Annotated in this window: 50 protein-coding genes, 2 tRNA genes and 2 pseudogenes (1 of these 54 only partly in view); 22 read left to right on the forward strand and 32 right to left on the reverse strand. The window is 59.0% G+C overall.

Translation table 11 applies throughout. The annotated features are described in order from the left end of the window. The 5 genes from sucC to BMAGN_RS06100 form a co-directional block, all read left to right on the forward strand. Nucleotides 1-391: the end of an ADP-forming succinate--CoA ligase subunit beta gene (sucC, locus tag BMAGN_RS06080; protein ID WP_022859448.1), read on the forward strand. It extends 806 nt beyond the left edge of the window; only the last 391 of its 1,197 coding nucleotides appear in the window; the start codon falls outside the window, past its left edge; its stop codon occupies nucleotides 389-391. Next, nucleotides 388-1,308 carry a succinate--CoA ligase subunit alpha gene (gene sucD, locus BMAGN_RS06085; RefSeq protein ID WP_022859449.1) on the forward strand — a complete coding sequence of 307 codons (921 nt, stop codon included), beginning with the start codon at nucleotides 388-390 and terminating at the stop codon, nucleotides 1,306-1,308. The genes sucC and sucD overlap by 4 nt, the downstream gene beginning before the upstream one ends. Before the next feature lie 53 nt (nucleotides 1,309-1,361). Then, nucleotides 1,362-2,801 carry a cell division protein PerM gene (locus BMAGN_RS06090; protein WP_051126598.1) on the forward strand — a complete coding sequence of 480 codons (1,440 nt, stop codon included), beginning with the start codon at nucleotides 1,362-1,364 and terminating at the stop codon, nucleotides 2,799-2,801. Further along, on the forward strand, nucleotides 2,752-4,368 hold the full coding sequence (gene purH / locus BMAGN_RS06095; protein ID WP_026501934.1) for a bifunctional phosphoribosylaminoimidazolecarboxamide formyltransferase/IMP cyclohydrolase: 1,617 nt from the start codon (nucleotides 2,752-2,754) through the stop codon (nucleotides 4,366-4,368). The genes BMAGN_RS06090 and purH overlap by 50 nt, the downstream gene beginning before the upstream one ends. A gap of 124 nt (nucleotides 4,369-4,492) precedes the next feature. Continuing rightward, complete coding sequence (locus BMAGN_RS06100; protein WP_022859452.1) at nucleotides 4,493-4,780, forward strand: hypothetical protein; 288 nt, start codon at nucleotides 4,493-4,495, stop codon at nucleotides 4,778-4,780. Here the strand turns inward: BMAGN_RS06100 and BMAGN_RS06105 are convergent. Next, the gene (locus BMAGN_RS06105) at nucleotides 4,745-5,737 is read right to left on the reverse strand and encodes an MIP/aquaporin family protein (RefSeq protein WP_022859453.1); all 993 of its coding nucleotides are present in this window, start codon (nucleotides 5,735-5,737) and stop codon (nucleotides 4,745-4,747) included. The genes BMAGN_RS06100 and BMAGN_RS06105 overlap by 36 nt on opposite strands. 156 nt (nucleotides 5,738-5,893) lie before the next feature. Here BMAGN_RS06105 and BMAGN_RS06110 point away from each other — a divergent pair, with 156 nt between their 5' ends. The 10 genes from BMAGN_RS06110 to BMAGN_RS06150 all read left to right on the forward strand — a co-directional run bounded on the left by BMAGN_RS06110 (nucleotide 5,894) and on the right by BMAGN_RS06150 (nucleotide 17,099). After that, complete coding sequence (locus BMAGN_RS06110; RefSeq protein WP_022859454.1) at nucleotides 5,894-6,670, forward strand: pseudouridine synthase; 777 nt, start codon at nucleotides 5,894-5,896, stop codon at nucleotides 6,668-6,670. Continuing rightward, entirely contained in the window at nucleotides 6,667-8,805 is a 2,139-nt protein-coding gene (der, locus tag BMAGN_RS06115; protein ID WP_022859455.1) for a bifunctional cytidylate kinase/GTPase Der, read from the forward strand. The genes BMAGN_RS06110 and der overlap by 4 nt, the downstream gene beginning before the upstream one ends. Before the next feature lie 51 nt (nucleotides 8,806-8,856). After that, nucleotides 8,857-8,933 (forward strand) — tRNA-Pro (locus BMAGN_RS06120). A 119-nt stretch (nucleotides 8,934-9,052) separates the two neighbouring features. Then, nucleotides 9,053-9,229 (forward strand): hypothetical protein, encoded by a 177-nt coding sequence (locus BMAGN_RS08315; RefSeq protein ID WP_022859456.1) that lies wholly within the window; start codon nucleotides 9,053-9,055, stop codon nucleotides 9,227-9,229. 223 nt (nucleotides 9,230-9,452) lie between these two features. Next, nucleotides 9,453-10,910, forward strand: a complete 1,458-nt coding sequence (locus tag BMAGN_RS06125) for a UTP--glucose-1-phosphate uridylyltransferase (protein ID WP_022859457.1) — start codon at nucleotides 9,453-9,455, stop codon at nucleotides 10,908-10,910. Nucleotides 10,911-11,033: 123 nt separating this feature from the next. Then, nucleotides 11,034-12,950: a helix-turn-helix transcriptional regulator gene (locus BMAGN_RS06130; protein ID WP_022859458.1), complete on the forward strand. Its 1,917-nt coding sequence runs from the start codon at nucleotides 11,034-11,036 to the stop codon at nucleotides 12,948-12,950. Nucleotides 12,951-12,969: 19 nt separating this feature from the next. Further along, the gene (locus BMAGN_RS06135; RefSeq protein ID WP_022859459.1) at nucleotides 12,970-13,287 is read left to right on the forward strand and encodes a hypothetical protein; all 318 of its coding nucleotides are present in this window, start codon (nucleotides 12,970-12,972) and stop codon (nucleotides 13,285-13,287) included. A 17-nt stretch (nucleotides 13,288-13,304) separates the two neighbouring features. Then, nucleotides 13,305-15,893, forward strand: a complete 2,589-nt coding sequence (locus BMAGN_RS06140; RefSeq protein ID WP_022859460.1) for a DEAD/DEAH box helicase — start codon at nucleotides 13,305-13,307, stop codon at nucleotides 15,891-15,893. Nucleotides 15,894-15,996: 103 nt separating this feature from the next. Continuing rightward, nucleotides 15,997-16,344 carry an RNA polymerase-binding protein RbpA gene (locus BMAGN_RS06145; protein ID WP_022859461.1) on the forward strand — a complete coding sequence of 116 codons (348 nt, stop codon included), beginning with the start codon at nucleotides 15,997-15,999 and terminating at the stop codon, nucleotides 16,342-16,344. A 41-nt stretch (nucleotides 16,345-16,385) separates the two neighbouring features. Next, a complete protein-coding gene (locus BMAGN_RS06150) occupies nucleotides 16,386-17,099 on the forward strand; it encodes an HAD hydrolase-like protein (RefSeq protein WP_022859462.1) in 714 nt (237 codons plus the stop codon). A gap of 224 nt (nucleotides 17,100-17,323) precedes the next feature. Here BMAGN_RS06150 and BMAGN_RS06155 read toward each other — a convergent pair whose 3' ends face one another. The 22 genes and pseudogenes from BMAGN_RS06155 to BMAGN_RS06260 form a co-directional block, all read right to left on the reverse strand. Further along, on the reverse strand, nucleotides 17,324-17,686 hold the full coding sequence (locus BMAGN_RS06155; RefSeq protein WP_022859463.1) for a hypothetical protein: 363 nt from the start codon (nucleotides 17,684-17,686) through the stop codon (nucleotides 17,324-17,326). 117 nt (nucleotides 17,687-17,803) lie between these two features. Continuing rightward, nucleotides 17,804-18,241, reverse strand: coding sequence for an FHA domain-containing protein (locus tag BMAGN_RS06160; protein WP_022859464.1), 438 nt, complete (start codon nucleotides 18,239-18,241; stop codon nucleotides 17,804-17,806). A gap of 5 nt (nucleotides 18,242-18,246) precedes the next feature. Continuing rightward, on the reverse strand, nucleotides 18,247-19,086 hold the full coding sequence (locus BMAGN_RS06165; protein WP_022859465.1) for a DUF881 domain-containing protein: 840 nt from the start codon (nucleotides 19,084-19,086) through the stop codon (nucleotides 18,247-18,249). 6 nt (nucleotides 19,087-19,092) lie between these two features. Then, entirely contained in the window at nucleotides 19,093-19,425 is a 333-nt protein-coding gene (locus tag BMAGN_RS06170; RefSeq protein ID WP_022859466.1) for a small basic family protein, read from the reverse strand. Beyond that, the gene (locus BMAGN_RS06175) at nucleotides 19,426-20,355 is read right to left on the reverse strand and encodes a DUF881 domain-containing protein (protein WP_026501937.1); all 930 of its coding nucleotides are present in this window, start codon (nucleotides 20,353-20,355) and stop codon (nucleotides 19,426-19,428) included. It lies immediately after the preceding gene. A 21-nt stretch (nucleotides 20,356-20,376) separates the two neighbouring features. Then, on the reverse strand, nucleotides 20,377-20,973 hold the full coding sequence (locus BMAGN_RS06180) for a CDP-alcohol phosphatidyltransferase family protein (RefSeq protein ID WP_420796436.1): 597 nt from the start codon (nucleotides 20,971-20,973) through the stop codon (nucleotides 20,377-20,379). A 15-nt stretch (nucleotides 20,974-20,988) separates the two neighbouring features. Continuing rightward, nucleotides 20,989-21,840 carry an ATP phosphoribosyltransferase gene (gene hisG, locus BMAGN_RS06185; RefSeq protein ID WP_022859469.1) on the reverse strand — a complete coding sequence of 284 codons (852 nt, stop codon included), beginning with the start codon at nucleotides 21,838-21,840 and terminating at the stop codon, nucleotides 20,989-20,991. Between the two features lie 54 nt (nucleotides 21,841-21,894). After that, entirely contained in the window at nucleotides 21,895-22,158 is a 264-nt protein-coding gene (locus BMAGN_RS06190; RefSeq protein WP_022859470.1) for a phosphoribosyl-ATP diphosphatase, read from the reverse strand. Between the two features lie 93 nt (nucleotides 22,159-22,251). Next, entirely contained in the window at nucleotides 22,252-22,917 is a 666-nt protein-coding gene (gene rpe, locus BMAGN_RS06195; RefSeq protein ID WP_026501938.1) for a ribulose-phosphate 3-epimerase, read from the reverse strand. 98 nt (nucleotides 22,918-23,015) lie between these two features. Next, nucleotides 23,016-23,924, reverse strand: coding sequence for a prolipoprotein diacylglyceryl transferase (gene lgt / locus BMAGN_RS06200; protein ID WP_022859472.1), 909 nt, complete (start codon nucleotides 23,922-23,924; stop codon nucleotides 23,016-23,018). Nucleotides 23,925-23,973: 49 nt separating this feature from the next. Then, nucleotides 23,974-24,360 carry a phosphoribosyl-AMP cyclohydrolase gene (gene hisI, locus BMAGN_RS06205; protein WP_022859473.1) on the reverse strand — a complete coding sequence of 129 codons (387 nt, stop codon included), beginning with the start codon at nucleotides 24,358-24,360 and terminating at the stop codon, nucleotides 23,974-23,976. 31 nt (nucleotides 24,361-24,391) lie between these two features. Next, nucleotides 24,392-25,163, reverse strand: a pseudogene (gene hisF / locus BMAGN_RS06210) (imidazole glycerol phosphate synthase subunit HisF). 186 nt (nucleotides 25,164-25,349) lie between these two features. After that, nucleotides 25,350-26,540: a dual-specificity RNA methyltransferase RlmN gene (rlmN, locus tag BMAGN_RS06215; protein WP_026501939.1), complete on the reverse strand. Its 1,191-nt coding sequence runs from the start codon at nucleotides 26,538-26,540 to the stop codon at nucleotides 25,350-25,352. Nucleotides 26,541-26,690: 150 nt separating this feature from the next. Continuing rightward, on the reverse strand, nucleotides 26,691-27,656 hold the full coding sequence (locus BMAGN_RS06220; RefSeq protein WP_022859475.1) for a phosphatidate cytidylyltransferase: 966 nt from the start codon (nucleotides 27,654-27,656) through the stop codon (nucleotides 26,691-26,693). Nucleotides 27,657-27,698: 42 nt separating this feature from the next. Further along, nucleotides 27,699-28,253 (reverse strand): ribosome recycling factor, encoded by a 555-nt coding sequence (frr, locus tag BMAGN_RS06225; RefSeq protein ID WP_022859476.1) that lies wholly within the window; start codon nucleotides 28,251-28,253, stop codon nucleotides 27,699-27,701. A gap of 55 nt (nucleotides 28,254-28,308) precedes the next feature. Then, complete coding sequence (gene pyrH / locus BMAGN_RS06230) at nucleotides 28,309-29,055, reverse strand: UMP kinase (protein WP_022859477.1); 747 nt, start codon at nucleotides 29,053-29,055, stop codon at nucleotides 28,309-28,311. A 175-nt stretch (nucleotides 29,056-29,230) separates the two neighbouring features. After that, nucleotides 29,231-30,088 (reverse strand): translation elongation factor Ts, encoded by an 858-nt coding sequence (gene tsf, locus BMAGN_RS06235; RefSeq protein WP_022859478.1) that lies wholly within the window; start codon nucleotides 30,086-30,088, stop codon nucleotides 29,231-29,233. Nucleotides 30,089-30,141: 53 nt separating this feature from the next. Further along, the gene (gene rpsB, locus BMAGN_RS06240; protein ID WP_022859479.1) at nucleotides 30,142-31,065 is read right to left on the reverse strand and encodes a 30S ribosomal protein S2; all 924 of its coding nucleotides are present in this window, start codon (nucleotides 31,063-31,065) and stop codon (nucleotides 30,142-30,144) included. Nucleotides 31,066-31,314: 249 nt separating this feature from the next. Continuing rightward, nucleotides 31,315-31,800: a peptide deformylase gene (gene def, locus BMAGN_RS06245; RefSeq protein ID WP_026501940.1), complete on the reverse strand. Its 486-nt coding sequence runs from the start codon at nucleotides 31,798-31,800 to the stop codon at nucleotides 31,315-31,317. A gap of 4 nt (nucleotides 31,801-31,804) precedes the next feature. Continuing rightward, nucleotides 31,805-33,883 carry an AMP-dependent synthetase/ligase gene (locus tag BMAGN_RS06250; RefSeq protein WP_022859481.1) on the reverse strand — a complete coding sequence of 693 codons (2,079 nt, stop codon included), beginning with the start codon at nucleotides 33,881-33,883 and terminating at the stop codon, nucleotides 31,805-31,807. A gap of 52 nt (nucleotides 33,884-33,935) precedes the next feature. Beyond that, a complete protein-coding gene (locus BMAGN_RS06255; RefSeq protein ID WP_022859482.1) occupies nucleotides 33,936-34,436 on the reverse strand; it encodes a hypothetical protein in 501 nt (166 codons plus the stop codon). A 304-nt stretch (nucleotides 34,437-34,740) separates the two neighbouring features. Further along, nucleotides 34,741-35,859, reverse strand: a complete 1,119-nt coding sequence (locus BMAGN_RS06260; protein WP_026501941.1) for a GuaB3 family IMP dehydrogenase-related protein — start codon at nucleotides 35,857-35,859, stop codon at nucleotides 34,741-34,743. Nucleotides 35,860-36,003: 144 nt separating this feature from the next. Here BMAGN_RS06260 and BMAGN_RS06265 point away from each other — a divergent pair, with 144 nt between their 5' ends. Both BMAGN_RS06265 and BMAGN_RS06270 read left to right on the forward strand, forming a co-directional pair. Further along, the gene (locus tag BMAGN_RS06265) at nucleotides 36,004-37,227 is read left to right on the forward strand and encodes an NADP-dependent isocitrate dehydrogenase (protein ID WP_022859484.1); all 1,224 of its coding nucleotides are present in this window, start codon (nucleotides 36,004-36,006) and stop codon (nucleotides 37,225-37,227) included. A gap of 127 nt (nucleotides 37,228-37,354) precedes the next feature. After that, complete coding sequence (locus tag BMAGN_RS06270) at nucleotides 37,355-38,833, forward strand: substrate-binding domain-containing protein (RefSeq protein ID WP_033510538.1); 1,479 nt, start codon at nucleotides 37,355-37,357, stop codon at nucleotides 38,831-38,833. A 67-nt stretch (nucleotides 38,834-38,900) separates the two neighbouring features. On the opposite strand, the gene BMAGN_RS06275 is transcribed toward BMAGN_RS06270, so the two are convergent. Both BMAGN_RS06275 and BMAGN_RS06280 read right to left on the reverse strand, forming a co-directional pair. Then, on the reverse strand, nucleotides 38,901-39,524 hold the full coding sequence (locus BMAGN_RS06275) for a M23 family metallopeptidase (RefSeq protein ID WP_160257200.1): 624 nt from the start codon (nucleotides 39,522-39,524) through the stop codon (nucleotides 38,901-38,903). Between the two features lie 335 nt (nucleotides 39,525-39,859). Then, nucleotides 39,860-40,249 (reverse strand): hypothetical protein, encoded by a 390-nt coding sequence (locus BMAGN_RS06280; protein WP_022859487.1) that lies wholly within the window; start codon nucleotides 40,247-40,249, stop codon nucleotides 39,860-39,862. Between the two features lie 275 nt (nucleotides 40,250-40,524). Between BMAGN_RS06280 and BMAGN_RS06285 the strand changes: the two genes are divergently transcribed. Genes BMAGN_RS06285 through BMAGN_RS06295 form a run of 3 tightly spaced genes read left to right on the forward strand, consistent with a single transcriptional unit; the run spans nucleotide 40,525 to nucleotide 41,830 of the window. Continuing rightward, the gene (locus BMAGN_RS06285; protein ID WP_152593231.1) at nucleotides 40,525-40,776 is read left to right on the forward strand and encodes a hypothetical protein; all 252 of its coding nucleotides are present in this window, start codon (nucleotides 40,525-40,527) and stop codon (nucleotides 40,774-40,776) included. Then, nucleotides 40,739-40,969 (forward strand): hypothetical protein, encoded by a 231-nt coding sequence (locus BMAGN_RS06290; protein WP_152593232.1) that lies wholly within the window; start codon nucleotides 40,739-40,741, stop codon nucleotides 40,967-40,969. The genes BMAGN_RS06285 and BMAGN_RS06290 overlap by 38 nt, the downstream gene beginning before the upstream one ends. Before the next feature lie 36 nt (nucleotides 40,970-41,005). Continuing rightward, nucleotides 41,006-41,830, forward strand: a complete 825-nt coding sequence (locus BMAGN_RS06295) for a Fic family protein (RefSeq protein WP_022859490.1) — start codon at nucleotides 41,006-41,008, stop codon at nucleotides 41,828-41,830. A 110-nt stretch (nucleotides 41,831-41,940) separates the two neighbouring features. Here BMAGN_RS06295 and BMAGN_RS07910 read toward each other — a convergent pair whose 3' ends face one another. After that, nucleotides 41,941-42,255, reverse strand: a complete 315-nt coding sequence (locus tag BMAGN_RS07910; RefSeq protein ID WP_152593233.1) for a hypothetical protein — start codon at nucleotides 42,253-42,255, stop codon at nucleotides 41,941-41,943. Between the two features lie 258 nt (nucleotides 42,256-42,513). Between BMAGN_RS07910 and add the strand changes: the two are divergent. Both add and BMAGN_RS08550 read left to right on the forward strand, forming a co-directional pair. After that, nucleotides 42,514-43,302, forward strand: a pseudogene (gene add / locus BMAGN_RS06300) (adenosine deaminase); the annotation flags it as partial. A gap of 43 nt (nucleotides 43,303-43,345) precedes the next feature. Continuing rightward, on the forward strand, nucleotides 43,346-43,486 hold the full coding sequence (locus BMAGN_RS08550) for a hypothetical protein (protein WP_238548770.1): 141 nt from the start codon (nucleotides 43,346-43,348) through the stop codon (nucleotides 43,484-43,486). Nucleotides 43,487-43,539: 53 nt separating this feature from the next. On the opposite strand, the gene BMAGN_RS06305 is transcribed toward BMAGN_RS08550, so the two are convergent. From BMAGN_RS06305 to holA, 6 genes are all read right to left on the reverse strand, one after another. After that, nucleotides 43,540-43,615, reverse strand: a tRNA-Asn gene (locus tag BMAGN_RS06305). An 87-nt stretch (nucleotides 43,616-43,702) separates the two neighbouring features. Further along, nucleotides 43,703-44,746, reverse strand: a complete 1,044-nt coding sequence (gene tsaD, locus BMAGN_RS06310) for a tRNA (adenosine(37)-N6)-threonylcarbamoyltransferase complex transferase subunit TsaD (protein ID WP_022859492.1) — start codon at nucleotides 44,744-44,746, stop codon at nucleotides 43,703-43,705. A 65-nt stretch (nucleotides 44,747-44,811) separates the two neighbouring features. Next, entirely contained in the window at nucleotides 44,812-45,306 is a 495-nt protein-coding gene (rimI, locus tag BMAGN_RS06315; RefSeq protein ID WP_022859493.1) for a ribosomal protein S18-alanine N-acetyltransferase, read from the reverse strand. After that, a complete protein-coding gene (gene tsaB, locus BMAGN_RS06320) occupies nucleotides 45,303-46,130 on the reverse strand; it encodes a tRNA (adenosine(37)-N6)-threonylcarbamoyltransferase complex dimerization subunit type 1 TsaB (protein ID WP_022859494.1) in 828 nt (275 codons plus the stop codon). Before tsaB ends, rimI begins: the two co-directional genes overlap by 4 nt. 67 nt (nucleotides 46,131-46,197) lie before the next feature. After that, nucleotides 46,198-46,749, reverse strand: coding sequence for a tRNA (adenosine(37)-N6)-threonylcarbamoyltransferase complex ATPase subunit type 1 TsaE (gene tsaE, locus BMAGN_RS06325; RefSeq protein WP_022859495.1), 552 nt, complete (start codon nucleotides 46,747-46,749; stop codon nucleotides 46,198-46,200). Between the two features lie 47 nt (nucleotides 46,750-46,796). After that, the gene (gene holA, locus BMAGN_RS06330) at nucleotides 46,797-47,720 is read right to left on the reverse strand and encodes a DNA polymerase III subunit delta (RefSeq protein ID WP_051892937.1); all 924 of its coding nucleotides are present in this window, start codon (nucleotides 47,718-47,720) and stop codon (nucleotides 46,797-46,799) included. Nucleotides 47,721-47,909: the final 189 nt, after the last annotated feature.

Consider the following 47,909-nt stretch of genomic DNA (forward strand, 5'->3'; position numbering starts at 1 on the left):
TTCCCTCGACGCCGTCGCATATGCGGGGGAGGATCAGGGCAACGGCATTACCGCGGCCAATTTCCTCGATATCGGCGGCGGCGCCTCCGCGCAAACGATGTGCCAGAGCCTGCGCATCGTATTGTCCGACCCGAAAGTCGAATCCGTGCTCGTCAACGTGTATGGCGGCATCACATCCTGCGAGCAAGTGGCGCGCGGCATTATCGAGGCCATTGAAGAGCTGCGCATGACCAAGCCGCTGGTCGTCCGCTTTGACGGCAATCATGCGAGCGAGGGTCTCGCCATATTGCGCGAAGAACACAATTCCATGATCCATGTCGCCCCCACCATGGAGGAAGCTGCCCAAATGTCCGTGCAATTGGCGGCGCAAGCTAAGGAGAACAGGCAATGAGCGCATTCCTAGAACATGATGCCCCTGTTATTGTCCAAGGAATCACGGGCCATCAAGGCATGATGCACGCGCAGCGCATGCTGGCCGCGGGCACCCGTGTTGTCGGCGGTGTCAATCCACGCAAGGCGGGTACCTCGCTGACTTTTACTGGCATGGATGGCACCGACGTTGAAGTGCCTGTTTTCGCAACCTGTCAGGAGGCCAAGGCCGAGACCGGCGCCCAAGCGAGCGTCATTTTCGTTCCGCCACGATTCGCCAAGTCCGCGATGGTCGAGGCCATTGAGGCCGGTTTTTCCGTCGTGGTGGTTATCACCGAGGGCATTCCCGTCGCGGACAGCGCCTATTGTGTGGAACTCGCCTTGCGCAGGGGAGTGCGCCTAATCGGACCAAACTGCCCCGGTATGGTCACCATGAGCGGCCGGCCGGATCAACATGGCGTCAACCTCGGCATTATTCCTGACGGCATTACGTCATATGGTCCGTTGGGACTCGTGTCCAAATCCGGCACCTTGACCTACCAAATGATGGCGGAACTTGGCGATATCGGTTTCACCGCGTGCATTGGGGCGGGAGGCGACCCGATCGTGGGCACCACGCTGCAGGAAGCGCTTATGGTCTTTGAAGACGATCCGGAAACCCAAGCGGTGGTGATGATCGGCGAGATCGGCGGAAACGCGGAACAAGACGCCGCCTTGTGGGCGCAAGAACACATGACCAAACCCGTGGTCGCATACATCGCCGGATTCACAGCTCCTGAGGGTAAACAGATGGGCCATGCCGGCGCCATCGTCTCCGGAGGCAAGGGAACGGCACAAGACAAGAAAGAGGCACTAGAAGCGGCCGGTATCCCCGTTGGACGCACACCGCGTCAGACGGCGGATCTTATGCGTGAGTTGTTGGCCGCTCGAAGCAAGTGATGAGAAAGAGTATTACCCCATATCTTAGAGGAGTAGCCGTATCCGTCGTAGCAATGCTGTTGTTCACCGTTCCGGTGGGACTCATGTTGTCATTGGCATTGCTCGTGATCACCATGGAAGAGGGGGCCGCAAGCCTTACCGGCTTTAGTGTGCCCCTGACCAAGGCGATGACGTTGGCGGCCCAAGGTGTCGGATTCCACGCCAATGGCGTAGTAATGGGCGTCACACCGCTGCTATTGACCATATTGTTGATCGTTTTGATCCGGGCCGTAGCCCTGAAGTTCAAGGCGACCATGCGCTCATATGCGGGAGGTCTGGTGGCATGGCTGTTGCTGGATCTCGTAATGACGGCCGGCCTCTCCGTAACCGTCAACGATTCATGGTGGCTGGTCCTTGTCAAAGGCGCCGTGGTCTTTTCGATCGGATGCCTATGGGCGGTATGGCCTGGCTCATCTGCGTGCCGCCGCGTGCAAAGCTACATCCATGAACATGTTTCGCTGCCCGTGCACCACGCGGTGGTAAGTGGACTCGTCGTGGGCGTGGCATTGCTGGGCATCTATCTGGCCATCGGACTGGTCACCGTGATCGTGTGGACCATTATGAACCATGACGCCATGGGCACCATGTTCACACTGTTGCAAGTGCGGACATGGTCCCGTTTCTTCATTTGCATCATGTCGCTGGCATGGCTGCCGAATCTGGCCATTTGGGCCATGGCGTGGCTGTTCGGCGCCAGTTTCTCCATTGGATCCATCGCCACGTTCACCCTATGGAACGGATCGGCCACGGGCCTTCCCGCATTGCCCGTATTCGCGCTGTTCCCGCAAGCGGTGGAATCCTCGGGTCTCAGGACGTTTTATGTACTGATTCCGTGCATTGTCAGCGTATTGGTGGGAATCGTGGCGCTGACGTACCGGCGTGCTTTCCCCATGTGGCGCGTGGCCCGCAATACGGCGCAGTCCTTGCAGCAACGCTTGTTGGCGTTTGCGTATCCTGCCGGGGCGTTGTGTATCGCCGTGGTGCTGGTTTCCCTCGCCGCAAGCATTATTTTCGTTCTTGCCGACGGTTCGTTGGGAACCCACCGTCTGCGTACGGTAGGGGCTCCCGTGGCCCAGTCCACACAAGCTTTGGCCAAACCGACGGCAATAGGACTATTCGCCGTATGGATGGTGGCGTTGGTTGCCGTCGCCCTCGCATACGCAATTCGTGGTGCTGCTTCACGCCATCACTCTGAACAAGTTTCCGAATCGGTGCATGAAGACCATGCTTCCGAACGTGATGCCAGTAAGGATCACGACGAGCAGAAGTCCTCCGCCAAGGTTCGCACCGCGCAATCCAGCGGTGCGCTCCATGTGAATTCGGAGTCCCCGAACGACACCCCGCACGCGCCATCCGCCTCTCACCGAGTGGTGCGATCCGCGTCCCACGCGAAGGAGAATCAGAATGACCATGAACCGACCACTACGACGGGTTTTGGTATCGGTATTTCATAAGGAAGGATTGGACGTGCTGGCGCGGGCCTTCATCGCCGCCGGCACACAAGTGGTATCCACAGGATCCACCGCGCAACAATTGCGGGATCTGGGCGTACAGGTCACTCCGGTATCGGAAGTTACGGGATTTCCCGAATGTCTGGACGGCCGCGTAAAAACGCTGGACCCCCACATTCATGCGGGCATCCTTGCGGATGTCACGCGTGAAGACCACGCTTCGCAACTGCAACAATTCAATATCGAACCGTTCGACGTGGTGATCGTCAATCTCTACCCGTTCGCGCAGACGGTTCGTTCCGGTGCAAGCGAACCGGACATCATCGAAAAAATCGATATCGGCGGACCGACGATGGTCCGCGCCGCTGCCAAAAATCACGCCTGTGTCGCCATCATCACCGATCCGCACGATTACGCGCTTGTCGCACAGCGCATTGAGGACGGTACCGGATTTTCATTGGAAGAGCGCCAATGGCTGGCGGCCAAAGCCTTCGCACACACGGCCGCCTATGACGCCACCATTCACGAATGGACGGCCGAGCATTGGACAAAACCCGACTCCATTCACAACGAGCCCGACGACCAGGACCATGACGGCCAGTTCTCCGGAGCCTATACGCGCACATGGGATTTGGCCCACACTTTGCGGTATGGGGAGAATCCGCATCAGACCGCGGCACTCTATACCGATCCGCTCAACACGCGTTCCTTCGCCCATGCCCGTCAGCTGGGCGGCAAACCGATGAGCTACAACAATTATGTGGACGCCGACGCCGCATGGCGGGCCGTATGGGATTTCGCTCCCGCAATCGCCGTGGCCGTGGTCAAGCACAATAATCCTTGCGGCCTGGCGGTGGCGGATACCGTGGCGCAAGCGCATCTGAAAGCGCACGCCTGCGACCCTATGAGCGCCTATGGCGGAGTCATTGCCGCGAACAGTACGGTGACCTTGGAAATGGCGAACAATATCCGCCCCATTTTCACCGAAGTCATCGTGGCTCCCGACTACGAACCGGAAGCGCTGGAACTGTTGCGCACCAAGAAGAAGAACCTGCGCATCTTGCAGGTACAGGAGCCTCCAGTACACCACCAGCAAATCCGCCAAATCGACGGCGGCCTGCTGGTCCAGGATCTCGACCAAATCGACGCTCCGGGAGACGATCCGGCCAATTGGACGCTGGTGTCCGGCCAAGTCGCCGACGAAAAGACCCTGCAGGATCTCGTATTCGCATGGCGCGCGGTACGATGCGTGAAATCCAACGCCATCCTCATCGCACACGACGAGGCCACGGTAGGCATCGGCATGGGACAGGTCAATCGTGTGGATTCGGCCAACCTTGCGGTAACACGCGCCAACACGTTGGACGACGGCAAAAACCGCACGCGCGGAGCCGTGGCATCCTCGGACGCGTTCTTCCCGTTCGCCGATGGCGCGCAAATCCTGATCGACGCCGGTATCAAGGCGATCGTGCAGCCGGGCGGATCCATCCGGGACGAGGAAGTGTTCCAGGCCGCACGAGAGGCGGATATCACGATGTATGTGACAGGAACGAGGCACTTCTTCCACTAAAGAAGTCCAGATATGACCTACTATTTGTAGAGTGAATATACGGATGCGGCACGGCCGGGCGTTACAGCACAGGCTATGCCGCATTTGCATAATGAACGCGACCGCGTATTGGAAGGGATCGGCGATGAAAGATCATCCTCATGTTTCTGAGAACCATGAAGGCGCGCCATGGTTTGAATGGATTGTCGCCGGCATGGTCGCCCTTGCAGCGGTTCTCGCCGCGCTCGGTAAAGAAATGGCCGCCACGCTGTGTATCGCGTTGACGGCCATCGTAACCGGAATCATCCAGCTGGTGTTGCGGGACCGCAGTCCCTGGAAGGTCCGTTCCGTGCCATTCGACGCCACGGTGGGCATCGGGTCTGGAGCGGCGATCCTGTTACTTTATTTCAGTATCCGCTTGTTGAGCCTCTAAAGCGTTCGCCTGCGCGCCCGTCAGGGCCACATCCTCATCGGTGGTTACGCTCGACTCATCATCGTCATGTTCCGCCAGAACTTCCGAAGCCTTTTCTTCGAGGGCTTCTTCCTGTGCGTCCTCGGCGACTTCCTGGGCCATCATGTCCTCCGTGTTGCGGCCGGCGATAAGCTGGGCCACGATAATGACCAGCGCCACAATGGCGGCGCCCAGAATGGCGCATACCCAGAACACCCACAACTGGGCGAGAGGCTCCTGCGCTAGACCTTCACCCTGCGCAAAGATGGCGATACCCGTGGCGCGGATGGGGTTGACGGAGGCGCCCGTCACCGGATACGCCATCGCCACGGCGGCCGCATAGGCCAGACCCATGGACAGGGCGTGGGTGTGGGTGGGCTTGCCGTTGTTCTTGAGCGTGACCATGGCGGCCGCCACCACGATGATCGAAGCAATCAATTCCACCACAATGGCGATGGTCACATTGAACGTGAGTCCCAGCTGGTTGAGCGAAGCATACAGCGAAGATCCCTTGTCGAATCCGTTGACGGACATGGCGAACCACTGGCTGGCGCTGATGGACTGAGAAGTGGGCAGAATCGCCTTGACCAGACCGCCGGCGCAGATGGCGCCGATGATCTGCGCGACAATGTACAGGACGCCGTCGGCCACACGCGTTTTGGAAGTGAGCATGGCGGCCAGCGTGATGGCCGGATTGAATTGGCCGCCGGAAATCTTGCCGAAAATCATGGTCATGGCGGCGTATACCACACCGGTGCCCAACGCGATGAAGGCGAGGTTCACGCTATAGAGCGTGGAACCGAACGTGCACATGAGATAAATGCAGAAGCAAATCAGGAAACTGCCGGCGAACTCGCTCAATACGCGCGCCCATAGCGAATGCTTTTCCTTAGGCTCCACTTTCCGCTCGACGAGCGCCTCATTGTCAATAGCAGTCATAACTTTCCTTTATCCTTATATATGGAACGGACCTCGGCCCGTCGATCGGCTGCCATGGTATGCAGCCCCTGTACAATACTAAACGTCGTTTTTAGTATTTACTAAAAATCATAAAATAGCGAATTTATTCATTATTAAGGCCACGTTGGGAGAACGATGCCACACGCATATAGTCAAGCCAAAAAAGCCCACCAGCATGATGATGAGGGCGGGGTGCGCCTGCAAAAATTGCTTGCGCAGGCAGGATTTGGCTCACGCCGTAAATGCGAAGAAATGATTACGGACGGCCGCGTTGAAGTCGATGGCGAACTTGTCACCACTTTGGGAACGCGAGTCGATCCAAAACGCCAGCAAGTCCGTGTTGATGGATCCCGCATCCACATCAACCCGAACCACGTTACGCTGGCGCTGAACAAGCCCAAGAAGGTGCTGAGCGCTATGGAGGACCCCAAGGGCCGCTATACGCTGCGCGACATTGTGGGCGACAAATACGAACGTATTTTCCACATGGGACGTCTCGATTACGATTCCGAAGGTCTGATCCTCATGACCAACGATGGCGAATTGAGCCAGCATGTGATGCATCCGAAGTACGAAGTCGAAAAGACCTACGTGGTCACGCTGGAAGGCAAGCTCAACGGCAACGTCTGCCGTCGCCTCGTGCGCACGGGCGTGCAGCTGGACGACGGCTGGATCAAACTCGACAAGTGCGTCATCCTCGCGGCGCGCCGCGACCAGACGGTCGTGCGCGTAACGCTGCACTCGGGCAAGAACCGTATTGTGCGCCGCATTTTCGGCTCTATCGGATACCCGGTGACGCGACTGGTGCGTACGCAGATCGGACCGATCAAGCTGGGAGATCTCAAGCCCGGTTCCTACCGCGTGCTGTCCCAGGTCGAGGTCCGTTCCCTTTCTAAGGCGGTGGGACTGTGATTTGTGTCGGTATTGACGGACCTGCGGGTGTGGGCAAGTCGTCCACGTCCAAGGCCCTGGCCAAATATTTCGATTTCGCCTATCTTGACACGGGCGCCATGTACCGTGCGTGCGCCTGGTGGTGCATGCACCAAGGCATCGACCTGGATGGCGACGTCAACGAGCAGCTCGTAACGGAAACCGTCGCGTCGTTCTTCACCGACGGCCATTTCGACATCAGCATGGATCCCGACGATCCGAAGGTATTCTGCGACGGTGAAGACATCAGCGCACAGATCCGCACGTATGAGGTGTCCACGCACGTTTCGAGCGTGTCCGGCATCATTCCCGTGCGCCATGTGCTCATCGCGGCGCAGCGCGCCTATATCGCCGCCGAAGGCACCGAGGAATCCTTCTCGGACGGTCGCGGTATCGTGGTGGAAGGCCGCGATATCACCACGGTCGTGGCTCCGGACGCGCAGGTGCGCGTGCTGTTGACGGCCCGCGAGGAAGTGCGCCAGGCGCGACGTTCCGGCCAAGCCAGCGCCAAGGGCATGACGAATGTCGAGGACGTGTCGGCGCGCGACCACAAGGACGCGCAGGTGACCTCCTTCATGGAAGCTTCCAACGGCGTGACCACCGTCGACAATTCGGACCTGACGTTCGAGCAGACGTTGGATGTCCTGATCGGCCTGGTGGAAGACGCCATCGAGACGCAGGAATACGAGCGTTACGCCGCGAACATGGAAGGCTACGAGCTGGAGGAAGAGGACGCCGGACTTATTGACGGTTCCTCCTTCATGCAGCCCGTGGAGGAATCCAAGGCCCGCGAGGTGGGCGTGCTTGCAGTGGTAGGACGCCCGAACGTGGGCAAATCCACGCTCGTGAACCGTATTCTGGGACGCCGTGCCGCCGTGGTGGAAGACACGCCAGGCGTGACGCGCGACCGCGTCAGCTATGACGCCGAATGGACCGGAACCGACTTCAAGCTGGTGGATACGGGCGGTTGGGAAGCCGACGTGGAAGGCATCGACTCGGCCATCGCCTCACAGGCGCAAATCGCCGTGGAACTCGCGGACGCCGTGATTTTCGTGGTGGACGGCCAGGTCGGCCTGACCGCCACGGACGAGCGCATTGTGAAAATGCTGCGTTCCTCAGGCAAGCCCGTGATCGTGGCCGTCAACAAGATCGACGACCGCATTAGCGAATACGCCGCCGCCGAGTTCTGGAAGCTGGGACTGGGCGAGCCGCATGCGATTTCCGCCATGCACGGCAGGGGAGTGGGCGACTTGCTCGACGATGCTTTGGACGCCCTGAAGCGCGCCGAACGCACGTCCGGTTTCCTTACGCCGTCCCATCTGCGCCGCGTGGCGCTGGTAGGACGCCCGAACGTGGGCAAGTCCTCGTTGCTGAACCAGCTCGCCCACGCCGAGCGTTCCGTCGTCAACGATTTGGCCGGAACCACGCGCGACCCGGTTGATGAAATCGTGTCGATGGACGGGGAAGACTGGCTGTTCATCGATACGGCCGGCATCAAGCGCCGCATGCACAAGCTGTCGGGCGCGGAATACTATTCGTCGTTGCGCACGCAAGCGGCCATCGAGCGTTCCGAACTCGCCCTCGTGCTGTTCGACGCTTCCCAGCCGATTTCCGACCAGGACCTGAAAGTCATGTCTTCCGCCGTAGACGCCGGCCGCGCCATCGTGCTCGTGTTCAACAAGTGGGACCTGATGGACGACTTCGACCGCCAGCGCATGGAGCGCCTGTGGAAGACGGAGTTCGAACGTGTCACATGGGCCCAGCGTGTCAATCTTTCAGCGAAAACCGGATGGCATACGAACCGTTTGACGCGCGCCATGAATACGGCGCTGGAATCCTGGGACAAGCGTATTCCCACGGGCAAGCTCAACGCGTTCCTCGGCAAGATCCAGGCCGCCCACCCGCATCCGTTGCGCGGTGGCAAACAGCCCCGAATCCTGTTTGCGACACAGGCTTCCACACGCCCGCCGCGTTTTGTGATCTTTGCCACAGGATTCCTTGAGCACGGCTATCGCCGATACCTCGAACGCCAACTGCGCGAAGAGTTTGGCTTCGAAGGCACGCCGATCCAAATCTCGGTAAATGTGCGTGAAAAGAAGCGCAAGGGCAAAAAGTGATTTTGCATTTCTAAAAAACTGTGCTATGTTCTGTATTCGGTAACACCGAGACGGACCATAGCGCAGTTTGGTAGCGCACTTGACTGGGGGTCAAGGGGTCGCGGGTTCAAATCCCGCTGGTCCGACCATGAACCGCAAATGCTTACGGCATTTGCGGTTTTTCTGTATTCAAACCTTTTCGCGCACTTGACTAGGCGCGGGGTCGAACCCCTATACTGGGTACGAGAGTCGAAGAGTCGGGGAGAATATGAAGAAAATCTGGTATTTCGTAATTGCCGCGGTATTGATCGTTGTCGCGCTGGTTTTGAAATTCCAGGGTGTGAGCCCGTGGATTTGCGCCCCGTGCATTTTGGTGGCCGCCATTGTCGGCGTGTTGGGCATCTACAAGCGCGACAAGGATGAACAGGAGCCGCCAAACGCGTGATCCGCGTTGGCTATGGCATGTATTGTTCACAGCGTCCGCAAATAATATTGCAATTGCACCGCAATAAACAGCGCCTTTCTTTATGGCGTAACCGCACGGGTTCTCGCACGTCTTCGTCAAATATTTTTACTACGCGATATGCGTGAATATTTGGGAAGCGCACATAAATTTTGTAAATGCGACTACACTAGACACGGTATTCTTTTTGGAAAGGCTTGAGGACATGTCGGACATGTTTAACTTTTCTGCGCAAAAAATGCGCACCCAGGGCATGAGTGAAACGGCTATCAGCCAGTTTGAACGCCTCTACAATGTCTGGGCCAACGACGACGGCACGAGCTACATCCGCGAGGAGGATGTGGAGCCGCTTACGCGTGTCTCCAGTTTCCGTGACGTATATGAAACCATCAACCACGACAAAGCCATTGATGCCTTTGCCAAAACCGCGTTTTTGAAGCTGAACGGAGGCCTGGGCACTTCCATGGGATTGGAGTGCGCCAAGTCGCTACTTCCCGTGCGCCGCCACAAGGCCCGCCCAATGCGTTTCATCGACATCATCCTCGGCCAGGTGCAGACCGCCCGCATGCGTCTGGGCATCGAGCTGCCGCTGACGTTCATGAATTCCTTCCGCACGTCCGCGGACACGATGCAGGTGCTGCAGAAGCAGCATTTCACACAGGACGAGATTCCGTTGGAAATCATCCAGCATCGCGAACCCAAGATCGATCTGGCTACGGGCAAGCCCGTGGAGTATCCGTCCCAGCCGGATCTCGAATGGTGCCCTCCGGGACACGGCGACCTGTTCTCCACAGTGTGGGAGTCGGGATTGCTGGACGCGCTGGAAGAACGCGGTTTCGAATATCTGTTCATTTCGAATTCCGACAACCTGGGCGCACGTCCGTCGCGTACGCTGGCGCAACATTTTGAAAATACGGGCGCGCCGATCATGATTGAGGTGGCCACGCGTACCAGCGCCGACCGCAAGGGCGGCCATATCGTACGAGACAAGGCCACGGGCCGCCTGATGCTGCGCGAAATGACGCAGGTCCATCCCGACGACAAGGCCGACGCCATGGATATCGCTAAGCATCCGTATTTCAATACGAACAATATTTGGGTGCGTATCGACGCGTTGAAGGAACTGCTCGCCAAGTATAACGGCGTGTTGCCGCTCCCGGTGATCCGCAACAAGAAGACGGTGGATCCCACCGACGCCTCGTCCACTCCCGTTATTCAGCTGGAAACCGCGATGGGTGCGGCCGTGGGCCTGTTTGACGGCGCCATTTGCGTCCAGGTGGACCGCATGCGCTTCCTTCCCGTCAAGACGACCGACGACTTGTTCATCATGCGTTCCGACCGTTTCCACCTCACCGACGCTTACGAGATGGAAGACGGCAACTACATCTTCCCGGATGTGCATTTGGACGCGCGCTATTACAAGAACATCCATGATTTTAATGAGCGTTTCCCGTACTCGGTGCCATCGTTGGCCGCCGCGAATTCGGTGACGATCGAGGGTGATTGGACGTTCGGCCGCAACGTGTCGTTCTATGGCGACGCCGTGTTGCATGACGAAAACCGCCCCAGCTATGTGCCCAACGGAGAATATGTGGGCCCGCAGGGAATTGAGCCCGACGAATGGACATACCAAAATTTCGGCTCGAAGGATAACAAAAAGTAAATTGAGGGAAGAATTTTAGTGTTTTAAGCAAAACAAGCTCAAAAACCATCTATCATAGAGAAACAGGGCATGGACCAACGCCATGCGCACTTAGTATAAACCATAACGATACGGTAGGACTTAATGGTTGAAGGCAGTAACGGAAGGCGACGCTTTTCTGATAAGTGGGGCAAACACGAATTGGATGTATTGGCAGTATTGTCATCCGCTTGCCCACAATGGCTAACCTCGCGTCAAATTGCACAGCGTGTCAAGGCATACGCCGACTCATATGGTGAGCTCGCCGATCAAGCGGCCAAAGCGGCGTTCGCGAAACAGTTCCAGCGCGACCGCGCCAAACTCGCCGCCATGGGCATCGCAATCGAATCACGTCAGCCTGAGTACTCTTCCAAGTCCGAGGGCCAGGATTTCGCCTCATATCGTTTGCAGCTCGGCGACGAACCGCGCATTCGTCTGCGTTTTACCGCGGACGATTTGCCGGTGCTTGCCGCGGCGAACTATTTGGCGCGCTCCATGTCCATTTCCACCGAACCCGAACATCCGCAGCAGCATACTTCGCGTACCGCGCCGCGTGTCCCGCAAACTCCAATGCCGGGCCTCGGTCTTGATTCCATGGCGCCGGGAATCGGCACGCAGCACATTCCGGAAAATCTCGTGAGGGAAGTGGATTCCCGCCATTTCGCCGCCACCATCGATGTGGACGGCGAGCAGATCAATGTGGCATATAGCGACGCCGACGATCTGGCCATGTTTGTGTTGGAGCATCCGGGATCCGTGATTGTCAGCCCGCAGGAGGCCGTGGACGCCTACCATCGCAGGCTGCACGCCGCCGCGAACCTCCAACTCGCCGACGATTCAGCGGATGTGCCGAGCGCCACGGTCATGGCAAAGTCCATCAGCAGCTATGACAACGACGAGGACGAAGACGAAGAGCCCACGAAGCCGCACAAGAAGAATTCCTTCCAGACGGGCAGCGAAGTGGACCGCCGCTTGCGCCTTATGCTGTTCCTGTCCGCGCATTTGGGCGAGGAGTATTCCTTGGAGCAGCTGGCCGTACGCTTTATTGGCCAGCCCAAGTCTGACGACGAGCTCAAAAAATTCGTGAATACCATCCACAAGGACATCAACACGCTTACGACCGTGTCTGACGACGGCGAGATGGCCGGCAGCCAGTTCTTCGATATCGACTGGTCGTTGCTGGACGTCGAGGGCATCGTCTCGGCCACGAATTCTTTGGGACTGGAACGCCTGGCCGGCATTTCCCCTCAGTACATGAGCATGCTGACCGCGTCCATGAACTATCTGGCCCATTCGCGCCTGCTGCCGATTGACCAGCGCGAAAAAGCGCAAGCGCTCTACGAACGCCTGCGCGGCCATGTGGCTCCGGGAGCCACGCCGTGGGTAAGCCTTACGGGATACGAAGTGGAGCCGCACAGCTTCGATGTGGTCAAGTCGGCGATCGACCACAAGAAACTGCTCGACATGGAATTCATTGACGGCTCGGGTACCGTCCACCGCAAGATCGTGGCCCCGGTCAAGCTGTTTGCCGATGAAGGCTTGTATTATGTGGCCGTGTGGACCGATGTCGCCGACATCACGCCGCGTGAGCAGCGCGACCTTGTCAGCGTGGACCAGACCATCAACCGTTCCACGGGCAAGCCGCGTCTCTGGCAGATTCTGCGCCTGTCGCGCATCGAACGCGCCAACATTGTCGATCCTTTGTCCGAACCGCAAATCGAGGACGTTTCCGTCAGCGAATTGCGCAAGTGGAGCATCGATAACGGCACGCACGCCGTATTCATCACCGACCAGCCGCATTTGTCCTTCATCACCACCTTGTCCGACGCCACGGTCGAACCGTGCGGAGAAGGGGAGAAGGTGCATCTGACGATCCAGTCGGATTCATGGTTTGTGGCATTCTGCATCGCCCATGCGCGCCATATTGTCGCCGTGGCACCGGAAACATTGCAAACCATGATCGTGGCCCGTGCCGAGCGCGAATTGAGCGTAGACGGCGAGCACGTCGCGTTGGACGAGTGAATCTGGAGGATTGGGGACTATGCCAGGTTGGATTTGGTGGATTCTCGCGTTCTTCATGATTCTCATGGTGGTGATCGGCGCGGTCTATGTGCTGCGCCACGCCATGTCCGCCATGCGTGTCATTTCGCGTGTGGGTGCCGAAGCGGGCAAACGGACCGAGGCCATGTCGTTGCATACCAACGCCAAGGCCGAGGTGGAGCCTCCATTGTTCACGCAGCCGCTTCGCAAAGCTTCGCGCGAATACGCGGATGCGCATGCCGAAGTGATCGAACGCAAGGAAGCGCGGCAGAACCGTTACGCACGTACGTGGGCGCAATGGAGCCAATTCAACAAGTAGTTAAGAAGTAAAGGACTATGGCCAAGCATCGTCACCATTCATCTGAGCCCAATTATGATTCCGAATCGTCTCCAATGAGCGCCGCAGACCGTTACGCCCATTTCCAGGAAGTCAAACGACGCCGCGAGTCCGTGGCGCAAAAGTTCGCCGACCGTATGCCGTTCGACCTTGACGACTTCCAAATGGACGCCAATCTCGCCCTGGAGCACGGATCCAATGTGCTGGTGGCCGCGCCTACGGGCGCCGGCAAAACAGTGGTTGCCGACTTCGCCGTATACCTCGCGCAGCAGCATAACGCCAAAGCCTTCTACACCACGCCCATCAAGGCGCTGAGCAACCAGAAATACCATGATCTGGTAGCCATCTACGGTCCCGACAAGGTCGGTCTGCTCACGGGCGACACGTCCATCAACTCCGAAGCGGACATTGTGGTGATGACCACCGAAGTGTTGCGCAACATGTTGTATGAGAACTCGACAACACTGCAGGCGCTGCGCTACGTGGTGCTGGATGAAGTCCATTACCTTGCCGACCGTTTCCGCGGACCGGTGTGGGAAGAAGTGATCATCCATTTGCCCAAATCCGTACGCATTGTGGGACTGTCGGCGACCGTGTCCAATGTGGAGGATTTCGCCAAGTGGATCACGTCCGTGCGCGGGGACACGAAGCTCGTGGTTTCCGAACACCGTCCCGTGCCGCTGGACCAATACGTTCTCGTGCAGAAGAACGAACACACCGAACCGGAAGTCATCGACCTGTACCGGCGTGACGCGCGCGGAGACCAGACCACGAAACTCAACGGGCACCTGGTAAGCCGCATGGACCAGCTCAACCATGACGCCATGCGCAAGATTCCCGCGCGCAACCGCCATGAGCGCAGGCGCGGCAGGTCCCGCGACGATCGCCGCCAAATGGGGCAGCGCTATATTCCCAAACGCTGGGCCGTGGTGGATGAGCTTGATTTCCTGCACATGTTGCCGGCCATTTATTTCATTTTCTCCCGGACCGGTTGCGATATCGCCGTCGAGCAGTGCCTGCGCGCCGGATTGCGCCTGACCACGGATGAAGAAGTGGTGCGCATCCGGCAAATCGTCGACGAAATGATCCAGGGCCAGCTCACGCACGACGACCTGAAAACGCTGGAGTTCACGAAATTCCGTTACGCGCTGGAAGAGGGCTTCGCCGCGCACCACGCGGGCATGGTGGCCCTGTTCCGCCAAATTGTGGAGCGCCTGTTTGAAGAAGGCCTTATCAAGGTGGTGTTCGCCACCGAGACGCTTGCGCTGGGCATCAACATGCCGGCGCGCAGCGTGGTGATCGAGAAGCTGGAAAAGTATGACGGCACGGGCGTTGTGGCGCTCACGCCGGGGGAGTACACCCAGCTGACGGGACGCGCCGGGCGAAGGGGCATCGACACCATCGGCAACGCCATCGTGGTGGACAACCGCGATTTCAAGCCGGAAGTCGCCGCGTCGCTGTCAAGCAAGCGCGTGTACCCGCTGCACTCGAGCTTCCGCCCGACCTTCAACATGGCTGTGAACCTGCTCAATTCCAGCGACTATGAAATGGCCCGTTCCACACTGGACCATTCATTCGCCCAGTGGGAAGCCAACGAGTCTTCCTGGAAGCTTGAGGCCAATATCGACACGCTCAAGCATTCGTTGCAAGGCTATGAGCGCGCTTTTGCCTGCGAATATGGCGATTTCGAGGAGTTCATGCGCTTGCGCATGGAATTGTCCGACTTGCAGAAGAATGAGCGCCGACGCCTCAAGCATACGGAGTTCCCCTCGGCAAAGGCCCGTTCCCAGGCGTTCCGCCGTCTGGATGACGACATCGCGTTGATCAAGCAGGACCTTGCCGACCATCCGTGCAACCAATGCCCGGATTTGCAGGAACATTTGCGTTGGGGCCACCGTTGGGCCCGCGAGCAGCGTGAGCTGGCGCGCATGGAGGAACGTTACGAAACGCGTACCGGATCCGTGGCCCGGCAGTTCGACACGATCTGCAATATCCTCGCTTCCTTGGGATATCTGGTCCAGGAACGTCATGGTGACCGTCTTGACTACACGTTGACGGCCAAGGGACAGCTGTTGCGCAGGCTGTATAGCGAACGCGACCTGCTCTTGGCGGAGGCCATTACACAAGGTCTGTTCGACGACTTGGACTCGGCGCAGCTGGCAAGTGTCCTGTCGGCGCTGATTTACGAGTCGCGCCGTACGGAAAGCAACGAACCGCGCCGGTATCCGGGTGGCGTGAGCGGCAAGATCGCCATCGCCACGAGCAAGCTGTCCCAGCTTGACGAGCGCCTTGCGGTGCGCTGTGAGGACGCCGGCCTCAACGTGGACTTCGTGCAGCCGTTGGACATGGGCATTGTGGACATCACGTTCGACTGGGCGAGCGGAGAGACACTCTCCGGGATTCTTGAGGACACCGAGTTGACGGGCGGCGATTTCGTGCGCAACAGCAAACGTCTTGCGGACATGTTGCAGCAGATCGCCGTGGCGCGTCCATACTTGGGCGAGCATGCGGACCATATCGCCGATGCAGCGGGCGAGGCGTTCGACCAGGTCAACCGCGGCATTGTGGCGTATTCGGGCGTCGACTAAAGCGGTGAGTATTCCATGCCTTCCAGCCCGTTTGGAAGGCATGGAATAATTTGCACGTCCGAACTGTTCTGTAGCTTGGAATCGTTACTATGAGGAGGAAATTATGGCGGAACGTAGTCTTCGCGGCATGAGTATTGGTGCCAAGTCCCTGGAATCGGACGACAATGTCGATTTCGCCGCTCGCAGCGAAGTGGCGTACGTGTGCCCGAAGGGCCACCGTACCATCCTTCCGTTCGCGCAAGGAGTGGAAGCGCCGCACGAGTGGGAATGCCGTTGCGGCCAGACGGCGCACCGTGAGGACGCCAATGGGGAAGAGGCCGACGAGATTACCAAGCCGACGCGTACGCACTGGGACATGCTGCTCGAACGCCGTTCGGAGAAGGAACTGGCCGAACTTCTGGAGAAGCGTCTGCAGATGCACCGCGACGGATGGTTCCCGGATTACGAGTGACCGTACTTTTCTTGGCGTATATAGGGGAGTGTGACCAATTTATGACGCAACATCCACGGCGTGTTGTCCTGTTGGATCTTGATGGAACGTTGACCAAATCGGATCCGGGCATCATAGGATGTGCTATCAAGGCATTCGAAGAGTTGGGCGAACCGGTTCCCAGCCAGCATGAATTGCACCAGTTCATCGGACCGGCCATTGTGGAATCCATGAAGCGCAACCATATTCCCGAGGACCGTCTGGATGATGCGGTACGCATTTACCGCCATTATTACAGCGATGTCGCCACCTTCGACGACCCGATGCATCCCGGCCACAAGGTTCCCGGATGCCTGTACAACAGCGTTTTTCCAGGCATTCCCGAGCAGCTCAAGAAGTTGCGCGACGCGGGATATTATCTGGCGGTGGCCACGTGCAAGCCGGAATACCAGGCCGTTCCCGTATGCGAGCATTTCGGCATCGACAAGATGGTCGACGGCATTTATGGGGCTAGCCGCGACAATTCCAGGCTCGACAAGGACCAGGTCATCGAATATGCCTTCGAGCACATCGGCTTTGACAAATCCGCCGGAGACAAGGCGCTGATGGTTGGCGACCGTTGGACCGACGCCGACGGCGCGCGCGCATGCGGACTGGATTGCTTGGGCTGCGGCTGGGGCTACGCGAATCCCGGCGAGCTCAAGGAACACGGATGCTACCGTGTCATCGATCATGTCGACGAACTTGCGCCGGCCGTGATGGAGTATTTCAAGTAATACCTGTGCAACATGAAAGTGCCGCCATTGTGCGGCACTTTTTATCAACCCATAATTATCCGATAATGAACGTTATGTCAGATTGGATAAACGGTTGCACTCCCCGTACGGTCTTCTGACTGTCTTATATATATCCGTGTCATCAATCGACTGTCCATGTCAGGATCCATTGAAATATAAAAATGGCCGGAATCATTTCCGGCCATACATATGCGTACGTAATTTCAGATCGCCTTGCGCAACGTCTCGTCAATTTGCGAGTACATCGCGCGCCGCGCCTGCAGATACATGAGTGTCAATTGCGCGAACACGAGTACCACCGCGACGATGGCGCTTATCCGGCCCAGCTGCTCATAGGTGTGCCGGCTCGCCGCCGCCATGGAATCCCTGCTGCCCAAAAACAGCACGTATGGAATGGCGAACAGCACACACGACATCACATGCGCGCCGACCATCGTCCAGCTGACAGGATGCACGGGACGGTTCCTGTCCCCCACATAATGGCTATTCCATACGCATGACGCGCACACGACAATGGCGCACAGCGCGCCGAGCATCCAGATGATCGCCGGTAAAACGTTGTTCATGCTTCTCTCCCCTTGTGCGCGTGCTATGCCGGAATTTCATTATCGCATGCGGGTGTGCGCAACACGGAAAAAGCCGGCACTGGCACATTGCCAACGCCGGCTTATGGTGATACGGAATTACTTGCGGAACGCCGCGTTCGTGAAGAACACCAGACGGAACTTGCCGATCATGATTTCGTCGCCGTCCTTGAGCACGGCCTCGTCGACACGTTCCCTGTTCACATACGTGCCGTTCAGGCTGCCGGAGTCGACGACTTCGTACTTGCCGTCCACGCGGCGGAACTTGGCGTGGGAACGGGATACGGTCGAATCGTCGAGAAGAATGTCCGACTTCGGGTCGCGTCCGACGCTCACTTCCTCTTCGTCCAGCAGGTACCTGGAGCCGGAAACGGCGCCTCGCGTGGAAATCAGCAGGGCCGTGTTGTCGGACAGGCGGGAAATGGTCTGCAAATCTTCCTGAGTGAGCGGACGGTCTCCCGTTGAAGTCACAGGAATATGAATGGCAGGCATGCCAATAATGGTTGTTTCACCAGCACTTGGAATCGGATCAGTCATAATCGCTACTCTACAATCTTTGCGTATGTATAGTCGGGAACACTCTGTACCTCGGTAATTTCTACATTATCGGAGGTATCTATGCTTAGAGTAGCACCGAACTTGACAGTTAGCTGAGAACCGACACCGCCCGCCATGTTCACGGCGTTCTGCAGGTTGGCCTGGTTGCCGATGGCCTTGACCACGTACGGGGTGCTCAGCAACGTCCCGTCGCATTCGAGACCGTTGTTCGTTTGGCGCACATATGTGGACATGACCACGCGCACGGTGTTGATGGCGATGACTTCCGCGCCGCTGTTGCGCAATTCCTCAATAAGATTGAACATGGTCGCCGCGTCGATATGGCGCTTGCTGCCCTGGGAAATATGGATGATGATGCCTTTGCCGTGCGCGGGAAGGCGTCCGGCAAGAATGCCGCTTGTCTCCTCGTTTTCCTTGGCGATCTTTTCCGCCTGGGCTTCCTTGTTCGCCGATTCGCGCAACGAGTTGAGCTGGCGCGTCAATTCCGATTTGCGTTCTTCCAGACTTTGCGCCTGCATGTTGGTTTCGCTGATCAGGCGCGTCAGTTCCGCCTCGCTCATCGTTTCGTAAGTGACGTCCGTATTGTTGACCTGGATGACATATCCGTATGCGAGCAGCGCGCACAGGCAGGCCACGAGAATGCTGGAAATCAGTCGTACGCGGAAAGCGCGGCTACGCAGGCTTGTGGCGGGTTTGCGCGCGGTTTTGCGCACCACGGGGAATGTGCCCGTCTGCGTTTTGTCGTTGCGCCTGTCGCGCACGCGCTGACGCGAGATTTTGGGAATGCGCTCTTCGTGTTCGGGATGCTCATGAGGTTCGCGCATGGGGCATCATCCCTTGAAGATGAATCGGCGGATGGTGGACACGTTCGAGAAGATGCGGATGCCGAGTACCACGATGACGGCGGTGGTCAGCTGCGAGCCTACGCCCAGCTGGTTGCCGAGCAGCACGAGCAGCGTCGCGGTGATCACGTTGGAGAAGAACGAGATGACGAACACCTTGTCGGAGAAGCTGCGTTCGAAATAGGCGCGCGCGGCGCCCAACAATGCGTCCAGCGCGGCCACGACCATGATCGGTAGGTACGGTTGCAATACCACGGGAATGTCGGGGCGCACGAACACGCCGATCACCACGCCAATAATAAGTCCTAGTACCGCTGCCATTTATTCATCCTTCTTCGCATAAGTCAATGTACCAGCCGCAGCCGCGTCAAGACGGATCGAATTCGATTTTGCCACTACCGGATAAATTCCCGAGTTACGGAATGAATCATACAACGATTGCAAGTTGCGCTCCCCCATGAACTGGGCCAACGCGTTCTTGTCCCCGATCGCCTGGATCTTGTACGGGCTTTCCACGGGCGTGGTTCCCACGAGGATCTGGGAGCCGGCGGTGCGGATGGAAGTGAGCACCCCTACCCTGTTGCCGTTGATGGCCAGGGCTTCCGCCCCCGCCTGCCAGAACAGCGAGGTGAGCTGTTGGAGGTCTAGGTCGGTGATGACGCGGATGGACGCGTGTTCATTGTTGGCGGACGCGATCGGATCGGACAATGTCATGGTGATGCCCGGACCTTCCACGGCGACCAGGCCCGCGGCCAGATCGTTCTTCTGTACGCTTTCGACGAGCGGGTTGGGTGTCCCCTGCGTCGATTCCTTGTCGATTTGTGTGGTGAGCTGTTTGATGTCGCGCTGCAGGTCGTTGACGTGCGCGGTGCTCGTGGACAGCTCTTTGGACAGCGATACGCGCACTTCCTTGCGCGGATCGGATTGCAGGAGCCGTACGAACGCGCAGGAGACGAAGCCCACGGCGATGCATACGAGGAATACGACGATGCGCGTGCCCCAATAGGTGATGCGGGATTTGGGCTGGCTATACAGGCGTGCGTCCGTGTAGAGCGCGTCAAGAGGCCGGTTGGTCAGGTCGTCGAGCAGTTGCAGGGCCACGTCCCTGCCCTTGCGCTGGTGCTCGCTGGTGCGCGGCGAGCGTTCCTGGTCCGGGACATGGTAGGATTCGACCGCGAAAATGCCCCGGGAGAATACGGCGCGCTTGCGTGGCGCCCTGTCGTCTTCATTGACGGGGTATGCCGGGGGCATTTTGTGTTCGTCGTTCACGTGCTAGCGCCGGTCCTTTACGATCAGCTCGATGCCCTGGCGCAGGTAGATGATGCCGGCCAGCCAGTACAATGCGATGCCCCAGACGGCGCAGGCGATGGCGAACAAATGGAGCATGTGCAGCGGCGGCAGCGCGGGATTGATTTCCGCCACCATAAGCGACACGATGGCCACCATCAGCACGGCGGTACCCGCCTTGCCGACAAAATGCACGGGCAACGGGCCGTAATCATGTTGCGCCAGGACGAGGATGAGCACGCCCATGGTTACGTCGCGCAGCGCCACGAACACGAGCATCCACCAGGGGATGACGCGCCCCACGCATAGGGCGAGCACGCTGCAGAAAATAAGCAGGCGGTCCGCGATCGGGTCGAGGATCTGCCCCAGCTTGCTGACCTGGTTGAACTTGCGCGCAACCAGGCCGTCAAGCCCGTCGGATGCAGCAGAGACGGCCAGCAGGACAAGCGAAGCAATCATCATGTGCTTCACTACCAAGTACGCGATAATGGGGATCGACAGGATGCGGAACATGCTGATGACGTTCGGCACCGTGAATACCACGTTGCGGGCTTCTGGACTATATTTTCTCTGTACAACCATAGATTTTGTCATTTACTAGATTCTGGACGCTTGGATTGCTGTTACCAGTATGCCCCGGGCGCCGACTTCATACAGCTGGTCCATGAGCTGGTTCACCTGCTTTTTCGGCACCATGGCGCGCACGGCGGACCATTCGCTTTCATGCAACGGCGAAATCGTGGGGCTTTCCAATCCGGGAGTGATCTCTACTGCGTCCGCGAGGCGCGCGTTGGGAATGTCATAGTCCATGAGCACGTAGCGACGCGCGGTGAGCACGCCGTTGAGGCGCCTGCTGAGTTTGACGAGACGCTCGTCGTCCGCGCGCACGCGCGGCGAACGGATCAATACGGCCTGGGAATGGCATAACGGCTCGCCGAACGTGCGAAGTCCCGCATTGCGCAGCGTGGTACCCGTGGACACCACGTCGGCGATCAGGTCGGCCACGCCGAGGCGCACCGAGGATTCCACGGCGCCGTCCAAATGGATGGTTTGCGCCTGGATGCCGTTGGCGACCAGATAGTCGTGGACGAGCTTGTCGAAGGACGTGGCCACACGTTTGCCTTCAATGTCTTGCAGCGTCGCGATGTCGCTGGCTTGCGGGGCCGCGAAACGGAACGTGGATTCGCCAAAGCCCAGTTCCATATGTTCCTCGGCCTGCGTTTCGGAATTCAACAGCATGTCGTGTCCGGTGACACCCACGTCGATGGTGCCGCTGCCCACGTAGACGGCGATGTCCAACGGGCGCAGATAGAACAGTTCGATCCCGTTGTCTTCGTCTTGGACCACCAGTTGGCGCGGATTGTTGCGAAGCTTGTATCCGGCTTCGGAAAGCATGGTCCAAGCCGGTTCGGAGAGCATGCCTTTGTTGGGTACTGCGATGCGCAGCATAGTCGTTCCTTCCCTTTCAGGAGCGGCCGCCCGCCTGGGCGGGCATCAACCGGATTACAGATTCTTATAGATGTCTTCGAGCGTTATTCCGCGGTCGATCATCATGACCTGTAGATGGTAAATGAGCTGGCTCATTTCCTCGGCCGTGCGTTCCACGCCTTCATATTCCGCGGCGATCCACGTTTCGCCGGCTTCCTCCACAATCTTTTTGCCAATGAAATGCGTGCCGGCTTCCAGCTCCTGAACGGTTTTCGACCCTTCAGCATGCTCCTGGGCCTTGGCGCCCAGCTCTTCGAATAGCGACTCGAATGTTTTCATATCCACTCCCGGGGAATCTTGACGATTGAGGTGTACATCTTTTGATATACACCTCAATCGTTTGGTTGGCCTTGGGAATGCCGATTAATGGGATTAATCGCGGTATGCCGCGGCCGCGGCTTCGCGAATATCGTCGATGGCCTGTGCCGGATCTTCCGCTCCGTACACGGCGGAGCCGGCGACGAGCACGTTGGCGCCCGCGGCGGCGACGATCGGCGCGGTCTTGGCGCTCACGCCGCCGTCGACCTGGATCTTCGTGGACAGGCCGCGGCGCGTAATCTCGTCACGCAAGCGACGGACCTTGTCCATCTGGTTGCCGAGGAACTTCTGGCCGCCGAAGCCCGGCTCCACGGTCATGATGAGAATCGTGTCGAACTCTTCAAGAATGTCAAAAATCGGCTCCACCGGTTCCGCCGGACGCACGGCGAAGCAAGCTTCCACGCCCATGTCGTGCAGCTGGCGGGCCAGGCGCACGGGAGCGTGCGTGGCGCCCATGTGGAAAGTAACGGACTTGGCGCCGAGCTTGGCGAATTCCGGAGCCCAACGATCCGGATCGTCAATCATGAGGTGCACGTCGACCGGCAGGTCCGTGACCTCGCAAATGCGCTTGACGACCGGCTCGCCGATGGTCAGGTTCGGAACGAAATGATGGTCCATGACGTCCACGTGAACCAGATCGGCGTTGCTGATGCGGTCAAGGTCGCGCTCGAGATTGCAGAAATCTGCGGACAAAATACTAGGTGCAATTTGAATTTCCATGGTTGTCATTCTAGGTAGGCCAATCGACGACGCCCCCTTATGATTCGCGCCGTTCATCCCTGAGGGACAAACGGCGCGAATGGAGGTATGCGGGCTCGTTATTTGGTATGCTGTTGCGCTTTGCGTTCCTGCTCGCTAATGGCGCGCAACTTCTCGCTCAACACGTCCGTATACGTGCCCACGCGCTGGATGATGATGAACGCGATAGTGCCCGCGATAAACACGCCGATCGACACCCAAATGTTGATGCGCAGCCCCAGGAATTCGTGGGAGAAATCGATGCGCAACGATTCGATCCACGTGCGCCCCGCCGTATACCACATGACATACATGGCGAACACGGAACCCGCCTTGAGCTTGCGCACGGTTTTATGGCCAAGCCACACCAAAAGCGCCGCGCCCACCAAGTTCCAGATCATCTCGTACAGGAACGTGGGCTGGAACAGTGTTCCCGTGGGACAGGTGGAACCGTCGTAGCACACTTCGGACTGGCCGATGGCCGTCCCCTCGGTGTTCAAGCGCAATCCCCACGGCAGCGTGGTGGGAGCCCCGTACAGTTCCTGATTGAACCAGTTGCCCAAACGGCCCACGGCTTGCGCCACCAACAGTCCCGGAGCCACCGCGTCGGCGAGCAGCGCCATGGGATAATGCTTGTGACGGCACCACGCCCACGCGCCCAGCGCGCCGAGGAAAATGGCGCCCCAAATGCCTAGGCCGCCATTCCAAATGCGGAAAATCTCCACCCAGTCGCCATTGGGGCCAAAGAACCGTTCCGGCGTAGTGATCACATGGTAAAGGCGCGCGCCCACAATGCCGCACGGCACCGCCACCAGCGTGGTGTCAAGCACCTGGTCGAACGTGCCCCCGCACTTTTTCCAGCGGACCGTAAGAATCCACACGCACAGCACAATGCCCAACAGCATGGTAAGCGCGTAAATATGGATCACGAACGGACCGACCGCAAATTCGGAAATGGTTGGCGAAGGAATATAAGCAAGCGTCTTCATGGTTCCCCAACTTTAGCCGGTATCGGTGAATTCCGCACCACCGAACGCTTCACGGGCGCTCGCCGACCACCACGGGCAGCGGGCCGCCCTCGTCAAAACACGACAGCTTGCCCGTATGGCAGGCGGCACCCACCTGATCGACCTGCACGAGCAACGCGTCGCCATCGCAATCCAGCGCGACGGATTTGACATACTGCGCATGCCCCGACGTATCGCCCTTGCGCCAATACTCCCGACGCGACCGGGACCAGAACGTGACGCGTCCCGTAGTGAGCGTACGACGCAACGCCTCGTCATCCATATACCCCACCATGAGCACACGGCCCGTATCGAACTGCTGGACCACGGCCACGACCAATCCTTGGGCATCCTTCTTCAAACGCGCCGCAATACGCGGATCCAACACCACACCATTGTCATACTCAATATTCGCCATACCATTACTCCGATCAACCAAGCGGCCCATGTCAGCGCACCGTATAGCCGGCCGCGCGAATCGCATCCTTCACTTCCCCAATCGACACCTTCCCGTAATGGAAAATGGAAGCCGCCAACACCGCGTCCGCACCCGCCGCAATCGCCGGAGGAAAATCCTCCGCCTTGCCCGCGCCACCAGACGCAATAATCGGAATGGACACCTCGGAACGCATCGCCTCGATCATCTCCAAATCGAAACCCTCCTGCGTACCATCCGCATCCATCGAATTGAGCAGCACCTCCCCCCGCGCCAAGCTCCTCGGCACGCTTCGCCCACCATAACGCGTCAATGCCCGTGGATTTGCGACCGCCCATCACCGTAACCTCGAAACCCGAAGGCGTATGCACCTCGCCACGCTGACGGCGCGCATCCACGGAAAGCACCACCACCTGATTGCCAAAACGGTCCGCAATACGCGCTATCAACTCCGGATCACGAATCGCTGCCGTATTCAAACTCACCTTGTCCGCTCCACAACGCAACAGCGAATCCACATCCTCCACACTGCGCACGCCGCCGCCAACCGTAAGCGGAATAAAAATCTGGTCCGCCGTGCGGCCCACCACATCAACCATGGTCTGACGATGAGAACTCGAAGCCGTCACATCCAAAAACGTCAACTCGTCAGCACCCTGACGGTAATACTCCGCCGCCAACTGCACCGGGTCGCCCGCATCCTTCAAATGCTCAAAATGGACGCCCTTCACCACTCGCCCATCATTGACATCCAAACACGGAATAACACGCACTGCTAAGGACATAGGAGCTCCTGTACTCTCATCACGCAAATTCGCAACCATGCGAAAACCTATGAGTACGTACAGTAGCGGGTCTTATGCACGAAGACTGACGAATGTTCATAATCCGCGCACACAAGACCCGACTCGAACGCATACCGACCGCAAAACGCCACCATGGCGCTCGCGGGAGCACTACAACCGGAGAAACTACCGGTTCTCGGCCTGCTTCGTTTTGGCGGCCAGCTGGCCACACGCGCCGTCGATATCCTGGCCGCGCGTATCGCGCAAGGTCGCGGCGATACCGGCACGGTGCAGAATGTCAAGGAACTGGCGCTCGTCTTCGGGCTTCGACGCCGTCCACTTCGACCCTTCGATCGGGTTGAGCGGGATCGGATTGACATGCGCCCAGTCGTCGCCATAATGATTGAGTCTCTTGGCCAGCAGGCGCGCATGCTCCGCCTGGTCGTTGATGCCGCGCATCAACGCGTATTCGATGCTCACGCGGCGTTTGGAGGCCAAATAGTAGTCGTGGGCCGCATCCAGCACCTGCGTCGTATTGAAACGGCGGTTCATCGGCACGAGTTCGTCGCGCAGCTCGTCGCTCGGCGCGTGCAGCGATACGGCCAGACGCACGGGGATATGTTCCTCGGCCAGCTTGCGGATGCCCGGCACCACGCCCACAGTGGACACCGTGATGTTGCGCGCGGAGATGCCGAAGCCCTCCGGAGGCAACGCGCTGATCTGGCGCACGGCGCTCATGATCGACTTGTAGTTGCCCATGGGTTCGCCCATGCCCATGAACACCACGTTGCTCAACCGTCCCGGACCGCCCGCGACTTCACCGCGTTCCATCATCGCCGCGGCCACGCGCACCTGCTCCACAATCTCGCCGGCGGACATGTTGCGCGTCAGGCCCAGCTTGCCCGTGGCACAGAACGGGCATCCCATGCCGCAGCCCACCTGGCTGGAAATGCACAGCGTCGTACGCGACGGATAGCGCATCAGCACGGATTCGATTTTCGAATTGTCGAACAGGTTCCACAACGTTTTGATCGTCATGCCGTCATCGGCCACCTGGCGCGTCACTTCACTGATCAGCGTCGGGAAGAACTTCTCCGCAGCCTGCTCGCGCTGGGCGGCCGGGAAATCGGAGAAGGTGGCCACATCCGCGTTGAAATGTCCGTAATAGTGGGATGCGAGCTGGTTGACACGGAATTTCGGCAATCCCATGTCCTTGGCGGCTTCGATGCGTTCTTCCTTGGTCATGTCCGCGAAATGGACGGGAGGCTTGCCGCGGTGGGAGTGGCGCTTGGAAAGCACGTCGCGGAACGCGCCGCCCGTGCCGCCCTCGGTAATACCGGTTTCTGGAGTGGACTGCTGGCTATCTAATGACGTCATACGGAATAATCTTTTCCTCATAAATCGGGAATGCACAAGAACTGTAAACCGTCTTATTATGCCATACGGGTTCGTCATTCCCCAGCCGTGCTTTGCGGCGGACGGGCAACAAAAAAGCCTCCCTGACGGGAGGCTTCGCATGTCTGGGTATCACATGCCGGTCAACCAGAACACCAAGCACATGAATGGCGCGCACAGCAGGATCGAATCGACGCGGTCCAGCACACCGCCATGGCCCTTGAGCAGATGGCCCATGTCCTTGATGCCGATGTCGCGCTTGAGCATCGACGCGCACAAGTCGCCGAAAGTGCCCACCACGCCGATCAAGACGCCCACCACCACGGGCATCCACCAGCGCGTAGACCACAATGCCGCATCGTAGGTGCACGCGAAAATGATGAACGCGCCGATCATGGCGAACAGGACGGAACCGAACAGTCCCTCATAGGATTTCTTCGGGGAAATGCGCGGGCTGAGCTTGTGCTTGCCGAGCCATGCGCCGAACACGAGACCGCCCGTGTCGCTCAGGGCGGGCAGGAAGACGACCATGATGGCATGCGCCACGGGATGGTGGTTGAGCGTGAGCGCGATCAGGATCATGGATCCGAGCAGCGTGATGTACAGCACCGTGAACAGCGTGACGGCCACATGCGTCAGCTGGCTGTGGCGAGGGGTCGGATGTTCTTTGGCCAGTTGGCCGTTCTGCAGGACTTTCTTGTCCGCGGCGCGCTGAGCGGAACCGTTGATGCGGATGTTGAAGCTCGCCATGAATCCCGCGACCACGAGGGACATCAATACGCAAGCCGACATGATAAGCATATGGTTGGCGCAGTAGAATGCGGCGCACAGCGTTACGGTGCTTGTGATCCACAGTGTCACCACGGGAATGTGGTAGCCTTTGACGGCGAAATCCACGCGTAGTTCCCACAGGGCCAGAGCCATGAAAATGACGACCAGCAACGCAAACAAATTGATATTCGTCAGCAGGCACGCCAAGATAATTGCGATCAGCACCACCGCGGTGGCTATTGCCTGGGGCATGTTGCGCCCCGTTTTTTTGTTTATCTCACGTAACTTGTCTTCGGCGTCATTCATATTGCGTTCGCTGGTCTTCATTTATGTTCCTTGTTGATGAGAAAGAATGGTCTGATTGTGCAATCAGACTTCCATGATTTCCTTCTGCTTGGTTTCCAGCAAGGCGTCCAGTTCGTCGGTGGTCTGCTTCGTCACCTTGTCGAGTTCCTTGAGCAGGCGGTCGCCTTCGTCCTCGCCCATCTCGCCGTCCTTGACGGCCTTGTCGATGGTTTCCTTGGCCTTGCGGCGGATGTTGCGCACGGCGATCTTGCCGTCTTCGGCCTTGTTCTTCGCGAGCTTGACGTATTCCTTGCGGCGTTCCTCGGTCAGCTCCGGCATGGTCAGGCGGATGACGTTGCCGTCACGGCGCGGGGACGCGCCCAGATCGGAATCGCGCAGCGCCTTTTCCACGGCGTTGGCCTGGGACGGGTCAAACGGCGTCACGGACAGCGTGCGCGGTTCCGGCACGCCGATGGTCGCCACTGCCTTCAGCTGCATCGGGGAACCGTAGCATTCCACCACAATGCCGTTGAGCAGCGCCGGGTTGGCGCGGCCCGTACGGATGCCGGAGAAGTTCTCCTTGGTGGACTCGACGGACTTGGCCATCTGCGTCTTGGCCTGATCAACAATATTTGCCATAATAAGCTCCTTTAATTGCCTCTATTGGATTCCAACAATCATCCAATATGTTCGATTATGCCAGCTTGGAGTCGCCGGAGGATACCAACGTGCCGATCTGTTCTCCCAGCAGAGCACGCGTTACGTTGCCCTCGCCTTCCAGTCCGAACACGCGGATGCGCTGGTCGTTGTCGCGTGCCATCGCCATTGCGGACGCGTCCATTACGGCGAGATTGTCCACCAAGGCGCGCTCGTAGCTGAGCGAGGCGAAACGCTTGGCGTCCGCATGCTTGCGCGGGTCGGCGGTGTAGACGCCGTCCACGCCGTTCTTGCCCATCAGCACTTCATCGCAGTGGATTTCCAGGGAACGCTGGATCGAAACCGTGTCGGTCGAGAAATACGGCATGCCGGCGCCGGCGCCGAAAATCACCACACGACCCTTTTCCAGATGGCGGATCGCCTTCAACGGAATGTATGGCTCGGCGACCTGTCCCATAGTGATGGCGGTCTGCACGCGCGTGGCCTTGCCTTCCTGCTCGAGGAAGTCCTGCAATGCCAGGCAGTTCATCACGGTGCCGAGCATGCCCATGTAATCGCCGCGGGAACGGTCGATGCCGGCCTGCTGCAGTTCGGCGCCGCGGAAGAAGTTGCCGCCACCCGTGACAATCGCCACCTGGACGCCTTGGTCCACCGCGGTGACGATTTCGCCGGCGATTCGGCGTACCACGTGGGTATCGATGCCGACGGCGCCTCCACCGAACGCTTCTCCCGAAAGTTTGAGCAATACCCTGCGGGGTTTGTCACCCGTGTGTTCGATGGTCATAGACAGCCTTTCTTGCCTGTTAAACTCACGAAATTCCGTATCAACACTAGTGGCGAACGCAGACACACGCAACTGGGCGGCAACTATGCAAAAGTGCCCGGACCATAACGGTCCGGGCACTTTCATGGGTCAATGCGTGAAAAGCGCTGATTCCTTAGAGCGTGGCTCCCATGAATCAGGCGGCTTCCTCACCCTTGCCGACCTCGAGACGAGCGAAGGCCAGAGCGTGGCCGTCAACCTCGCGGAACAGGTCGCCAACGGTCTTGGAAGGATCCTTCACGTAGGCTTGCTCGAGCAGCACGTTCTCCTTGAAGAAGGCGTTGAGGCGGCCTTCCACAATCTTCGGAACGATCTTCTCCGGCTTGCCTTCAGCCAGGGACTTCTCGGTGGCCACGCGACGCTCGGACTCGACCACATCAGCCGGAACGTCTTCGCGGGTCAGCCACTGGGCGCCCATGGCGGAAATCTGCAGAGCCGCTTCGTGAGCGACAGCAGCACCCTTGTCGTCGGTGGCGATCATGGCCACGATGCTCGGAGGCATTTCCACGGACTTCTTGTGGGCGTAGATCTCGACGTGCGGGCCGGAAATGACGGCGAACTGGCCGAGCTTCACGTGCTCACCGAAGAGTGCGGCGGCTTCTTCAACAGCCACCTTCACGGTCTCGGAATCGCCGGCAGGAGCCTCGAGCACTTCGCTTACGGAAGTGGCTTCGGCTTCAATGCCGTCGGCGAGCATCTGGTTGGCGAACTCGACGAACTTCGGGGTCTTGGCCACGAAGTCGGTCTCGGAGTTCACTTCCAGGGCGTAGCCAAACTGGTTGCCATCTTCACCGATGACGGTGGAAGCGATGGTACCTTCCTGAGCCTTGCGGCCTTCACGCTTGCCGGCTGCCTGAATACCCTTGGCGCGAATAATTTCCTTGGCGCGTGCGACGTCACCTTCGGCCTCGGTGAGCGCCTTCTTGACGTCCATCATGCCGGCGCCGGTCTCTTCACGAACCTGCTTGATCAAAGCTGCGGTAATTGCTGCCATTGATATCTCCCTATAGTTGAATGTTTAATTTTTCGAGTCAGCGACCCGGAAAATCACTCGGCGTCTTCGACCTGCTCCACAGCGTCGGCTGCGTCAGCACGGGCGTGCTCGGAGTTGGCGTCACGGTTCTCGGAAGGATACTTGGCATCCTTCGGGCCCATGGTCTCGTCGTCCTTCTGCACGGCTTCTGCCACGGTGTGGGCGTTTTCCTTGAGCAGATCCTTCTCCCAAGCGGCCATCGGCTGATCGTTGCCTTCGGACTTGGCGGAGGAATCCTTGGAAGCGCCGGAACGCTCGAGCAGACCTTCGGCCACGGCGTCAGCCATGAGCGTGGTCAGCAGTTCGATGCCGCGGATGGCGTCATCGTTGGCCGGGATCGGGTACTCGACGGATTCCGGATCGGTGTTGGTGTCGACGATGGCGACAACCGGGATGCCGAGCTTGTGGGCTTCGGACACGGCCAGGGCTTCCTTGTTGATGTCCACCACGAACATCGCGGAAGGCGTGCGGGTCATGTTGCGGATACCGCCGAGCTGGCGCTCCAGCTTGTCCTTTTCGCGCTCGAGCAGCAGCAGTTCCTTCTTGGTCAGACCGGAGCCGTGCACGTCGGTGAAGTCCATTTCCTCAAGTTCCTTGAGGCGGTTCACGCGCTTGGAGACGGTGTTGAAGTTGGTCAGCATGCCGCCGAGCCAACGCTCGGAAACGTACGGCATGTTCACGCGGGTAGCCTGCGTGGCGATAGCTTCCTGAGCCTGCTTCTTGGTGCCGACGAACAGCACAGTGCCGTTGTGGGCGACGGTGGTCTTGATGAAGTCGTAAGCGGCATCGATCATGTCGAGCGACTTGAACAGGTTGATAATGTGAATGCCGTTGCGCTGCGTGAGGATGTACTGCTTCATCTTCGGGTTCCAGCGACGGGTCTGGTGGCCGAAGTGCAGGCCAGCGTTGAGCATTTCACTCATGGTAATTTGAGCCATAATATGACTACCTTTCAGTGTCGGTTCTTGCCTGGCCATGTGAACCTGCGTGCAGCTGAAGGCAGCCGACCGACACAGGCCGTCGCGAACATGGCGCGAATTTTGGTGCGTCGGTTGACAATATTGGGTGGTTCGAACCGCTTGCGACCGTGGTCCGGACCGGGGTGACGCACATCGGGTAATAATAGCACGACTGCCCCACCAATATGTTCATACCGGTGAGGCAGCCGTTGCGCGTGTCCGACAACGTCAGTTCTGATGGTTGCGCATATATTTCATCGCGGCGCGACGCTCGTCCTTTTCCAGACGGTCGAGATACACGTGGCCGTCGAGATGGTCGGTTTCATGCTGCAGCATGCGGCCCATGATCCCTTCGCCCTCGAGCACGATCTCCTTGCCGTCAAGGTCGATGCCGCGTACGCGCGCATAGTTGGCGCGACGCGTCTTGTACCAGAGTCCAGGCACGGACAGGCAACCTTCGTCTCCGTACTGCTCGCCGCTGGTTTCTTCCAACACCGGGTTGATCACATAGCCGACCTTGCCGTCGATGTTATAGGAGAACGCGCGCAGATTGACGCCGATCTGGTTGGCGGAAAGTCCCGCGCGACCCGGATCGTCCACGGTGTCCACCAAGTCCTGGATAAGACGGCGGACCGCGGGCGTGATCTCCTTGATCGGCTCGCACGGCGTGCGCAACACTGGGTCTGGAACAACTCGAATTTCACGAACTGCCACTGAATTACTCCTCCGGATTAGCAGATTGAACGTCATCCACTGTAGTCGGAACGTCGGCCGAAGCCGTTTCGTCGTCCTCTCCGTCCTTGCGCTTGATGCGGTCGACACGGTCGTGCACGGAGTCCAACGCGTGCTTGACGGCTGGCGTGACTTTCTCGGCGGCGATGCGGTTGACGTTTTCCGAAGCGATCTTCATGTTTTCCGAAGCGGTTTTCATGGATTCCGACGTGCGTTCAATGATCTGGACGCTGACGGGCACGGGCATCGTGGACGGCTTGGGCGCGTAAAGCTCTCCCTCAATGATCTGCTCGTATTTGGCGAGCACCTTGGGGCGCACCACTTTCATGCTGGGCGTCATCGTGCCGTCTTCAAGGCTGAAGTCGTGCGGCAGGATCACGAACTTGCGGATGGATTCCGCGCGGGAGACCGTGCTGTTGGCCTTGTCCACGTATTGTTGGACGAGAGAGCGCGCGGCGTCCGATTCGGCCACGTCTTCCAGTGAAATGTCGCCCTCGATGTGCTGCTGTTCCTTCCAGGACTCGATGGCCTCCGGATCCAGCGTGACCAGCGCGGCGATGAACGGCTTGTTGTCGCCGACCACTACGGCGTGGGACACGATCGGGCACGTTTTGACGATGTTTTCCATCGGGATCGGCGTCACGTTCTTGCCGCCCGCGGTGATGATGATGTCTTTCTTGCGGCCCGTAATATACACAAAGCCCTCATCGTCGATTTTGGCCAAGTCGCCAGTGTGCAGCCAGCCGTCCTTGTCGATGGTCTCCGCGGTCATTTCCGGATTCTTGTAGTAGCCGAGGAACACGCTCGGTCCCTTGACAAGCAATTCGCCGTCGTCTGCCGTACGCACGCTGATGCCGGGGCCCGGGCGTCCTACGGATCCGGCGCGGTTGGCGTCCTGCCAGTTGACGATCATCGGTGCCGCGGTTTCGGTCATGCCGTAACCCTGAATGAACGTGAGGCCGTCCATGCCGTTGAAGAAATGCACGAGGTCTGGGTTGATCGGCGCGCCGCCGCAAGCCAGGTATTTCATGTTCGGTCCCAGCGCCGAACGGATGGACGCGCCCACGGTGCCCATGTAGAACTTGTGCTTGATGGCCATGGAGCGCGTGGGACGTTCATGGTTGTTCATCATGATGGACCATTGCACGAAATGGTTGAAACCGTTGGCGAACAGGTGGCCCTTGATGCCGGCGCCGGCTTTCTGGGAAGCCGCGTTGTAGATCTTTTCGAATACGCGCGGCACGCCCAGCAGATAGGTCGGCTGGAATGTGCGCAGGTCCGCCAGCAGGTGTTTGGCGCCCGGGACATATCCCAATACGCCGTGCGCGCCAATCGACACGTACTGGATGTACCTGGCGAAACAGTGGGCCAACGGCAGGAACAGCAGCAGCCTGCTCGGCTCGTAGATCATTTCCGGAAGCACTGCGTATCCCGCGTAGATGATATGCGTGAAATTGCGGTGCGAGAGCATGGCGCCTTTCGGCTTGCCCGTGGAACCGGAAGTGAACACGATGGTGAGCAGGTCGTCGGCGTGGACTTGGCCGATGGTTTCGTCCAGCGCCTGTTCGCTAACGGGCTCCGCCATGTCTGACAACGCCTCGATGGCGTTGTTGGCGAAGTTGAATACGAGTTTGAACGAATCCTGCGTCGCGCGAATACGCTCCAGCGTTTGCGCATGCGCCTCGTCCCCCGCGAACGCGACCACCGGCTGCACCTGTTCAATGATGCTGGCCGCCTGCGCCTCGGAGTCGGTTTCATAGATCGGCACGCTTACCGCGCCGATTGCGGCACAGGCGAAATCCATGACGCCCCATGAATAGCACGTGGCGGAATAAATGACGACCATGTCGCCCTTCTTTACACCCAACGCCATGAGGCCGCGCGCCGAACGGCGCACGTCCTCAAGCATCTCGTGGGCGCTGACCTCATGCCAATTGCGGGAACTGTCTTCCCACTGGGCAATGATGTCCTGGCTGTCTTCCTCCGCGCGTTTGCGCAGGAGGGAATATATTGTGTCTTGGTCGGTGGTGCGATACACCGGCTCTAATCCATATTCGCGCAACATGACTCTCACTATAGCCGTATTGGCGTCTTCCTTAGAGAGTAATGACCACGGTTTAGCCGATATCCGCTACGGTGCACAACCATTTGTTGCGGATTTTGCGCATTTCAATATCGCCCCACAATTCCGCTTCGCCGACTTTGAGCATGATGCTGATTTCCACTTTGCGTTCGGAAATGACCATGCCGTTGACAAGGAACGGCTCGACGGGCGAATAGACGGTTCGCGTGCCGAACACGCCTTGTTCGCTTTTGTTGAACGATTGCAGCAGGTCGATCATGTATTCCATGCGGTCGATGCATACGGGAGACGCCAAGGCCTTGAACTGCTTGGTGATCTGCTTGCGCCGCAATACGTCCACGGCCAGCATTCCCGCGCGGCAGGCCAGCATGGCGAATTCGTAGCTGGAGCGTTCCGCATGCTCGTTCGGCCTGATCCAGACCATATGGAATTTGATGTTCCGGTTCAATCCGGTTTTGATCACGCCATCGTAGGATGGCAGCGGTTTTTTGTAGAACGAAATCGGTCGATACATGAATTCATCTTCGAATGCCATGATCTTCCCCTTTCCTGTTATCCGTTACAGTCCAACCAGTTAATCTGTAAGCAGAAATATTTATAGAAAAAATAACTGGTTCCCTGATTGTCCGGAACATTGTTTCCGGGCAGCCATGTCAGTGACGTTGACTAGATAACCATAGATTTTCGCATTCGTCGATAGGCTCTACCAAACCATTGCATTTGTGTGGATAACCATTCGAGTTATCCACACGGCCATATAAAAATCCCGCAAGTTTTTAGACAGACTTGCGGGATTTTGTACAGTTTCTAGTGTTTTTACTTGACGCTTGTCATACGAGCTAGCGCGTCGGGGTGACTACCACTCCGCACTTTTGGAAGCTCTTGATGTCCACATAGCCCGTGGACGCCATGGCACGGCGCAACGCCCCTACGAAATTGGTGGTGCCGTCGGCGGTATGGCTCGGACCATACAGGATTTCCTCCATGGTGCCTGCGGTGCCCACTTCGCTGCGACGACCGCGTGGGAGCGTGCTGTGGCGCGCTTCCGCACCCCAATGCATTCCCTTGCCGGGAGCGTCGGTGGCGCGGGCCAGTGGCGCGCCGAGCATGGCCGCGTCGGCGCCCATGGCGAGGGCCTTGACGAAGTCGCCGGAAAGTCCCAGCCCTCCGTCGGCGATGACTTGCACGTAGCGGCCGCCGGATTCGTCCATGTAGTCGCGTCGCGCTTCGGCGACATCGGAGATCGCCGTGGCCAGCGGCACGTGCACGCCAATGGTGTTGCGATCGGCGGAGGCGGCGCCGCCGCCAAAGCCCACGAGCACGCCGGCAGCGCCCGTCCGCATAAGATGCAGGGCTGCCGTGTAGTTGGAGACGCCTCCCACAATGACGGGTACGTCGAGGTTGTAGATGAGCTGCTTGAGATTGAGCGGCTCATGGTCTTGGGACACGTGTTCGGCGGAAACGGCGGTCCCGCGGATCACAAACAGGTCGACACCCGCGTCCAGTACGGCGCTGAGGAATTCTTCCGTGCAGTGCGGGGACAGTGCGCCCGCGACGGTCACGCCCGCTTCGCGGATTTGGGCGAGGCGTTCCTTGATCAGGGATGGTTTGATCGGTTCCGAGTACGCTTCCTGCATGTACCGGATCGCCTCGCTCCCCTTCATCGAGGCGATCGTGTCGAGTTGTTCAGTCGGATCCTCGTAACGAGTCCATAATCCCTCAAGGTCCAGTACGCCAACGGAACCGAGTTCGCCCAATTCGATGGCGGTTTGCGGACTTACTACGGAATCCATAGGAGCGCCGATAATCGGCACATCGAACTCGTAGGCGTCCACTTGCCAAGTGGTGGACACGTCTTGCGGATCTCGCGTACGACGCGAGGGAACAATGGAAATATCGTCGAGTGAATATGCCATGCGGCCTTTTTTACCAAGGCCAATTTCGATTTCCGTAGCCATATGTGCAAGGCTATCGGCGGCACGTGACAGTGACCACCATGCGGACACCATATTTCATATTTCTGACACTGCTCCCGTTTCGAAACATGGATACGGTAGAAAACGTAACGCATCTACTCACTGTTGCGAGAAAAGAGATTTTCCATGGACAAAATCAAAGTGCGCGGAACCGTGGTCGAACTCGATGGCGACGAGATGACGCGCGTCATCTGGAAACAGATCAAGGACCGGCTCATTCTGCCGTATCTGGATGTTCCTCTGGATTATTACGATCTCGGCATCGAAAATCGCGACCGCACGGACGATCAGGTCACCATCGACGCGGCCCGCGCCATCGCCCGTGAACATGTGGGCGTCAAATGCGCTACCATCACGCCCGACGAAGCGCGCGTGAAAGAATTCCATCTCAAGAAAATGTGGAAATCCCCCAACGGCACCATCCGCAACATTCTTGGTGGCACCATTTTCCGCGAGCCGATTGTCATCGACAATATTCCGCGTCTTGTGCCCGGATGGACCAAACCGATTGTGGTGGCCCGCCATGCATTCGGCGACCAGTATAAGGCCACCGATTTCCGCGTTCCGTCCGCCGGAACGCTGACCGTAACATTCCAGCCTGAAGATGGCGGCGAGCCGATCGAACACGTGGTGTACCAGTATCCGGGCTCCGGAGTTGCGCAAGTGCAATACAACCTCGACGAATCCATCCGCGGTTTCGCCAGGTCCTGCTTCCGCTACGGACTGTTGCGCGACTACCCCGTGTACCTGTCTACCAAGAACACGATTCTCAAAGCGTACGACGGCCGTTTCAAGGACATTTTCGCCCAAGTATACGAAGAGGAATACAAAGACGAATTCGAAAAGGCCGGACTCACCTACGAACACCGTCTGATCGACGACATGGTCGCCAGCTCGCTCAAATGGCATGGCGGATACGTATGGGCATGCAAGAACTATGACGGCGACGTGCAATCCGACACCGTGGCGCAAGGATTCGGATCCCTGGGCCTCATGACCTCCGTGCTCATGACGCCGGACGGCCTGACCATGGAAGCCGAAGCGGCCCACGGCACCGTCACACGCCACTACCGCCGCTGGAAGAACGGGGAAAAGACGTCCACCAACCCCATCGCATCCATCTACGCCTGGACCGGAGGACTCAAGCACCGCGCCAAGCTCGACGGCACCCCCGAAGTCGAACACTTCGCGCGCACATTGGAGGACGTTGTGGTCTCCACAGTCAAGTCGGGACGCATGACCAAAGACTTGGCCATGCTCATCGACCCTTCACACGAATGGCTTGACACGGACGAATTCATGAACGCGTTGGACGACAACCTCGCCAAAGCGCTCCACGCCAACAACTAGGCGCGCACCACACATGGCTTGCGTTCGGCGCATACAGCCGGGCGCAGGCCATTTTCCGCAAGCATTCGGTCATACGATTACAATGATCACAGACTCATAGCCCCGTCGCGGAAGGCAGAAGAATTTAATGAACATGGTACGAGCTGGATCATTGCGCCACATCCTTGCATCATTGGTATGTACCGGACTGCTGTGCGCGGCGGCGGGATGCGGATCGGCCGCACCACAGCAAGCCAACGGCACGTCCGAACAGCAAACCGTCGGCAATGTCGCGATCTTCACGCCCAATGACGGCATCGCGCTCTCCAGCTCCACCCCATTGAACACTTGGGACTCCTGGACTCCGGCGCTCGCCAAAGCGCTCCAAGAAAAAGGCTTCGACAAGAGTGACATCGACACCACTTCCAGCAGTTCTCTGGAAAAACAGAGCCAGGACATTCAGGACTATGTGGTCGACCATGTCAAGTCCAATGACCGGGGCGGCAAAGACGACACCAATTCCGATGCGACCCACCACAACGTTCTCGTGGTGGCTCCCGCCTTCGCTTCCGACGAAGCCACAAAATATTACGGCGATTTTGTGGACCAGTCGCCTATGACCACACAGTCGGGCACCGATTCCAAGGACACGGCACACGCCATACAGCGTTTGCGTTCCGCGCTGACGCTGGCCAAGGATTCCGGCATGCGCGTGGTCCTGGTCTCGAACACGATTCAAGGATTCGTTCCGGACGCTTTCGTGTCGCTTTCCACTCCTGAACAGATTGGCGCCATGCAGGCCACGCAGTTGGCGGCCAAACTGCAATTGGACAAGGCGACCACTGACAATCCGAAGCGTATCGAAGTGCTACTGCCCTACGACGCCGACAATGCCGAAAATGCGTATTTCGCGCAAGACGCATTCGCCGGAGTATGGTCAGTGCTGCAACCGTATTTCTACAAGGGTGTCGCCATCAGCCCGTCCCGCACGCTTGCCGCGAACTCCACGCAAAAAGATTGGGAATCCGTAACGATCAACGCCACCAAGTCGGACCAGATTGAAAAGGCGCTGCAGGATCGCCTGCGCAAGACCGACAAGGAGGATGCCACTATTGACGGCATTATCGCCATGAACGATTTCGTAGCGTCCGGTGTGGTCGAGGAACTCGACAAGCTCGGCTATACGGGATCGGCCGTGGATATCAATCCTTCCATTACGCTCTCCAGCATCCTCAATTCGCTGGGTGGCAAGCAGGATCTCAACAAGGATGAGGTTCCGCGGCCGCAGGGTGAACAGTCTTCCTCAGCCGAGAATACGCAATCCAAGAACACGAAGCAGTGGCCCATTGTTACGGGATATGGCGCGTATGTCAGCAATCTCCCGTCCATTGTCAACGGCAAGCAATGGATCACGGGATTCGTCAACCGTGACGAGGTTGCGCACCAGACCGCGCAACTCGCCTCGGAACTGAATCGTGGAGAAAAGCTGCAGTACGCCACCTCAACTTCCATTGATGGAACGCGCGTTCCCACCTTGCACATGGACATAGAGCCAATCAGTGCCGAGAATCTCAAGACGGCGCTCATTGATCCGGGTTATGTTTCCCTTGCCGACGCGGGTCTGTGATGATGTAGCCGTTTGCTCATTATTTTGATCACCGCTTGCCGCCACACGAATCATGCCAATAAGGCTGTTACCTCACGGGTAGCAGCCTTATTTGTCGTGGTTGCACCACCGTGCGCGGATTGATGTACTCTCCCTGTTTTCGTACTCCCCAGTGCACGCAGCGGCCGTCACAATGGTCGGACGATCCGGATACTTCGCCAAATGCGTCGCGTTTGCCTACGGCATCTCCCACTCGCAATGAGGTGGTTGCGGGCTCGAACGACACTATCCACACATCCTGCGTGATGCTTACCACGGATTTCCCACCCACTTTGCCGGAAAAACTGACGATTCCGTCCATGGGAGCCAACAAGGTATCGCCTCTACTCGCTTGAATATCGATCCCTCGGTGGCCTGAAGCATAAGGCGTGGGCGGCCGCACAAATTCGGTGATGATATGACCATGGGCAATCGGCATCGCCATAATCGACTCGCACGAGGTTTCATCAAGGTCGTCCGCATACGCATAGGTGATGGATCGGGCCGCATATATGCCGACTGCACCGGTCAAGGACGCCAGGATCAGCAGAGTCCAGCATGCACGCATCCGTTTGCGACATGCTTCCATCCATCGCCACATCCGCCGATATCGAGACTTACGGTTTTGGCTGCCTGCGCTTGGAACGCCATGCGGTAATCGAGTCATCTCCATGTCATCTCCTGCCCTATTGCGAGACGCATCGTTGCGGCCGCACTGTTCACACTGTGCCTGAAATGCGTGGCGTGGCGCCATCTGGAGGAACCTCGGTGGTTTATTGCCTTACAAAATTGGGTCAATGTGGCGTGACGGGTTCGGATACTTGATTTTGTTTGTTGGTCAGAAGATGAGGTGGTGTGGAAAAGTGAGTGAAGCGATGGGTGATATTACTTCAGACTGAGATATTTCAACAATACCACATATATTGACGGTACCGTTTTCGGCAGCGCGGCGGAACGGTCCGACAAAATCGTCGCCGTTATCAAATAGGCGTAATCAAATAAACCGGATCACAGATCCGCATCGAAACTGTCGAGGACCTCGTCGATCAATATGCGCTGGCTTGTGGACTGGCGCTCGTCAAGACGCGGAAAACGCCGTGTGGCGTTCGACGGACTCGACTGGGCGGCACGCGCGATATTGGATTTGCTCACTCCCCTTGAAGCGGCCTTTTCCGCAAGCCGATCCACCAATGAATCGGCCACCTGGCGCAGCCGTTCCGCGACCCACAACTGGGCCACGTCCGCGCTCATGTCGTAGTCCTCTTCCAACTCCACGGAAGCTTCCTGCACGGCGGCCCACAGCACCATGAACGGCTTCCTGTAGTAACCGATTTGTTCCTGCCGGGATTCCTGATTCAACAGTTCCAGCGCTTTACGATCTTCCGTGTTGCGAGACATGATCTCCAGCTTAGGCGACGATCCGCTGTTCCCCTACCGGTACGAATTAGAAAATTTTCTCCCAGAAACTACCATTATTTTCGGCTCCGCTCCGTGAGGGTTTAAGAGAATTTCCTATATAGTTTACATATAAAAGGAATATTTACGCCTACAACGGCGAGCGCCGGCTTGGGTTTTGGCTGGTTTTGATGAATTGGGCTGGGTTTGGCTGGTTGTGTTGGTGTGGCTGATGCCGGGTTGGTTGTTGATTTTGGTTTGTGTGGAGGGGAATGGGTATGCGCGTGTATGCCAATTATCCGTATCGGGTGAATGTTGAGAGTGTGGCGGATGGGTTTGTTGTGGCGTTTCATGATTGGTTGGAGCGTGTGTATGAGGATGCGTATGCGATTGCGGATATGAGTGTGTCTTTGTGGGAGGCACCGGATGTGGTGGATGGCGGCAAGGATGTAGCGGATATTGTCGGGGCGGGGCCTGTTGCGATGGTGGATCATGCGTCTGATTGTTTGCGTGATGGGATGGGCCGGTGAGGATGTGGTGCGTCTGGCTGTTGTGGACGGCGTGTTGGAGTATATGAGGCTTGATTGGGAGCAGGCCATGATTGGCGCCATGCAGATGCTGCCCGTGCTGGGTGGTATGGATTACTCTTCTTCGCTGCTGCTTGCTTTGGTGATGAGCCATACCACCGCGTATCGGCCTCGTACGCATATTGAGGTGGCGTGACGTTGGTGTGTTCGGAATGGCTTGTAGGGAGTTGACATGGTTGTGAATGGTAAGGACCGGCGCGAGCGTTTGGATGCGGTTTCGCGGGCTGTCGCGTCCGCTCGTCTTGAGGGGTTGGAGCCGAGCGGCAAGCTTGTTGGGGATTTTCGCGAGTGGGTTGACGGCGAGGCTTCCATTGAGGCTCTGGTTGAGCATCGGGCGGCATATTGGAAAGCTGGGCGTCCGGCCATGGGGTCGGTTGGCGGCCCTGACCCTTATGTGGTCGAGGGGACGTGTACGTTGCGCAACCGGTTGGGTGTCGCGGATCCCGCCGAGTTGGCGGTTGCGGAGAATGATGTGGTTTCGTTGCGCGCCGCCCAGCTGTATGCCAGACTGCCGCGTGCGACCGGTTTGATCGGCCAGCTGCGGAATATTCACCGCCAATTGTTCCGGGACGTGTACGATTGGGCCGGCGAGGTCCGCCGGATCGACATTTCAAAAGGCGGCACGATGTTTCATCCTGTCAGAATGTTCCCGACCGCCATAACGTATTGCGAGCAGAGCTTGCGGGACGACAATCTGCTCCGGGGATTGCCGTATGAACGGTTTGTTTTGAAACTGGCGACGCATTATGACCAGGTGAATTCGTTGCACCTGTTCCGCGAAGGCAACGGGCGTAGCCAGCGCATCTTTTTCGACGCGATCGCGCATGACGCCGGATACCGGATCGACTGGGGCCAGGCGGGCGTGAGGGAGAACATGGAAGCGTCCCGCGCGGCCACACTCACGGGCGATACCAGTCTTCTTGCGGCCATGTTCCGTACCATAGTGCGCCCGTTAAGCGAGCCCGCGGTCGACGAGCCGGGCCTACCGATCTTGTGATCCCGTTTCCCGGCTGCGAGCGCCGGCATTTTGGGTTTTGGCTCTGCGGATTGGTGCCATGGGGTGTAGTGTCGGCGAGCGCCGTACCGTATTTGGCTGGTTTTGGCGGGTTAGATGCCGTGGATGCGTTTGCGTGTCAGCTGGTTGTTGGTGAAGGTGCATTCGATGGATACGGTGACGGCGCGGTTGTTGTTGGCTTGTCGCCGGTATCGTGGCCACCGGTAGGTTTGTGTGTCGCCGTGTTCGTCGATGAGGGTTCCGGGTTTGCCGATGGTGGTGCTTACTTGCTGATAGCTGTCCCCTTGGCTGATGGTGTCGAGCAGCTGGTTGGTGTGTTGTACGTGGTGGTGGCGGTAGATGGTGAGGATGATGAGGAAGATGATTGATCCGATGGTGACGACGATTAATGCTTGTAGTCCTGGCATTTCGTACCATTTGGGCATGGTATAGCTTGCGTGGTTCATGTTGGTCTCCGTTGCCTGTTTGATCGATGGTTGTGGTTGCCGTTTATTGTGGCAGGTTTTGTGGTGTGCAGGTGCGGGCGGTTCGGATGGTGTTGCGGCGTGCCGCTTGGGGGTGCGCGTACAATGCCGTATCAACCTATGTTCCCATGATGGTGTGGGATTGAAGGAGGAGGATTCAACCGTATGTTTGACCGCATGTTTGGTGAAGTGTTTTCCGCTATGCCGAAAACCGAGTTGCATGTGCATATTGAGGGTACGCTCGAGCCGGAGCTGGCGTTGCGTTTGGCGGCGCGCAATGGTGTGGAGCTGCCGTGATCCGGTTTGGACGAGTTGCGCCGCCAGTACGAGTTTTCGGATTTGCAGTCGTTTTTGGATTTGTATTACCGGCTGATGTCGGTGTTGCGTACGGCGGACGATTTTAGGGATTTGATGCTCGCGTACCTGGAACACGCTTCCCGTGATGGCGTGCGGCATGCGGAAGTGTTTTTCGACCCTCAGGTGCATGTGGCGAATGGTCTGGATTTTGACATGGTGTTGGACGGTTTGCTTGCCGGTCTTCGTGAGGGCCGGGAACGGTTCGGGGTTTCCGGCGCGTTGATCCTGTCGATTGTGCGCGACCTTCCCGTGGAGGACGCGGAGCATATGGTGGATGTGGCGTCTTCGCGTGCGGACGACATTCTTGGTATCGGCTTGGATTCCGCGGAGCGCGGCTATCCCCCGGAACTGTTCTCGCACGTGTTCGAACGGGCCCGCGCGCTGGGTTGGCGTTGTGTGGCGCATGCGGGCGAGGAAGGTCCCGCCTCCTATATCACGCAGGCGTTGGACTGTTTGCACGCCGAACGTATCGACCATGCGTCGCACGCGTTGGACGACATGGCGGTCATGGCCCGTTTGGCCGAGGAGCGTGTTCCTGTGACGCGTTGTCCGTTGAGCAACCTGAGGCTGCATGGCGTGGAACGGTTGGAGGATTTGCGGATCCGCGATTTTATGGACGCGGGTGTCATCACCACGGTCAACGCGGACGATCCGGCCTATTTCGGCGGGTATCTGCTTGACAATTACGCGGCGCGACCTGGCGCGTCTGGGCGCCATGTCGATCGAGGCGTCGTTCCTGGACGAGACGCGCAAGGACGCGCTGCGCGGCGAGTTCAAGGCGTGGGAAGCCCGGTACGCGGACTACCTGGCCGAATAGCGGTCACGTCCGGCGCATACAAGAAAACCCGCCGGTTGTCGGCGGGTTTTTGTTGGCTCCTGCGGCTGGGTTTGAACCAGCGACATTTCGATTAACAGTCGAACGCTCTGCCAACTGAGCTACGCAGGAATATGTCTGCCGCGATCGCTTGCGTTCACGCAACAGAATGTGAATATACGCCGGTATTGCCAATGATGCAAACCGGCGTGTCGCACGTTACATGACGATGCGGTCCATCGGCATGGCCGAGTCGATCGGGAAATCCGGGTCGGACGGCGCCACTCCCGCTTCCACGAGGTTCACGCCCAACATCGCCACCATTGCGCCGTTGTCCGTGCACAGCTTGATCTGCGGGATACGCACTTCCACGCCATGCTTGGCGCCTTCCTCGAGCAGTTTGGCGCGCAGCTGCGAATTCGCGGAGAATCCGCCTCCCACGATCAGCGTCTTGGAACCGTACTGTTCGCAGCCCGTCATGGCCTTCTTGGCGAGCACCGTCGCCACGGAGTCGGCCAGCGACGCGCACACGTCGTCCACGGGAACGGGACGTCCAGCGGCCTGCTGTTGCTCCACCCAGCGGGCCACAGCCGTTTTGACGCCCGAGAAGCTGAAATCGTAGGGATGCTGCTTGCCGGCCTTGCCCTGGGTCAGGCCCATCGGCACCTTGATGGCGTGCGGGTCGCCGTGCTGGGCGTGCCGGTCGATATGCGGGCCGCCCGGATACGGGAATCCCAGCAGGCGCGCCACCTTGTCGAAGCATTCGCCCGCGGCATCGTCAAGCGTGGTACCCACCACGTCCACCTTGCGCGCCACATCCTCCACATGCAGCAGGGACGTATGGCCACCCGAGACGATCAACGCCAGCGTGTCCTTCGGGAACGGGCCGAACTGCAGTTGCGTGACGGCGATATGGCCGATCACATGGTTGATGCCGTACAAAGGCTTGTTCGCCGACCATGCCAGCGCCTTGGCGCCCGAAACGCCCACGGCCAGGCATCCGGCCAGGCCCGGCCCCGCGGACACGGCGATCGCGTCCACGTCGTCGATCGTCAGCCCCGCGTCGGCGAGCGCCTGGGAGACGACGGGCACGAAGGCTTGGGCGTGGGCGCGGGAGGCGATTTCGGGGATGACGCCGCCGTAGCGCGCGTGTTCGTTCATGGAGGAGGCGACCACGTTGGAGCGTAGCGTGCGTCCTTGTACTACCGCGGCGGCGGTTTCGTCGCAGGTTGATTCGATGCCCAGTACGATTGGTTCACTCATTTGCGTCTTCTTCTGTCTGTGGTGTTCGTGCGGGTGTCGGCCGTTTCCTTGGGGGTTGCGGCCGGTCAGTTTGCGCTGAATCCTGCGATTCGTGGCGCGAGGTCTTTGCTCATGGTGTATGCGTCAACGCCTTCGGGCTGGTAGTAGCGTTTGCGCAGTCCCAAGCGTGTGAATCCGAGGGATTCGTAAAGCACGATGGCCGGCGTGTTGTCGACGCGCACTTCGAGGAGCATGCGCCGGGCGCCTTGGGTTTGCGCTTGTGCGAGGAGGTGTTCGAGCATGCGCCGGGCGATGCCTTGGCGTTGGCGTTCGGGGCGTACGCCGATGGTCATGAGTTCGGCGTCGTCCCCGTCGTACCAGTAGCCCGCGTATCCGTTGATGTCGTCCGGGCCGGCGGCCTGGGCGGTGGCGGTGTCGAGGATGTAGGTGCGGGCGGGCGCGCCGAGTTCCTGTTCGACCATGCCCGGGGTCCACGCCCCTTTGCCGAACAGTCGGGTTTCGAGTTGGCTGATGGCGTCGACGGCGGTGTGGTGGTCGACGTTGCTGATGCTGGTGATCATGCGGCGTGCGTGTCCGGTTCGGCGGCGAGGACGGGTTTGAGGGGTTTGGGCACGGACACGTCGGGGCGGCGCAAGTAGAGCGGTTCGAGCGCTTGCGGGTTGGCGTGCGCGTCGGGGTCCTGTTGGGCGCAGCGCGCGAAAATGTCGAGTCCCTCGGCGCCGTAGTCGAGCACGGAGGAGGCGATCACGGTTTCGAGGTTGCGCAAGCCCTGCCATGCGTCGGCGTATTTGCCGGCGCCGTGGCCGACGACGGTGACGGTGACGCGCTGGCCGGGGTGGCGCGCCTCGAGCTCCGTGACAGCGTTGTTGACGCGTTGGGCGATGGACTCGGGATAGTCGATGTCCATGGGGATCGGATAGCTGTTCGTGTCGCCCAGGTCGCCCGTCGTGTCGATGAGGGCGAAGTACAGCTGCTTGCGGCGCGCGTCGTTGACGGCGAGCGCCAGGTGGCGTGTCCCGTCGCCGGCAGGTTCGAGCGCGGCGAGTTCCGGATGCGTGTCGAGCGTGGTGTCGTGGCGGCGCGCTTCCTGCAGGAGCGCGGCTTGCGGGGTGAGGATGTTTTGGCCGAGCAGTTGCGCGCCTGTAGCGTAGGCGATGGCTTTGGCGGCCACGATGCCGGCGCGCAGTCCCGTGAACGGCGCGGGGCCCGTGCCCACGACGATCTGTTCGATGTCGTGCGGGGTGATGCCCGCGTCGGCCGCCGCCTGGCCGATGTTGTGTTGGAGTTGTTCGACGTGGGTGCGCGAGTCGGGTTGGACGATGGGCTGGTGGCCCTGGATGCCGACAGTGGATCCGTATGAGGTGTCGATGATGAGGGTGTGCATGCTTGCCGGTTTCTGTCTGGTGATGCTGTTTGCTGTTTTTTAATATAGTTCGTGGCGGGGAATGCGGTTAGCGGCTCTCCCGGCCGTTCCAGCGTTCGCCCACGGGGGTGATGGTGACGGTGCGCGGGCCGTCGCTGGTGGGCTGGTCGGTGTCGAGGTCGCCGGGCTCTCCGCGGTCGATGCGGATTTCGAGTCGTTCGGGCGCGAGCGCCGCCGCCATTTGTTCTCCCCATTCGATCAGGATCACGGTGCGCTCGCCCGGGTCTTCGAGTTCTTCGTCGAGGCCCAGGCTTTCGAGTTCGTCGAGCAGGCGGTCGGCGGTGTTTTGTCCGGGCATGTACGCGGTGTCGCCCAGCCGGTACGCGTCGACGTGCACGAGGTGCGCGGGCGTGCCGTCCGGGAAGGCGCCTTCGAGTTCGCGGGCGATGGTGAAGGTTGGGGACACGACGGGTTCGCGCACTCCCAGCCCTTGGCCGAATCCTTGGGCGAATGTGGTTTTGCCCGCGCCCAGCGGGCCGCTGAGCAGGATGACGTCTCCCCCGCGCACGTGGCGTGCGACGGCGGCGCCCAGGGCGCGCATGTCGGTGTCGGTGGCGGCGGTTCGTGTGTATGCTTCCATGGGTTGCCTCCCTTGTTGCCTCCAATAACTATACGTGTGCGGGGTTGTTACCGTCCGCGCCGCGCGATGAGTTCCACGCACTGTTCGAGCGCGTATTGGCCGTTCGACCCGGTGGTTTTGCATTGTTCGTCGGCCCACGCAAGTTTGCCGATGCAGGCGGCGACGGCTTGGTCGCTCCATTGGCGCGCCATGGTTTTCGTTTTCGTATACAACCATTGGGGCATGCCGGCCTCTTTGCCGTTCGCCGCGGTCTTCACTTGCGCGATCGCGCGCATTTTGCTGGCGAACGCGCCGATGAGCGTGATCGGCTCGTCGCCCTGGTCGAGCGCGGCGCGCAATGCGACCACCGCTTGTCCGGCGCGGCCCGCCAGCGCCATGTCGGCGATGTTCCAGCCTTTGACGTGCGGGCTGGCGTTCAAGTACTGGTTGACGCGTTGGGCGGTGACGGGATTGTCGTCGTAATCCTGGCACAACTGTTCGGCCAGGCGGTCAAGTTCCCCCAGATTCCCGGCGAGCGTGTCGGCCAGGTGTTGGGCGGCGTCGGGCGTGACGCGCCGGCCGCGTGTCGCGAACTGTTGGACGGCGTATTCGCGTAGCGCCTGGGGTGTGGTCGGCGCGGCGGGCTCGTGCAGTTGCGCGCCTGCGGTCAACAGTTTGTTGACGGCGGCGCGCCGGCGGTTGCCCGCGTCGTGGCTGACGATCAGGTCGGCATCCGTCTCGCCGTGCGCCGTGGTGGCGTAGGCGAGCACGCGGTCGGCCAGATGGTCGTCGGCGGACGCGAAATTGGCGAGCACGATGATGTTGCGCGCGGAAAACAGGCTGGGCGCGGTGGCCTGGTCGAAGTCGAGCGCGCCGGCATGCGACGCGTCCAGTTCGATCACGTCGGCGCCGGGGGTGGGCGGCGCGCAGGTCGGCGACCAGCTCGCGCACGGTGCGGCCCACGAGGAAATCGTTGGAGCCGCGTACGACATGGATGCTGCTGGAAGATGGTGTTGCGCTCATGGTTGTAACTGTGCTGGTGGTGTTGGACAAGGCGGCCGCTCCCCTCCCGCGCCGTTTTCTTCCCGTTTATCGCGGGCCGCCCATTGCTCGCCGGCAAGCATCCGCCAGGTCGAGGCCGCCCACACGCGTGCGCGGCGCACGGGGTTCGCGCGTATCGG

It is taken from the genome of Bifidobacterium magnum (genome assembly GCF_000741255.1).
Taxonomy (GTDB): Bacteria; Actinomycetota; Actinomycetes; order Actinomycetales; family Bifidobacteriaceae; genus Bifidobacterium; species Bifidobacterium magnum.

Bases quoted from the DNA above. Each gene is read 5' to 3' on its own strand.
- BMAGN_RS06175 (WP_026501937.1), bottom strand. From the start codon at position 20,355: ATGCCCCCGGCATACCCCGTCAATGAAGACGACAGGGCGCCACGCAAG.
- BMAGN_RS06275 (WP_160257200.1), bottom strand. From the start codon at position 39,524: ATGGAGATGACTCGATTACCGCATGGCGTTCCAAGCGCAGGCAGCCAA.
- tsaB (WP_022859494.1), bottom strand. From the start codon at position 46,130: ATGCACACCCTCATCATCGACACCTCATACGGATCCACTGTCGGCATC.
- BMAGN_RS07910 (WP_152593233.1), bottom strand. From the start codon at position 42,255: ATGCCAGGACTACAAGCATTAATCGTCGTCACCATCGGATCAATCATC.
- BMAGN_RS06135 (WP_022859459.1), top strand. From the start codon at position 12,970: ATGCCAGGTTGGATTTGGTGGATTCTCGCGTTCTTCATGATTCTCATG.
- tsaD (WP_022859492.1), bottom strand. From the start codon at position 44,746: ATGAGTGAACCAATCGTACTGGGCATCGAATCAACCTGCGACGAAACC.
- BMAGN_RS06150 (WP_022859462.1), top strand. From the start codon at position 16,386: ATGACGCAACATCCACGGCGTGTTGTCCTGTTGGATCTTGATGGAACG.
- BMAGN_RS06270 (WP_033510538.1), top strand. From the start codon at position 37,355: ATGAACATGGTACGAGCTGGATCATTGCGCCACATCCTTGCATCATTG.
- BMAGN_RS08315 (WP_022859456.1), top strand. From the start codon at position 9,053: ATGAAGAAAATCTGGTATTTCGTAATTGCCGCGGTATTGATCGTTGTC.
- hisG (WP_022859469.1), bottom strand. From the start codon at position 21,840: ATGCTGCGCATCGCAGTACCCAACAAAGGCATGCTCTCCGAACCGGCT.
- frr (WP_022859476.1), bottom strand. From the start codon at position 28,253: ATGGCAAATATTGTTGATCAGGCCAAGACGCAGATGGCCAAGTCCGTC.
- BMAGN_RS06140 (WP_022859460.1), top strand. From the start codon at position 13,305: ATGGCCAAGCATCGTCACCATTCATCTGAGCCCAATTATGATTCCGAA.
- BMAGN_RS06180 (WP_420796436.1), bottom strand. From the start codon at position 20,973: ATGGTTGTACAGAGAAAATATAGTCCAGAAGCCCGCAACGTGGTATTC.
- BMAGN_RS06280 (WP_022859487.1), bottom strand. From the start codon at position 40,249: ATGTCTCGCAACACGGAAGATCGTAAAGCGCTGGAACTGTTGAATCAG.
- rimI (WP_022859493.1), bottom strand. From the start codon at position 45,306: ATGATCACCAGCATCAGCAACGTCGACCACCACACCGCCGTCGACGCC.
- BMAGN_RS06265 (WP_022859484.1), top strand. From the start codon at position 36,004: ATGGACAAAATCAAAGTGCGCGGAACCGTGGTCGAACTCGATGGCGAC.
- BMAGN_RS06250 (WP_022859481.1), bottom strand. From the start codon at position 33,883: ATGTTGCGCGAATATGGATTAGAGCCGGTGTATCGCACCACCGACCAA.
- sucD (WP_022859449.1), top strand. From the start codon at position 388: ATGAGCGCATTCCTAGAACATGATGCCCCTGTTATTGTCCAAGGAATC.
- BMAGN_RS06155 (WP_022859463.1), bottom strand. From the start codon at position 17,686: ATGAACAACGTTTTACCGGCGATCATCTGGATGCTCGGCGCGCTGTGC.
- pyrH (WP_022859477.1), bottom strand. From the start codon at position 29,055: ATGACCATCGAACACACGGGTGACAAACCCCGCAGGGTATTGCTCAAA.
- BMAGN_RS06190 (WP_022859470.1), bottom strand. From the start codon at position 22,158: ATGAAAACATTCGAGTCGCTATTCGAAGAGCTGGGCGCCAAGGCCCAG.
- hisI (WP_022859473.1), bottom strand. From the start codon at position 24,360: ATGGCGAATATTGAGTATGACAATGGTGTGGTGTTGGATCCGCGTATT.
- rpe (WP_026501938.1), bottom strand. From the start codon at position 22,917: ATGGAAATTCAAATTGCACCTAGTATTTTGTCCGCAGATTTCTGCAAT.
- BMAGN_RS06290 (WP_152593232.1), top strand. From the start codon at position 40,739: ATGCGTCTGATTGTTTGCGTGATGGGATGGGCCGGTGAGGATGTGGTG.
- BMAGN_RS06295 (WP_022859490.1), top strand. From the start codon at position 41,006: ATGGTTGTGAATGGTAAGGACCGGCGCGAGCGTTTGGATGCGGTTTCG.
- BMAGN_RS06110 (WP_022859454.1), top strand. From the start codon at position 5,894: ATGCCACACGCATATAGTCAAGCCAAAAAAGCCCACCAGCATGATGAT.
- tsf (WP_022859478.1), bottom strand. From the start codon at position 30,088: ATGGCAGCAATTACCGCAGCTTTGATCAAGCAGGTTCGTGAAGAGACC.
- BMAGN_RS06125 (WP_022859457.1), top strand. From the start codon at position 9,453: ATGTCGGACATGTTTAACTTTTCTGCGCAAAAAATGCGCACCCAGGGC.
- BMAGN_RS06130 (WP_022859458.1), top strand. From the start codon at position 11,034: ATGGTTGAAGGCAGTAACGGAAGGCGACGCTTTTCTGATAAGTGGGGC.
- BMAGN_RS06105 (WP_022859453.1), bottom strand. From the start codon at position 5,737: ATGACTGCTATTGACAATGAGGCGCTCGTCGAGCGGAAAGTGGAGCCT.
- BMAGN_RS06220 (WP_022859475.1), bottom strand. From the start codon at position 27,656: ATGAAGACCAGCGAACGCAATATGAATGACGCCGAAGACAAGTTACGT.
- BMAGN_RS06170 (WP_022859466.1), bottom strand. From the start codon at position 19,425: ATGGCAGCGGTACTAGGACTTATTATTGGCGTGGTGATCGGCGTGTTC.
- BMAGN_RS06255 (WP_022859482.1), bottom strand. From the start codon at position 34,436: ATGGCATTCGAAGATGAATTCATGTATCGACCGATTTCGTTCTACAAA.
- tsaE (WP_022859495.1), bottom strand. From the start codon at position 46,749: ATGGAAGCATACACACGAACCGCCGCCACCGACACCGACATGCGCGCC.
- BMAGN_RS06165 (WP_022859465.1), bottom strand. From the start codon at position 19,086: ATGCGCGAACCTCATGAGCATCCCGAACACGAAGAGCGCATTCCCAAA.
- BMAGN_RS06100 (WP_022859452.1), top strand. From the start codon at position 4,493: ATGAAAGATCATCCTCATGTTTCTGAGAACCATGAAGGCGCGCCATGG.
- BMAGN_RS06090 (WP_051126598.1), top strand. From the start codon at position 1,362: ATGCTGTTGTTCACCGTTCCGGTGGGACTCATGTTGTCATTGGCATTG.
- holA (WP_051892937.1), bottom strand. From the start codon at position 47,720: ATGTCGTACGCGGCTCCAACGATTTCCTCGTGGGCCGCACCGTGCGCG.
- BMAGN_RS06160 (WP_022859464.1), bottom strand. From the start codon at position 18,241: ATGACTGATCCGATTCCAAGTGCTGGTGAAACAACCATTATTGGCATG.
- purH (WP_026501934.1), top strand. From the start codon at position 2,752: ATGACCATGAACCGACCACTACGACGGGTTTTGGTATCGGTATTTCAT.
- BMAGN_RS06285 (WP_152593231.1), top strand. From the start codon at position 40,525: ATGCGCGTGTATGCCAATTATCCGTATCGGGTGAATGTTGAGAGTGTG.
- rlmN (WP_026501939.1), bottom strand. From the start codon at position 26,540: ATGACGTCATTAGATAGCCAGCAGTCCACTCCAGAAACCGGTATTACC.
- rpsB (WP_022859479.1), bottom strand. From the start codon at position 31,065: ATGGCTCAAATTACCATGAGTGAAATGCTCAACGCTGGCCTGCACTTC.
- lgt (WP_022859472.1), bottom strand. From the start codon at position 23,924: ATGAAGACGCTTGCTTATATTCCTTCGCCAACCATTTCCGAATTTGCG.
- BMAGN_RS06145 (WP_022859461.1), top strand. From the start codon at position 15,997: ATGGCGGAACGTAGTCTTCGCGGCATGAGTATTGGTGCCAAGTCCCTG.
- BMAGN_RS06260 (WP_026501941.1), bottom strand. From the start codon at position 35,859: ATGGCTACGGAAATCGAAATTGGCCTTGGTAAAAAAGGCCGCATGGCA.